The sequence below is a fragment of the Streptomyces sp. NPDC088730 genome, from assembly GCF_044751215.1.
In the GTDB taxonomy this organism is placed as follows: domain Bacteria; phylum Actinomycetota; class Actinomycetes; order Streptomycetales; family Streptomycetaceae; genus Streptomyces.
Genome location: NZ_JBIVLK010000001.1, coordinates 1,427,142 through 1,482,483, shown reverse-complemented (window position 1 = coordinate 1,482,483; position 55,342 = coordinate 1,427,142). Strand labels below are relative to the sequence as shown.

General features: G+C 71.9%; 56 protein-coding genes, 3 pseudogenes and 1 riboswitch (1 of these 60 running past the window's edge). Of the genes and pseudogenes, 34 read left to right on the top strand and 25 right to left on the bottom strand.

Annotated features, from left to right (window positions below):
- Positions 1 to 186, bottom strand: the 5' end (the start) of a protein-coding gene (locus ACIP89_RS06690; RefSeq protein ID WP_401923550.1) for an acetoacetate decarboxylase family protein. The gene continues 615 nt to the left of window position 1, outside the view; only the first 186 of its 801 coding nucleotides appear in the window; it begins with the start codon at positions 184 to 186; its stop codon lies beyond the left edge, outside the window.
- A gap of 124 nt (positions 187 to 310) precedes the next feature.
- Between ACIP89_RS06690 and ACIP89_RS06685 the strand changes: the two genes are divergently transcribed.
- From ACIP89_RS06685 to ACIP89_RS06660, 6 genes are all read left to right on the top strand, one after another.
- Entirely contained in the window at positions 311 to 955 is a 645-nt protein-coding gene (locus ACIP89_RS06685) for a TetR/AcrR family transcriptional regulator (RefSeq protein WP_402113381.1), read from the top strand.
- 40 nt (positions 956 to 995) lie between these two features.
- Positions 996 to 2,003, top strand: a complete 1,008-nt coding sequence (locus ACIP89_RS06680) for a DEDDh family exonuclease (protein ID WP_401923545.1) — start codon at positions 996 to 998, stop codon at positions 2,001 to 2,003.
- A 64-nt stretch (positions 2,004 to 2,067) separates the two neighbouring features.
- Entirely contained in the window at positions 2,068 to 2,301 is a 234-nt protein-coding gene (locus ACIP89_RS06675) for a hypothetical protein (RefSeq protein WP_363068689.1), read from the top strand.
- Positions 2,302 to 2,360: 59 nt separating this feature from the next.
- Positions 2,361 to 3,176 (top strand): SURF1 family protein, encoded by an 816-nt coding sequence (locus tag ACIP89_RS06670; protein WP_401923543.1) that lies wholly within the window; start codon positions 2,361 to 2,363, stop codon positions 3,174 to 3,176.
- A gap of 115 nt (positions 3,177 to 3,291) precedes the next feature.
- Complete coding sequence (locus tag ACIP89_RS06665) at positions 3,292 to 5,103, top strand: glycoside hydrolase family 15 protein (protein ID WP_401923541.1); 1,812 nt, start codon at positions 3,292 to 3,294, stop codon at positions 5,101 to 5,103.
- 4 nt (positions 5,104 to 5,107) lie between these two features.
- Positions 5,108 to 5,863, top strand: a complete 756-nt coding sequence (locus ACIP89_RS06660) for an SDR family oxidoreductase (protein WP_401923539.1) — start codon at positions 5,108 to 5,110, stop codon at positions 5,861 to 5,863.
- A 108-nt stretch (positions 5,864 to 5,971) separates the two neighbouring features.
- On the opposite strand, the gene amaP is transcribed toward ACIP89_RS06660, so the two are convergent.
- From amaP to ACIP89_RS06635, 5 genes are read right to left on the bottom strand one after another with little or no spacing between them, the layout of a single operon-like run.
- A complete protein-coding gene (amaP, locus tag ACIP89_RS06655; RefSeq protein WP_401923537.1) occupies positions 5,972 to 6,559 on the bottom strand; it encodes an alkaline shock response membrane anchor protein AmaP in 588 nt (195 codons plus the stop codon).
- A complete protein-coding gene (locus ACIP89_RS06650; protein ID WP_401923534.1) occupies positions 6,556 to 7,242 on the bottom strand; it encodes a DUF6286 domain-containing protein in 687 nt (228 codons plus the stop codon). Before ACIP89_RS06650 ends, amaP begins: the two co-directional genes overlap by 4 nt.
- Complete coding sequence (locus ACIP89_RS06645; RefSeq protein ID WP_401923532.1) at positions 7,239 to 7,601, bottom strand: hypothetical protein; 363 nt, start codon at positions 7,599 to 7,601, stop codon at positions 7,239 to 7,241. The genes ACIP89_RS06650 and ACIP89_RS06645 overlap by 4 nt, the downstream gene beginning before the upstream one ends.
- Complete coding sequence (locus ACIP89_RS06640; protein ID WP_073735273.1) at positions 7,598 to 7,789, bottom strand: hypothetical protein; 192 nt, start codon at positions 7,787 to 7,789, stop codon at positions 7,598 to 7,600. The genes ACIP89_RS06645 and ACIP89_RS06640 overlap by 4 nt, the downstream gene beginning before the upstream one ends.
- 32 nt (positions 7,790 to 7,821) lie before the next feature.
- Positions 7,822 to 8,298 carry an Asp23/Gls24 family envelope stress response protein gene (locus ACIP89_RS06635; RefSeq protein ID WP_401923530.1) on the bottom strand — a complete coding sequence of 159 codons (477 nt, stop codon included), beginning with the start codon at positions 8,296 to 8,298 and terminating at the stop codon, positions 7,822 to 7,824.
- A 93-nt stretch (positions 8,299 to 8,391) separates the two neighbouring features.
- On the opposite strand from ACIP89_RS06635, the gene ACIP89_RS06630 reads away from it, so the two are divergent.
- Entirely contained in the window at positions 8,392 to 9,132 is a 741-nt protein-coding gene (locus ACIP89_RS06630; RefSeq protein WP_402113378.1) for a hypothetical protein, read from the top strand.
- Between the two features lie 70 nt (positions 9,133 to 9,202).
- Here ACIP89_RS06630 and ACIP89_RS06625 read toward each other — a convergent pair whose 3' ends face one another.
- The 3 genes from ACIP89_RS06625 to ACIP89_RS06615 form a co-directional block, all read right to left on the bottom strand.
- Positions 9,203 to 9,994: an enoyl-CoA hydratase/isomerase family protein gene (locus tag ACIP89_RS06625; RefSeq protein WP_401923524.1), complete on the bottom strand. Its 792-nt coding sequence runs from the start codon at positions 9,992 to 9,994 to the stop codon at positions 9,203 to 9,205.
- Positions 9,995 to 10,152: 158 nt separating this feature from the next.
- Positions 10,153 to 10,374, bottom strand: coding sequence for a helix-turn-helix domain-containing protein (locus ACIP89_RS06620; RefSeq protein WP_199883310.1), 222 nt, complete (start codon positions 10,372 to 10,374; stop codon positions 10,153 to 10,155).
- Positions 10,375 to 10,715: 341 nt separating this feature from the next.
- Positions 10,716 to 12,314 (bottom strand): ABC-F family ATP-binding cassette domain-containing protein, encoded by a 1,599-nt coding sequence (locus ACIP89_RS06615; protein WP_401923521.1) that lies wholly within the window; start codon positions 12,312 to 12,314, stop codon positions 10,716 to 10,718.
- Between the two features lie 255 nt (positions 12,315 to 12,569).
- Here ACIP89_RS06615 and ACIP89_RS06610 point away from each other — a divergent pair, with 255 nt between their 5' ends.
- Both ACIP89_RS06610 and ACIP89_RS06605 read left to right on the top strand, forming a co-directional pair.
- Complete coding sequence (locus tag ACIP89_RS06610; RefSeq protein ID WP_402113375.1) at positions 12,570 to 13,460, top strand: neutral zinc metallopeptidase; 891 nt, start codon at positions 12,570 to 12,572, stop codon at positions 13,458 to 13,460.
- A 124-nt stretch (positions 13,461 to 13,584) separates the two neighbouring features.
- Positions 13,585 to 13,998, top strand: coding sequence for a VOC family protein (locus ACIP89_RS06605; RefSeq protein ID WP_402113373.1), 414 nt, complete (start codon positions 13,585 to 13,587; stop codon positions 13,996 to 13,998).
- Positions 13,999 to 14,092: 94 nt separating this feature from the next.
- Here the strand turns inward: ACIP89_RS06605 and ACIP89_RS06600 are convergent, their stop codons facing one another.
- From ACIP89_RS06600 to ACIP89_RS06590, 3 genes are all read right to left on the bottom strand, one after another.
- Positions 14,093 to 15,403: a hypothetical protein gene (locus tag ACIP89_RS06600; RefSeq protein ID WP_401923749.1), complete on the bottom strand. Its 1,311-nt coding sequence runs from the start codon at positions 15,401 to 15,403 to the stop codon at positions 14,093 to 14,095.
- Between the two features lie 184 nt (positions 15,404 to 15,587).
- Positions 15,588 to 16,715 (bottom strand): alpha/beta hydrolase, encoded by a 1,128-nt coding sequence (locus ACIP89_RS06595; protein ID WP_401925872.1) that lies wholly within the window; start codon positions 16,713 to 16,715, stop codon positions 15,588 to 15,590.
- 78 nt (positions 16,716 to 16,793) lie between these two features.
- Entirely contained in the window at positions 16,794 to 17,507 is a 714-nt protein-coding gene (locus ACIP89_RS06590) for a class II aldolase/adducin family protein (protein WP_402113371.1), read from the bottom strand.
- A gap of 235 nt (positions 17,508 to 17,742) precedes the next feature.
- Here ACIP89_RS06590 and ACIP89_RS06585 point away from each other — a divergent pair, with 235 nt between their 5' ends.
- From ACIP89_RS06585 to ACIP89_RS06555, 7 genes are all read left to right on the top strand, one after another.
- Positions 17,743 to 19,020, top strand: coding sequence for an anion permease (locus ACIP89_RS06585; RefSeq protein ID WP_402113369.1), 1,278 nt, complete (start codon positions 17,743 to 17,745; stop codon positions 19,018 to 19,020).
- 12 nt (positions 19,021 to 19,032) lie between these two features.
- On the top strand, positions 19,033 to 19,266 hold the full coding sequence (locus ACIP89_RS06580) for a hypothetical protein (RefSeq protein WP_401923505.1): 234 nt from the start codon (positions 19,033 to 19,035) through the stop codon (positions 19,264 to 19,266).
- A 157-nt stretch (positions 19,267 to 19,423) separates the two neighbouring features.
- Positions 19,424 to 19,557, top strand: a riboswitch (cobalamin riboswitch).
- 144 nt (positions 19,558 to 19,701) lie between these two features.
- Positions 19,702 to 20,712 (top strand): cobalamin biosynthesis protein, encoded by a 1,011-nt coding sequence (locus ACIP89_RS06575; protein ID WP_402113367.1) that lies wholly within the window; start codon positions 19,702 to 19,704, stop codon positions 20,710 to 20,712.
- Entirely contained in the window at positions 20,709 to 22,364 is a 1,656-nt protein-coding gene (locus ACIP89_RS06570) for a cobyric acid synthase (RefSeq protein ID WP_401923500.1), read from the top strand. The genes ACIP89_RS06575 and ACIP89_RS06570 overlap by 4 nt, the downstream gene beginning before the upstream one ends.
- Positions 22,361 to 24,400, top strand: a complete 2,040-nt coding sequence (locus tag ACIP89_RS06565) for a putative cobaltochelatase (protein ID WP_402113364.1) — start codon at positions 22,361 to 22,363, stop codon at positions 24,398 to 24,400. The genes ACIP89_RS06570 and ACIP89_RS06565 overlap by 4 nt, the downstream gene beginning before the upstream one ends.
- Complete coding sequence (cobO, locus tag ACIP89_RS06560; RefSeq protein WP_393337380.1) at positions 24,400 to 24,999, top strand: cob(I)yrinic acid a,c-diamide adenosyltransferase; 600 nt, start codon at positions 24,400 to 24,402, stop codon at positions 24,997 to 24,999. The genes ACIP89_RS06565 and cobO overlap by 1 nt, the downstream gene beginning before the upstream one ends.
- Positions 24,993 to 26,360, top strand: a complete 1,368-nt coding sequence (locus ACIP89_RS06555; RefSeq protein WP_402113362.1) for a cobyrinate a,c-diamide synthase — start codon at positions 24,993 to 24,995, stop codon at positions 26,358 to 26,360. The genes cobO and ACIP89_RS06555 overlap by 7 nt, the downstream gene beginning before the upstream one ends.
- A gap of 38 nt (positions 26,361 to 26,398) precedes the next feature.
- On the opposite strand, the gene ACIP89_RS06550 is transcribed toward ACIP89_RS06555, so the two are convergent.
- Positions 26,399 to 27,121 (bottom strand): ZIP family metal transporter, encoded by a 723-nt coding sequence (locus ACIP89_RS06550; protein WP_401923492.1) that lies wholly within the window; start codon positions 27,119 to 27,121, stop codon positions 26,399 to 26,401.
- 85 nt (positions 27,122 to 27,206) lie between these two features.
- On the opposite strand from ACIP89_RS06550, the pseudogene ACIP89_RS06545 reads away from it, so the two are divergent.
- Positions 27,207 to 27,701 (top strand): annotated as a pseudogene (locus ACIP89_RS06545) (cobalamin biosynthesis protein); the annotation flags it as partial.
- 124 nt (positions 27,702 to 27,825) lie between these two features.
- Complete coding sequence (gene cobC, locus ACIP89_RS06540; protein ID WP_401923490.1) at positions 27,826 to 28,920, top strand: Rv2231c family pyridoxal phosphate-dependent protein CobC; 1,095 nt, start codon at positions 27,826 to 27,828, stop codon at positions 28,918 to 28,920.
- Between the two features lie 172 nt (positions 28,921 to 29,092).
- Here cobC and ACIP89_RS06535 read toward each other — a convergent pair whose 3' ends face one another.
- Complete coding sequence (locus ACIP89_RS06535; RefSeq protein WP_402113359.1) at positions 29,093 to 30,208, bottom strand: SCO1860 family LAETG-anchored protein; 1,116 nt, start codon at positions 30,206 to 30,208, stop codon at positions 29,093 to 29,095.
- Between the two features lie 391 nt (positions 30,209 to 30,599).
- The gene (locus tag ACIP89_RS06530) at positions 30,600 to 31,676 is read right to left on the bottom strand and encodes an amidohydrolase family protein (RefSeq protein ID WP_402113507.1); all 1,077 of its coding nucleotides are present in this window, start codon (positions 31,674 to 31,676) and stop codon (positions 30,600 to 30,602) included.
- A 137-nt stretch (positions 31,677 to 31,813) separates the two neighbouring features.
- Between ACIP89_RS06530 and ACIP89_RS06525 the strand changes: the two genes are divergently transcribed.
- The 5 genes from ACIP89_RS06525 to thpD all read left to right on the top strand — a co-directional run bounded on the left by ACIP89_RS06525 (position 31,814) and on the right by thpD (position 36,567).
- Positions 31,814 to 32,920 carry a pyridoxal-phosphate-dependent aminotransferase family protein gene (locus ACIP89_RS06525; protein WP_401923486.1) on the top strand — a complete coding sequence of 369 codons (1,107 nt, stop codon included), beginning with the start codon at positions 31,814 to 31,816 and terminating at the stop codon, positions 32,918 to 32,920.
- A gap of 318 nt (positions 32,921 to 33,238) precedes the next feature.
- Positions 33,239 to 33,769 (top strand): diaminobutyrate acetyltransferase, encoded by a 531-nt coding sequence (ectA, locus tag ACIP89_RS06520; RefSeq protein ID WP_401923484.1) that lies wholly within the window; start codon positions 33,239 to 33,241, stop codon positions 33,767 to 33,769.
- Positions 33,770 to 33,919: 150 nt separating this feature from the next.
- Positions 33,920 to 35,176, top strand: a complete 1,257-nt coding sequence (gene ectB / locus ACIP89_RS06515; protein ID WP_401923743.1) for a diaminobutyrate--2-oxoglutarate transaminase — start codon at positions 33,920 to 33,922, stop codon at positions 35,174 to 35,176.
- A gap of 92 nt (positions 35,177 to 35,268) precedes the next feature.
- Positions 35,269 to 35,667, top strand: coding sequence for an ectoine synthase (locus ACIP89_RS06510; RefSeq protein ID WP_024494051.1), 399 nt, complete (start codon positions 35,269 to 35,271; stop codon positions 35,665 to 35,667).
- A 6-nt stretch (positions 35,668 to 35,673) separates the two neighbouring features.
- Positions 35,674 to 36,567, top strand: coding sequence for an ectoine hydroxylase (gene thpD / locus ACIP89_RS06505; RefSeq protein WP_401923481.1), 894 nt, complete (start codon positions 35,674 to 35,676; stop codon positions 36,565 to 36,567).
- A 66-nt stretch (positions 36,568 to 36,633) separates the two neighbouring features.
- Here thpD and ACIP89_RS06500 read toward each other — a convergent pair.
- Positions 36,634 to 36,774, bottom strand: a pseudogene (locus ACIP89_RS06500) (carbohydrate ABC transporter permease); the annotation flags it as partial.
- Between the two features lie 11 nt (positions 36,775 to 36,785).
- Here ACIP89_RS06500 and ACIP89_RS06495 point away from each other — a divergent pair.
- Together ACIP89_RS06495 and ACIP89_RS06490 are read left to right on the top strand one after the other, a co-directional pair.
- Positions 36,786 to 37,241, top strand: a complete 456-nt coding sequence (locus ACIP89_RS06495) for an aldo/keto reductase (RefSeq protein WP_402113504.1) — start codon at positions 36,786 to 36,788, stop codon at positions 37,239 to 37,241.
- Positions 37,242 to 37,333: 92 nt separating this feature from the next.
- Entirely contained in the window at positions 37,334 to 38,359 is a 1,026-nt protein-coding gene (locus tag ACIP89_RS06490; RefSeq protein ID WP_401925833.1) for a VOC family protein, read from the top strand.
- Positions 38,360 to 38,362: 3 nt separating this feature from the next.
- On the opposite strand, the gene ACIP89_RS06485 is transcribed toward ACIP89_RS06490, so the two are convergent.
- From ACIP89_RS06485 to ACIP89_RS06470, 4 genes and pseudogenes are all read right to left on the bottom strand, one after another.
- Positions 38,363 to 39,424 carry an aminotransferase class V-fold PLP-dependent enzyme gene (locus ACIP89_RS06485; protein ID WP_401923450.1) on the bottom strand — a complete coding sequence of 354 codons (1,062 nt, stop codon included), beginning with the start codon at positions 39,422 to 39,424 and terminating at the stop codon, positions 38,363 to 38,365.
- A gap of 162 nt (positions 39,425 to 39,586) precedes the next feature.
- Positions 39,587 to 40,309, bottom strand: a complete 723-nt coding sequence (locus ACIP89_RS06480) for a DsbA family oxidoreductase (protein ID WP_401925829.1) — start codon at positions 40,307 to 40,309, stop codon at positions 39,587 to 39,589.
- Between the two features lie 152 nt (positions 40,310 to 40,461).
- Positions 40,462 to 40,947, bottom strand: a complete 486-nt coding sequence (locus ACIP89_RS06475) for a GNAT family N-acetyltransferase (RefSeq protein ID WP_401925827.1) — start codon at positions 40,945 to 40,947, stop codon at positions 40,462 to 40,464.
- A gap of 151 nt (positions 40,948 to 41,098) precedes the next feature.
- Positions 41,099 to 41,218 (bottom strand): annotated as a pseudogene (locus tag ACIP89_RS06470) (IS5/IS1182 family transposase); the annotation flags it as partial.
- A gap of 271 nt (positions 41,219 to 41,489) precedes the next feature.
- Between ACIP89_RS06470 and ACIP89_RS06465 the strand changes: the two are divergent.
- The 7 genes from ACIP89_RS06465 to ACIP89_RS06435 all read left to right on the top strand — a co-directional run bounded on the left by ACIP89_RS06465 (position 41,490) and on the right by ACIP89_RS06435 (position 49,187).
- The gene (locus tag ACIP89_RS06465) at positions 41,490 to 42,332 is read left to right on the top strand and encodes an SAM-dependent methyltransferase (protein ID WP_402113357.1); all 843 of its coding nucleotides are present in this window, start codon (positions 41,490 to 41,492) and stop codon (positions 42,330 to 42,332) included.
- 683 nt (positions 42,333 to 43,015) lie between these two features.
- On the top strand, positions 43,016 to 43,489 hold the full coding sequence (locus ACIP89_RS06460) for an NUDIX hydrolase (protein WP_402113354.1): 474 nt from the start codon (positions 43,016 to 43,018) through the stop codon (positions 43,487 to 43,489).
- A 90-nt stretch (positions 43,490 to 43,579) separates the two neighbouring features.
- Positions 43,580 to 44,596 (top strand): Gfo/Idh/MocA family protein, encoded by a 1,017-nt coding sequence (locus ACIP89_RS06455; RefSeq protein WP_402113351.1) that lies wholly within the window; start codon positions 43,580 to 43,582, stop codon positions 44,594 to 44,596.
- Between the two features lie 67 nt (positions 44,597 to 44,663).
- The gene (locus tag ACIP89_RS06450) at positions 44,664 to 45,953 is read left to right on the top strand and encodes a DegT/DnrJ/EryC1/StrS family aminotransferase (RefSeq protein ID WP_401923441.1); all 1,290 of its coding nucleotides are present in this window, start codon (positions 44,664 to 44,666) and stop codon (positions 45,951 to 45,953) included.
- A 29-nt stretch (positions 45,954 to 45,982) separates the two neighbouring features.
- Positions 45,983 to 46,672: a methyltransferase gene (locus ACIP89_RS06445; protein WP_401925818.1), complete on the top strand. Its 690-nt coding sequence runs from the start codon at positions 45,983 to 45,985 to the stop codon at positions 46,670 to 46,672.
- An 82-nt stretch (positions 46,673 to 46,754) separates the two neighbouring features.
- The gene (hisN, locus tag ACIP89_RS06440) at positions 46,755 to 47,561 is read left to right on the top strand and encodes a histidinol-phosphatase (protein ID WP_402113349.1); all 807 of its coding nucleotides are present in this window, start codon (positions 46,755 to 46,757) and stop codon (positions 47,559 to 47,561) included.
- Positions 47,562 to 47,621: 60 nt separating this feature from the next.
- Positions 47,622 to 49,187, top strand: a complete 1,566-nt coding sequence (locus ACIP89_RS06435) for a carbamoyltransferase C-terminal domain-containing protein (protein WP_402113347.1) — start codon at positions 47,622 to 47,624, stop codon at positions 49,185 to 49,187.
- 83 nt (positions 49,188 to 49,270) lie between these two features.
- Here ACIP89_RS06435 and ACIP89_RS06430 read toward each other — a convergent pair whose 3' ends face one another.
- The 5 genes from ACIP89_RS06430 to ACIP89_RS06410 all read right to left on the bottom strand — a co-directional run bounded on the left by ACIP89_RS06430 (position 49,271) and on the right by ACIP89_RS06410 (position 53,915).
- Positions 49,271 to 49,606, bottom strand: a complete 336-nt coding sequence (locus tag ACIP89_RS06430) for a transposase (protein ID WP_402113345.1) — start codon at positions 49,604 to 49,606, stop codon at positions 49,271 to 49,273.
- A 41-nt stretch (positions 49,607 to 49,647) separates the two neighbouring features.
- On the bottom strand, positions 49,648 to 50,619 hold the full coding sequence (locus ACIP89_RS06425) for a polysaccharide lyase family 1 protein (RefSeq protein WP_402113342.1): 972 nt from the start codon (positions 50,617 to 50,619) through the stop codon (positions 49,648 to 49,650).
- 178 nt (positions 50,620 to 50,797) lie between these two features.
- The gene (locus tag ACIP89_RS06420; RefSeq protein WP_402113340.1) at positions 50,798 to 51,631 is read right to left on the bottom strand and encodes an NAD(P)H-binding protein; all 834 of its coding nucleotides are present in this window, start codon (positions 51,629 to 51,631) and stop codon (positions 50,798 to 50,800) included.
- Positions 51,632 to 51,786: 155 nt separating this feature from the next.
- Positions 51,787 to 52,398, bottom strand: coding sequence for a DUF1349 domain-containing protein (locus ACIP89_RS06415; protein WP_401923423.1), 612 nt, complete (start codon positions 52,396 to 52,398; stop codon positions 51,787 to 51,789).
- Entirely contained in the window at positions 52,395 to 53,915 is a 1,521-nt protein-coding gene (locus tag ACIP89_RS06410) for an aldehyde dehydrogenase (NADP(+)) (protein ID WP_401923421.1), read from the bottom strand. Before ACIP89_RS06410 ends, ACIP89_RS06415 begins: the two co-directional genes overlap by 4 nt.
- 154 nt (positions 53,916 to 54,069) lie before the next feature.
- On the opposite strand from ACIP89_RS06410, the gene ACIP89_RS06405 reads away from it, so the two are divergent.
- Positions 54,070 to 54,840: an IclR family transcriptional regulator gene (locus tag ACIP89_RS06405; RefSeq protein ID WP_024492240.1), complete on the top strand. Its 771-nt coding sequence runs from the start codon at positions 54,070 to 54,072 to the stop codon at positions 54,838 to 54,840.
- Positions 54,841 to 54,843: 3 nt separating this feature from the next.
- Positions 54,844 to 55,317 carry a GNAT family N-acetyltransferase gene (locus ACIP89_RS06400; protein ID WP_402113337.1) on the top strand — a complete coding sequence of 158 codons (474 nt, stop codon included), beginning with the start codon at positions 54,844 to 54,846 and terminating at the stop codon, positions 55,315 to 55,317.
- The last annotated feature ends 25 nt before the right edge of the window (positions 55,318 to 55,342 follow it).

Sequence of the window (55,342 nt, the reverse complement as noted above, 5' to 3'; positions counted from 1 at the left end):
ACTGGCCCTCACCAGCGGGCGCCCGGCGGGTTTCAGGGGCGGCGGGAGGACGGCCGCCACCGCCTCCGCGTCGCTCTCCCAGACAGCGGTGACGCCGGTCGACCAGATGTCGGGGAGCCTGGAGCGGGCCTCGCGGGATGCCGCGATCTCGGCCTCGGTGCGCGCGCCGTACCGTACCCGTGCCATGCGGTGCCACCCTTCCGCGTCGTCCGTGTCCCGGCTCTCCGCCGGGCTCTGTAACACAGTTACACCGGAGACGATGAAGGGTAAATAGCCGTGCGTGTAACGGAGTTCTGGACCTGGAGGAGCTGTGGCGCGATCGGCGCTGACCCGCGAGGAGGTCCTCGTGGCCGCCGCTGGACTGGTGCGGCAGCACGGTCCGCAGATCCTCACCATGCGCAAGCTGGCCGCCGAGCTGGGGACCGCCGTCACCTCGATCTACTGGCACATCGGCAACCGCGAGTCGCTGCTGGACGCCCTCGTGGAGCGCACCGTCCAGGAGATGGGCACCCTGCGCCCGGCCGGCCGGGACCCGGCCGCGAGGATCGTCTCGGTGGCCCGCGGCCTGCGCCGCGAACTGCGCGCCCGGCCGCATCTGATCGCGATGGTCCACGAACGGGGACTGACGGAACGGATGTTCCTGCCGGCGCAGCGGGCGCTCGTCCACGAGGTGCACGCCGCCGGGTTGCGCGGCGCACGCGCGGCGCACGCGGTCCGGGCGGTGCAGTTCCACACCGTCGGCTTCCTGCTGGTGGAGCGGAACCGGGAGCGGTCCCCCGTCCAGTCACCGGGCGAGGGCGATCTGTGGGGCGAGTCGACGGCCGGCGGCGATCCGGCGCTGGCCCGCGCGCTGGCCCGGCCGGCCGACCCCGACCAGCTGTTCGCCGTCTCGCTGCGGGCACTGGTGGACGGGCTGCTGGCGAACTCGGGACCGCCGGAAGGCGACCGGAAGTGACGGCCGGATAGGGGACTGTCGGTCGCGGCCCGTATTCTCTGTGACCATGCTCGACGACCGCCAGACCGCAGAACCGTGGCCGACCGCCTACCCGCAGGGGTACGCGGTCGTCGACGTGGAGACCACCGGCCTCGCACGGGACGACCGGATAATCTCCGCCGCCGTCTACCGCCTGGACGCGCAGGGCAACGTCGAGGACCACTGGTACACCCTGGTCAACCCGGAGCGGGATCCCGGCCCCGTCTGGATCCACGGGCTGACCAGTGATGTGCTCGAAGGCGCCCCGCTCTTCCCGGAGATCGCCGCCCAGCTCTCCGAACGGCTCACCGGCCGGGTCCTGGTCGCGCACAACGCCGCCTTCGACTGGTCGATGCTCGCCCGGGAGTACGCGCGCGCCTCGGTGATCGCCCCGGTCCAGCAGCGGCTGTGCACCATCGCGCTCTCCAAGGAGCTGCGGCTGCCGCTGCCCAACCACAAGCTGGAGTCGCTGGCCGCGCACTTCGGGGTCGTGCAGCAGCGCGCGCACCACGCGCTGGACGACGCCCGGGTGCTGGCCGAGGCGTTCCGCCCGAGTCTGCACGCGGCGGCGGGCGGCGGGCTCAGGCTGCCGCTGCTGGAGTGCCGGCCGCTGACCGAGTGGTCGGACTCCCCCGTCACCCCTCGGATCGGCCGCCAGGCCCCGTACGGCGGCGGCCAGGCGAGCTGGCGCCCCGCACGCAAGCGTCCGGCCTGCCCGTATCCCAACCCGGGACGGTACGAGAAGGACAAACCTCTCATGCAGGGCATGCGGGTGGCGTTCTCCGGGGACACCTCGATCGATCGTGAGCTGCTGGAGGACCGGGCGGTGGAGGCCGGGCTGCATGTGGCGACCAGCGTCTCCCGGCTGACCAGTCTGCTCGTCACCAATGATCCGGACGCGGCGACGTCGAAGACGCTGAAGGCCAAGTCGTTCGGCACCCCGATCCTGGAGGAGAGCGCGTTCACCCATCTCCTGCGGGACGTGGCCGAGTCGTCGAAGGGCTCGCCGGCCACGCCGTCATCGGAGTGAACCGGGGGCGACTCGCCCGCCCGCCGCTCGCCTGTCGGCGCACTCCCGTCCCACCCTGTGGCGCATGGCACGTTGTGAGGTATGCGGAAACGACTACGGGATGTCCTTCGAGGTGCACGCGCAGGGCGCGGTGCACGTCTTCGACTGCTTCTCCTGCGCCATCCACCGGATGGCACCGATCTGTGAGCACTGCCGGGTCCAGGTCATCGGCCAGGGTGTCGAGGTCGACGGGCACTGGTTCTGCGGCGGTCACTGCGCCCGCGCGGAGGGGAAGGCGGGCATCATCGACAAAGTGTGAGCACCGGACAGCCGACCCCCTCCGCGACGCACCCCATGACGCGGTTGTACCGTCATGGGGTGTACCGCTTCCTGTTGACCCGGCAGTGGCTGATCCTCGCCCTCCTCGCCCTCGTCATGATCCCCACGATGATCGAGCTGGGCTTCTGGCAGCTGCACCGGCATGAGCACAAGGTCGCGCAGAACTCGCTGATCTCGCACAACCTCAAGGCGAAGCCGGTTCCGGTCGCCGCGCTCACCTCGCCCGGCCACGTCGTTCCGCGTTCCGACTACTGGCGTGCGGTGAAGGCCACCGGGACGTACGACGAGAAGCACGAGGTCGTGGTGCGGCGCAGGACGTCCACCGACGGCAGCATCGGCTTCCACGTGCTCGTCCCGTTCGACCTCAAGGGCGGCGGCACGGTCATGATCAACCGGGGCTGGATCGCCACCGCCGACGACCAGCGCGCCTTCCCCGACGTACCGGCCGCGCCGAAGGGCGAGGTGACGGTCACCGGCCGGCTCAAGGCCGACGAGACGACGGGCAGCAGCGGCATCAAGGACCTCTCGGACCTGCCGGACCGCCAGGTGATGCTGATCAACAGCGCCCAGCAGGCCAAGCTGCTCTCCCGGCCGGTGCTCGGCGGCTACCTGGAACAGACCGGGCCGGTGCCGTCCGGCGGCAGGCCCGAGCTGATCGAGGCCCCGGACGACAGCTCCATCGGCCCGCACATGGCGTACGCCGTGCAGTGGTGGCTGTTCGCCGCCGGGGTGCCGGTCGGCTACGTGGTGCTGGCCCGCCGGGAGAAGCGCGACCGGGTGGCGGCCGCGGCCGAGGCCGCCGAGGCGCGGGACACCGCCGCGGAGCCCGGGAAGCCGGAGCCGGCGAAGGCCTGACGGCGTGTCGGGCCCGCGCGGGTCCGAGCCCGCGGCGTCCCCCGGCGGGGTGACTCCCGCCTCGCGACGGAGAACGGCTGCTTAGCCGGGGCGATGTTCGGGAACACGCCAGAACGTGACACCACTCATCGAGGACTACGCCCTCATCGGCGATCTCCAGACAGCCGCCCTGGTCGGGAAAAACGGTTCTGTCGACTGGCTCTGCCTGCCCCGCTTCGATTCGGGCGCCTGCTTCGCCGCCCTGCTCGGTGACGAGGACAACGGCCACTGGCGCATCGCACCGCAGGGCGCGGACACCTGTACCCGGCGCGCCTACGCAGGTGAGTCCCTCGTCCTGGAGACCTTCTGGGAGACCCGCACCGGCACGGTCAAGGTCATCGACTTCATGCCGCAGCGCGACCAGGAACCCGACGTGATGCGGATCATCGAGGGCGTCAGCGGCACCGTCGACATGACCTCCGTGCTCCGGCTGCGCTTCGACTTCGGCTCCGTCGTGCCGTGGGTGCGCCGCTCGGAGGGCCACCGGGTGGCGGTCGCGGGGCCGGATTCCGCCTGGCTGCGCAGCGAGCCGCCGGTCAAGACCTGGGGCCAGCAGTTCTCCACCTGCTCCTCTTTCACCGTCTCCGCCGGCGAACAGGTGGCCTTCGTCCTGACCTGGCACCCCTCGCACTCGCCCCGGCCCGATCTGATCGACCCGTTCGAGGCGCTGGACAACACCCTGGCCGACTGGGCCACGTGGTCCGCGCGCTGCAAGTACCAGGGGCCCTACCGGGAGGCGGTGATCCGCTCGCTGATCACCCTGAAGGCGCTCACCTTCGGACCGACCGGCGGCATCGTGGCGGCCCCCACCACCTCGCTGCCCGAGGAGATCGGCGGCGTACGGAACTGGGACTACCGCTTCTGCTGGCTGCGGGACTCCACGCTCACCCTCGGCGCCCTGATCTCGGCCGGCTATCTGGAGGAGGCCGGCGCCTGGCGGGACTGGCTGCTGCGCGCCGTCGCCGGGGACCCGGCCGACCTGCAGATCATGTACGGGCTCGCGGGTGAGCGCAGACTGCCCGAGTCGGAACTGCCGTGGCTGAGCGGCTACGAGAACTCCGCCCCGGTCCGGATCGGCAACGCCGCGGTCCGCCAGCGTCAGCTCGATGTGTACGGGGAGGTCATCGACTCGCTCCGGCTGGCCCGCGACGCGGGTCTGGGCGACAAACCGCACGCCTGGAACCTCCAGCTCAGCCTGCTCGGCTTCCTGGAGTCCACCTGGCGCGAGCCGGACGAGGGACTGTGGGAGATCCGCGGCCAGCGCCGCCACTTCGTGCACTCCAAGGTGATGGCCTGGGTGGCGGCCGACCGGGCCGTGCGCAGCCTGGAGGAGGACCCGTCACTGACCGGCGACGCCGACCGCTGGCGGGCGATGCGGGACGCCGTGCACCGGGAGGTCTGCGAGAAGGGGTACGACCCGGTGCGCAACACCTTCACCCAGTCGTACGGATCACGGGAGCTGGACGCCGCGACCCTGCTGATCGCCAGGACCGGCTTCCTGCCGCCCGACGACCCGCGGCTCGTCGGGACGGTGGACGCGGTCCGCGCCGAACTCGGCAGTGACGGGCTGGTGCGCCGCTACAGCACCGACGGCCCCTCGATCGACGGCCTGCCGGGCGGCGAGGGCGCCTTCCTGGCCTGCTCGTTCTGGCTGGCGGACGCGCTGCGGATGACGGGGCGCACCGAGGAGGCCACCGAGCTGTTCGAGCGGCTGCTGGCCCTCCGTAACGACGTGGGGCTGCTGGCCGAGGAGTACGACACCGCCGGGCAGCGTCAGCTGGGCAACTTCCCGCAGGCCTTCAGCCACGTCGGGCTGGTCGGAACGGCGGTGGCCCTGGCGGAGGCGCGGGCCCCCGGGGACACCGCACCGGACGAGGCGGCAGGATAGGGCCATGGATCTTGGACTGAAGGACCGTGTGTACATCGTCACCGGGGCGACCCGGGGACTGGGCAACGCCACGGCGCAGGCGCTGGTGGACGACGGCGCGAAGGTGATCATCACCGGCCGGGACGGGAAGAGCGTCCGGGACGCCGCAGAGGAGCTGGGCCCGGACGCCGTCGGCCTCGCCGCCGACAACGCGGACCCGGCCGTGGCGCAGCGGCTGGTGGACACCGCGCTGGAGGAGTGCGGCCGGCTCGACGGCATCCTCATCAGCGTCGGCGGACCGGCGCCCGGTTCCGCCGCGGACAACACCGACGAGCAGTGGCAGTCGGCCTTCGAGTCGGTCTTCCTGGGCGCGGTACGGCTCGCCCGGGCGGCCGCCGCGGCGCTCGGCGACGGCGGGGTCATCGGCTTCGTGCTCTCCGGCTCCGTCCACGAGCCGATCGACGGACTGACCATCTCCAACGGCCTGCGCCCCGGCCTGGCCGGGTTCGCCAAGTCGCTGGCCAATGAGCTGGGCCCGCGCGGCATCCGGGTGGTGGGCGTGCTGCCGGCCCGGATCGACACGGACCGGGTCCGGGAACTGGACGCGCTCTCGGGCGACGCGGAGGCCGCGCGCACGGCCAACGAGGCGCGCATCCCGCTGCGCCGCTACGGCACCCCGCAGGAGTTCGGCCGTACGGCGGCCTTCCTGCTCTCGCCCGCCGCCTCGTACCTGACCGGCATCATGGTCCCGGTCGACGGCGGCTCCCGGCACGGCTTCTGACCCGTCCGGCCCTACGGCGGTACGGACACGGCGGGCGGGCCGGATGATGGTTCTCCGGCCCGCCCGCCGTGTCCCGTAAGACTGCCCGTACTGCCCCCGTACCGTCCGTCAGGTCACCCGCTCCGCGCGGTGCTTGACGGCCCTGAGGCGTACTTCGGCGGGGAGCCGGTCCAGCCCCGCGGAATCCCTGGCATGGGCCAGCGCCTCGTCGGTCAGCCGGCCCAGCGCCTCGTCCGGCGCCGCGTGCGGCTCCATGAGCAGCCGGATCCTGGCCCGCGGTGCACTGCGCTTCCCGGTCAGCAGGACCTGGGCGCGGGCCACCCCGTCCAGGCCGTCCGCCTCCGCGGCGAGGGCGCCCTCCAGGGCCCGGCCGCGCAGCAGGGCGCCCTCGCCGTCCCCGCTGTCCACCAGCACTTCGGAGAGCCGGGCCCGGCGCAGCTGGGCCAGCAGCCACCACAGGGCGAGCACGAGAAGGACGGCGAGGACCGCGATCACCGTCGGCCACCACCAGCCGTCCGAGCGCCAGCGGGTGCGGTCGGCCTCGCTGAGCAGTACGTCGTTCTTGCCGGACCACGGCCACCAGGACGGGACGGAGAGGCCGGTGGCGGCGGCCAGAACCCCGCCGCCGACACAGACCAGCACCAGCCCGGCGAGGCCCAGCAGTACCCGGTTGACGGTCCTGCGCACGCCGCTCACCCCTTCTTCGCCGGACGGCGGACATGGACGGACAGACCGGGCGGCCTGGACAGGCCGAGTTCCGTGATGCCGGTGGAGAGCGCGGCGTCCAGGTCGGCCCGTACGTCGTCGAGTTCACGGAAGTGCGAGACGGCCCGCACCTTCGCCTTGCTCCGCCTCATCCGGACCCGGACGGACTGCACGCCGGAGACCTCGGCGGCCCGGTCGCGCAGGACCGTCGCGGCCGCGGTCCGGTCGAGGGCGGCCCGGACGTCCGGGCGGTCGCGGCGCATCGGCAGCAGGTCGCGGAGTCCGGGCGTGAGCGCGAGGAGGATCAGCCACAGGCCGATCGCCGCCGCGACCGCCGCGCCGGTCAGTACCCAGACGTCGTTGACGGGCCGCCGCGCCAGCTCGTCGGCCAGGGTGCGGCGCCACTGCATCGCCGGATGGCCGGCCCTGACCGCGGCCACGTCGTACAGCAGAAGTCCGGCCCCGCCGAGGACGACCAGCGCGAGGATGCCGGCCGGCACCCGGCGGGCGGACCAGAAGCGGCCGCCGCCACCCCCGCCCCCGTCCTTGGCGGGCGCCGGCTCGTAGGACGCGCCCGAGGCGGACTGGTCCAGTTCGAGCACGTCCCCGCGCTCCACCGGCTGGACGGTGGGCAGACGCTGCGTGCTGTGTTCCGGGTTCTGGGGCTCGGTCATCGGATCCTCCCCTGCACCGCGAGGCTCGCTCCTGAGGGGTGCAGGCGCTCGACCTGTACGGCCACTTCGGGCACCTCCATCCCCGCCAACGCCTTTACCCGCATCGCGACCCGCTGACGCACCGCGCCGCACTGACGGCCGATGTCGCCGGGGTATCCGAGTTCGAGGCTCACCCGTACCCGGGCGGTGTCACGGTGCACCGTGACCGTGGCGCGCGGCGACGCGCCTTCCTCGGCCGGCTCTTCGACGGCCTCCTTCGCCGCCTGGGCGGCGATCTTCGCCACCACCCGGTCGGCGATCCGGGTCTCCCCCCGCTCTGCGGCGGCGACCCGGCCGCCCGCCCCCGACACGGCCGTCACCGCCGTCGGTCGCCGCGATCGCGACTCCGGAAGAAGTCGCCGGGCTCCAGATCACCGTCGAGGAAGCGGCCGGCGATGAAGCCGACCGCCCCCAACGCGGCCACCAGCAGGAAGGCCCCGAACCCGCCGAAATATCCGGCGAATCCGAGGGCCATGCCCGCCACCATGCCGACCACAGCCATGCTCATCGTGCGCTCCTCAACTACCTAGGACCGGAGGACTACTGGAGACGTGGCTCGGGCTGATCGTCGTCGTCGTCCTCGTCGGGCAGCTTCACATCGCTCACCGCGATGTTGACCTCGACGACTTCGAGACCCGTCATCCGCTCGACGGCCGCGATGACGTTCTCCCGTACGTCACGGGCGACATCCGCGATCGACACGCCGTAGTCGACGACGATCTCCAGATCGAGGGCCGTCTGCGACTCACCGACCTCGGCCTTCACGCCCCGGGTGACGGACTTGCCGCCGCCGGGCACCCGGTCGCGCACCGCGCCGAAGGTGCGGGAGAGGCCGCTGCCCATCGCGTGCACGCCGACCACGTCGCGTGCCGCCATTCCGGCGATCTTCTCGACCACCCCGTCCGCGATCGTCGTACGGCCGCGGGTGCCGGGGTCTCCCCCGCCACGCTTGGTCAGTGACGAACTCGCGTCCTTGTCGGGGTTCTCTGGCCGGTTCCGCTGTGGAGTCTCGGTCATCGCCGTTCTTCCCTTCGGGGCAGGAATGGACTTCATTGCCCACATTAAGTGTGCTTGCCCCGTCTCGCGCCGTGGATGCGGCAGGCTGAGGGAATGACGACGGCTGACAGCCCGAAGAGGGCCGACGGATGGACCGATGCGGTTCGGCAACGACTCGGCCTGGGCAGGCTGCTGCCGCTGGGCGGCCCGGCGGACGGGGCCTGGATCTCGGAACGGGCCGCGGTCGCGGTGCTCCGCCGGGCGGTACGCGGCCGGGGACCGGGGCCGGTGCTCGGTGAGCTGAGGATCGCGGTGGCCGATCCGGACACGGCCCCCGGCGCCCAGGTGCCGGCTCCCCCCAGCGCGCTGCCGCCGGGCCCGCTGCGGATCGAGGCGACCATGGCGGCGACGGCCGACCAGCCGTTGCCGGCCGCCGCGGCGGCGCTGCGCTCATCGCTGCTGGCGGCGGCCTCGCTCCGGCTCGGTCTGGAGGTCTGCGAGGTGGATCTCCAGGTGACGGAACTGCTGGACACCGAGCCGGAGCGGACGGAACCGGAGCCGGACGGGGTACGCGCGGCGGAACCCGAGAACACGGCCGGCCGGGCGGCCGCCGGGGTGGCCGGTGTCTCGGCGCTGACCCGGGTGCTGGGCCCGGCGGTGCAGACGGGCGCGGATCACGTGCGGGTGGAACTGGCCACGGACGACGGCCACCGCGCGCTCGACGTGGCACGCGCGGTGCGCGCGGCGGTGACGGAAGCGGTGGACGGGCATCCGCAGGTCGCGGTGCTGGTCACGGCGGTGACGGCGCCCACGGCCGGGCCGGAGGCTGGGCCGGAGGCTGGGCCGGCGGGCTGAGCCGGGCGCGCCGGGGCCGGGCCGGCGCGCCGAAAAAGCCGGAGGCGGGTGCCCCCGGCCGGGTGACGGGTCAGTCGGACGCGCCCGCCAGGTCACGCAGCCGACGGCCCTGCGCGGCCCGTTCAGCGGTGCGCTGCTCCTCGTACGTACGCGAGACGGCGCCGCTCAGCAGGGCCTTGGTCTCGACGAGGGCGTCGCGCGGGGCGGCCAGCAGGGCGTCGGCCAGGTCGCGGGCGGCTCCGTCGAGCTCCGCCGCGGGCACCACGAGGTTGGCCAGTCCGGTGCGCTCGGCCTCCTCGGCGTGCACGAAGCGGCCGGTGGCGCAGATTTCGAGCGCGCGTGCGTACCCCACCAGGTGCACCAGGGGGTGCGTGCCGGTGAGGTCGGGCACCAGACCGAGGCTGGTCTCGCGCATGGCGAACTGCACGTCCTCGGCGACGATCCGCAGATCGCAGGCGAGGGCGAGCTGGAAGCCCGCACCGATGGCGTGCCCCTGGACGGCCGCGATCGACACGAGGTCGTTGCGGCGCCACCAGGTGAACGCAGACTGGTACTCGGCGATGACCGCGTCGAGCTCGGCCTCCGGGCCACGCCCCATGTCGAGGAAGGACGGCTCGCCGTCGAAGCCCTCGGGGGTGAACGCCTGGCGGTCGAGGCCGGCGGAGAAGGACACGCCCTCGCCGCGCAGCACGACGACCCGCACACTGCCGGGCAGGGCCCGTCCGGCCTCCGTCAACGCCCGCCACAGAGCGGGGGACTGAGCGTTGCGCTTGGCCGGATTGGTGAGGGTCACCGTGGCAACCGCGTCGTCGACGGTGAGTCGTACGCCGTCCTTGTCGAGCACAGTGTCGAGCGAGGTCATGAAGCGCCTCCGGATCGGGTGCAGTCAGTGCAGTCAGCACAGAGCTAAGTGACTGAACAGTAACCACCCGGTCGATCATATGACCGACCGGGTGGCCACCACCGAACCGGTGGGCCACGGAGCGGATCGAACGATCCGCTCCGGTTCGCCGACGACTGTCAGGCCGCCGTGGCCTTCTTGCCTCGTGTCGCGCCGCCGCGTCCTCGCAGCGTCACTCCGGACTCACTGAGCATCCGGTGGACGAATCCGTAGGAACGGCCGGTTTCCTCGGCCAGCGCCCGGATGCTCGCACCGGAGTCGTACTTCTTCTTCAGGTCTGCCGCGAGCTTGTCGCGCGCGGCGCCGGTTACCCGGCTGCCCTTCTTCAGAGTCTCGGCCACCCGTGCCTCCTCGTGGGAAGTGCGCTCTGGACTCTCATGATCACCCCTCGGGCGCTTCCTGGCCACCCATTCGGCAAGGTCCGTGCAACCGGATTCACGCCCCGGGAGTGCGCCGGACTGATCGGAATCCCGCATTCCGCAGGGCTGTGGAGGGCCCCTGGGGAGCCCTCTGGGAAAAACGTCCAGGTCAGGGCCGCGCGGGTTCTGCGCCCTGAAATGGGTGCGCCCGGCAGGTATCTGCCGGGCGCCGCGCCGAGGTACGAGACGTACTCACGCAGATGATGGATCACGCGTAGGCCGAATGATCCAGTGCGAGTGGATCAATGGACGGCACCGCCGGGTCAGGCCAGCGAGACCAGGTCCCGGTAGTCCGCGCCCCACAGGTCCTCGACCCCGTCGGGCAGCAGGATGATGCGCTCGGGCTGGAGCGCCTCGACCGCGCCCTCGTCGTGCGTGACGAGGACGACCGCGCCCTTGTACGTGCGCAGCGCGCCGAGGATCTCCTCACGGCTGGCCGGGTCGAGGTTGTTGGTGGGCTCGTCGAGCAGGAGCACGTTGGCGGAGGAGACCACCAGCGTCGCCAGGGCGAGCCGGGTCTTCTCGCCGCCGGAGAGCACGCCCGCCGGCTTGTCGACGTCGTCACCGGAGAAGAGGAACGAGCCGAGCGTCTTGCGGACCGCGACGAGGTCGAGGTCGGGCGCGGCGGAGCGCATGTTCTCCAGGACGGTGCGGTCCGGGTCGAGGGTCTCGTGCTCCTGGGCGTAGTAGCCGAGCTTGAGTCCGTGGCCCTCGATGACCTCGCCGGTGTCGGGCTTCTCCGCGCCGCCGAGGAGCCGCAGCAGCGTGGTCTTGCCCGCGCCGTTGAGGCCGAGGATGACGACCCGGGAGCCCTTGTCGATGGCGAGGCCGACGTCCGTGAAGATCTCCAGCGATCCGTAGGACTTGGAGAGGCCCTCCGCCATCAGCGGGGTCTTGCCGCACGGCGAGGGGTCGGGGAAGCGCAGCTTGGCGACCTTGTCGGAGACCCGCACGGCCTCCAGGCCGGAGAGCAGCCGGTCGGCGCGCTTGGCCATGTTCTGGGCGGCCACGGTCTTGGTGGCCTTGGCGCGCATCTTGTCGGCCTGGGCGTTGAGGGTGGCGGCCTTCTTCTCGGCGTTCTGGCGCTCGCGCTTGCGGCGCTTCTCGTCGGCCTCGCGCTGCTGCTGGTAGAGCTTCCAGCCCATGTTGTAGACGTCGATCTGGGAGCGGTTGGCGTCGAGGTAGAAGACCTTGTTGACGACGGTCTGGACCAGGTCCTCGTCGTGGGAGATCACGACGAAGCCGCCCCGGTAGCTCCTGAGGTAGTCACGCAGCCAGACGATGGAGTCGGCGTCGAGGTGGTTGGTGGGCTCGTCGAGGAGCAGGGTGTCGGCGTCCGAGAAGAGGATCCTGGCCAGCTCGACACGGCGGCGCTGACCGCCGGAGAGGGTGTGGAGCGGCTGGGCGAGCACCCGGTCGGGCAGGCTGAGGGCCGCGGCGATGGTGGCGGCCTCGGCCTCTGCGGCGTATCCGCCCTTGGTGAGGAACTCCGTCTCCAGGCGCTCGTACTTCTTCATCGCCTTCTCGCGGGTGGCGCCCTTGCCGTTCGCCATCCGCTCCTCGTTCTCGCGCATCTTGCGGAGGGTCTCGTCGAGGCCGCGGGCGGAGAGGACGCGGTCGCGGGCGAGGACGTCGAGGTCGCCGGTGCGCGGGTCCTGCGGGAGGTAACCGACCTCGCCGGAGCGGGTGATGGTGCCGGCGGCGGGGGTTCCCTCGCCCGCGAGGCACTTGGTGAGGGTGGTCTTGCCCGCTCCGTTGCGGCCGACGAGGCCGATGCGGTCGCCCTTGGCGATGCGGAAGGAGGCGGATTCGATAAGCATGCGGGCGCCGGCGCGCAGCTCGATGCCGGAAGCGGTGATCACGGGAAAAACTCCAGGGCGGAATGGACGGCGGAGGAACGGCTAGCGATTCACGACTCGAACGCCGCTACTCACGCATACGCACAAGGAGAGTTGCCATGAGGACCAGTCTACTGGCGGTGTCCAATCGCTTTTCCGCATGCTTCCGCTCCCCGCCGTCCGGCCCCACCCGGAAACCGATAAGGGGCAACCCGGTGTGAACTATCCGATACTCGGCGCAGGCGCGGTGCGCGGCCGCGCGGAGCAGAGGGTGGTCCCATGCGGTTCGACGACGACGCCGATCTGGACACGTCCGAGGTCCGGGATGTGCGCGGCAGCCGCGTCCCGGGCGGCAGGGCCACCGTGGGCGGCGGCATCGCGGCGGTCATCGCGCTGATCCTGGGGCTGCTCTTCGGTGTCGGCCCCGAAGAGCTCGGCCTCTCCTCCGGCGGCTCGGGCACGACCGCGACCGCGTCGTCGGCCGCCCAGGTCGAGCGGTCCTGCCGGACCGGCCGGGACGCGAACACCAAGGACGACTGCCGGACGGTCGCGGTGGTCAACAGCGTCCAGGACTACTGGAAAGGGGAGTTCGCCCGGCGCGGAGCCACGTACGGGGACGCCCGCACGGTCCTGTTCACCGACCGGGTCGGCACCGCCTGCGGCTCCGCGACCTCGGCCGTGGGGCCGTTCTACTGCCCCGGGGACCGGCAGGTCTATCTGGACCTGGGGTTCTTCGACGAGCTGCGGACCACGTTCGGGTCGAGCGGCGGACCGTTCGCCCAGGCGTACGTCGTGGCGCACGAGTACGGGCACCACGTGCAGAACCAGCTGGGGACGCTGGGCCGCGCGCAGGACGGGCGGACCGGCGAGAACAGCGACGCGGTGAAGGTGGAGCTCCAGGCGGACTGCTACGCCGGGGTCTGGGCGCACCACGCGACGACGACACCCGACGGGTCGACGGGCCGGCCGCTGGTCACCGAGCTGAACGGGGCGGACATCCGGGACGGGCTCGACGCGGCCGCGGCGGTGGGGGACGACCGGATCCAGGAGAGGTTCCAGGGCCGGGTCACCCCGGAGTCCTGGACGCACGGCTCGGCGGCGCAGCGGCAGCAGTGGTTCACCACGGGTTTCCGCGGCGGTGACATGGTCGGCTGCGACACTCTCCGCTGACCCGCGGAAACCGCTTCCGCTCCGGCGTCCGGCAGGGCGTTGTCAGTGCCCGGTGGGAGACTGAGACGCAGATCACATACGAGTCGGGCGCGGGGTCCTGGCGACGCGAGAAGGGGTGAGCGCGATGGCGGGCTCGACGACAGGTGCGGCGTCGGTCTTTCCGGCGATTCTCTACGCCGACGCGAAGGCCGCGATCAAGCTGCTGACAGAGGCCTTCGGCTTCACCGCGGAAGCGGTCTACGAGGGCGACGACGGCACCGTGACGCACGCGGAGCTGTCCTGCGGGAACGGCAGGGTGATGCTGGGCTCCAAGGGCCGCGAGGGGATCTTCGCGAAGGCCATGCGGGGATCCGGGCCGGCCGGCGTCTACGTGGTGGTGGACGACACCGACGCGCACCACGCGCGGGCGGTGGAGCACGGGGTGGAGATCCTGATGCCGCCCACCGACCAGGACTACGGCTCGCGCGACTACATGGCGCGGGACGCGGAGGGCAACGTGTGGAGCTTCGGGACGTACGCCCCGGGGGCGACGGACTGACGGCTCCCGGACGGGCGGACCGACGACGGGCCGGCGACCGGCTGACGGCGGTCCGGCCGGCGGAGGTCTCCCCCGGGCCGGCCGGACCGGCCGCTCAGGCTCCGCCGGTGTGCACCTGGAACGCCGCTTTGCGGACCGCTTTGGCGAGTGCCGGGTCGGGGTGCGCGGCGGCCAGCGCCACCAGGACCTGGACGGTGCGCGGATGGCCCACCGCCCTCACCTCGTCGAGGAGGGCCGGGACGCTGCCCTGCACGGCCGAGTCGAGGTGGCGGACCAGCAGCGCCGTCTCGCCGTGGTCGGCCACCGCCGCCGCGGTGTCGACCCAGAGCCAGGTGGCCTCCTCCCGGCTGAGGGCCTCCTGGGCGTCCTCGGGGTCGGCCCCGTCGTACTCCGCGAGCCAGAGCAGCGCGTAGGGCCGCAGCGACGGATCGGTCACGACGGAGCGCACCTCGGGCTCCGCGGGTGCGCCGACCACCCGGAGCGCCTCGAAGGCGAGCCCGCGCAGCAGCGCGTCCTCGCCCCGCGCCACCCCGAGCAGTTCGGCGACGGCGCTGCCCACGGGGCGGGCGGCCAGCCAGGCGCGGTACTCGGCACGGGCCGGTCCGGGGGTGAGCCGGGCGCAGCCGAGCAGCATGTCGGCGGCGGACTGCTCGATGTTGCCGGCCGGGCTCTGGGCGGCGACGCAGATCTGCTCCAGCTTGACCCAGACCGCCCAGTTGCCGAGCGGGGTGAGGGTGGCGTGCCCGGAGCCGAGGGTGAGCGCGCCGACGGCGGCGAGCCCCTCCAGGGCCCAGTCCAGCAGGAGGGCGACCAGCGCCTCCGGGTGGGCGGTGGGGGCCGCCTCCTCGGGGACGGGCAGCGACTGCGGCCCGTACGGCACCTCGCAGCGCTCCTCGTGGAGTTCCGCGACGCGCTGGCCCAGCAGGTCGAGCAGGGCGGGCACGGTGACCGGGCCCGCCGAGAGCTGGAGGAGGGAGAGCACCTGGGGCACGGCCTCGACGGCCTCCGCGACCGCGGTGGACTCGATGTCCTCGGGCGCGGGGTGGACGAGGGACCAGGCGTCGAAGAGCGCCACCCAGCCGCGGAGCACGGCCGAGTCGTCGCGGTCCCAGGCGCGCAGCCGCCAGCCGGGCCGTGCGGTGTCGCCGTGCAGTTCGACGAGGCCGGCCAGCCGGGCCCGGTCCCAGCCGGAACGCACCTGGCCCGGGGACAACTCAAGCTCAGAAGAGGCGCGTTCGAGTGCGGTGGCGGCCAGCGGCGGGGTGCCTGGGCGGGAACCGCCGGCGGCCCAGCGGGCGATCCGCACGGCGTCGGCGAGAGCGGCCCTGGCCTGCCGGGCCAGTTCCGCCCGGGGCGGGGTGCCCTCGGGCGGGCGGGGTGCCGGCCTGGTGCGCCGGGTGATCACGGCCTTGTGAGCGGTGGCGAGGGGTCGCGGGCGGACAAGTCGCAGCCTGGAGTCGCGCGGGGTACGGGACGTCACGGGAGCAGTCTTGCCTCTGACAGCCCGAAAGCCCAAACGGAACCCGGATCACCGGTGTCCCGGGGCGTCCGCACCGTCCTGGACCAACCGGCAGAAGCGGCACATCAGCTCACATCAGGGGCGTGAGGAAGCGGCGCAGCGTCTCCTCGTAGTACACCGGGTCGGCGTTCCACATCGCCGCATGCGGAGCCTGCGCCACGGGGTGCAGGGCGACCAGGTCGGGGCGGCGGGCGGCGAGCGCGCGGGACGGCCGCCAGGGCGCCAGGGTGTCGCCGGGCCCGTGGAAGATCAGGGTGGGGACGTGCAGGGCCCGGGGCAGCGAGGTGTCCAGGAGCGGCGCGCCGCGCAGTCCGGTCTGTCCCTGGGCGGCCCGCACCGCGAGGGGCAGCAGGGCGGACGGCACTCCGCGGGCGGCGGCCAGGGCGCGCAGAGTGGTGGCCCAGTCCAGCACCGGGGAGTCGAGGACGAGTCCGCAGATCCGGTCCCGGAGCGCGGAGTTGGCGGACGCGTGGAGCGCCATGGAGGCGCCGGTCGACCAGCCGTGCAGCACGACCTTCTCGGCGCCGTAGCGCACGGCGAAGCGGATGGCCGCGTCCAGGTCGCGCCATTCGGACTCACCGAGGTGGCTGAGGCCGTCCGGGGAGCGCGGTGCTCCGGGGTCGCCCCGGTAGGCGATGTCGAGCACCGGCAGCTGCTGTCCGTTCAGGAACCCGAGCAGATTCAGGGGGTGTTCCCTGCTGGTGCCGATGCCGTGCGCGGTGATGACCCAGGTGTCCCGGTGGCCGGGCACGAACCAGCCGGGCAGGGCGCCGAGCTCGCCGGTGATCTCGACCTCGCGGTGTGCGAGGCCGAGGGCCGTGCTGGGGTCGCCGCAGTGCAGCTCGGGCGTGATGCGGACCTTGGCACCGGGGCGCAGGGTGCCGCGGTTGACGCGCTCCAGCCGGCGCACGACGGTGTCGGCGGCCTGGTGGGCCTGGTCGATCACCGGGCCGACGACGGCGTGGACGTCGTCACCGACCAGCCCGTAGGTGCCGGGCCGCAGCGCGGCGAAGGAACGGGTCAGGGTGACCTGCCCGGCCGCCGTCGCGTGCACGGTGACTCTGCGGTCGGCGGGGAACGGACGTCCGGACGGCGCCTTGAGGGCGACGTCGCTCGCGTACCGGCCGGCCGCGACCGCTGCCGCACCGGCGCCGAGGATGGAGGTGACGACTGCTGCCGTCGCTGTTGCCGGGCGCACGGCTTCAGTCTCCTGGGCGGCCGCGCACTCGGCCAGCGGGCGGGGGCCGTCCGGTGGCGGCCGCCCGCCCCGGCGGTCTCAGCCCGGCTGTCCGTACCCCTTCAGCGCCTCCCCGACGTCGCTCAGCTGGCCCGGGGTGAGCAGGGCCGGGGAGCGGCCGGGGACGGCGCTCGCGGCGAGCCAGAGGCGGCACAGCCATTCGAGCTGGGCGGTGCGGTCGTACGCCTCGTCGAGGGTGGCTCCGTAGGTGACGGTTCCGTGGTTGCCGAGCAGGCAGCCGGTGCGGTCCCGCAGAGCGGTCAGCATGTTCGCGGCCAGCTCGTCGGTGCCGTACCGGGCGTAGGCGGCGACCCGGACGGGGCCGCCCAGCAGCGCGGCCGCGTAGTGGATCGGCGGGACCTCGGCGACGAGCGTGGAGACGGCCGTGGCGTGCACCGCGTGGGTGTGCACGACGGCGGCCGCCGCGGTGTTCCGGTAGACCGCGAGATGGAGCGGAAGTTCGCTGGTCGGGGCCAGCGCACCGAGGACCTGGTTGCCCTCCAGATCGACGCCGACCAGGTCCTCGGGGCGGAGCCGGTCGTACGGCACACCGCTCGGGGTGACCAGTACGGTGCCGCCCACCCGCGCCGAGACGTTGCCCGAGGTGCCGACGACCAGGCCGTCGGCCGCCGTCCTGCGGGCGGTGGCGACGACCGTGCCCCAGGCCCGTTCGATGTCCCCGTCGCGATCGGCGGCACCGGCGTGTCCGATACCTCCGGTGTGTTCGACCGGGTCCTGCCACTGGTCGCTCATACGAAGATCCTTTCCACTGATGAGCGGTCCATGATTCCGCCTCTCGCCGGAGACCGGCCGGCCCCGGATTCGGGGCCCACACCGCCCCCTGCCCGTCCCGGCCTGTCGGAACACGGCCAAACAGGGCGACGCCACTCCGATCGGGGTCACCGCAACGCCCTGTTCAGTTCATCTTCCGTTCACCCAGGTTGCCTACGTTCCTCCTGCCACTGACGTCGAACGATTGCCTGGGTAAATGGAACACATCACGCTGCTGCTCGCGATTGTGATCGTGACAGCTCTAGTGTTCGATTTCACGAACGGTTTCCACGACACCGCCAACGCGATGGCGACCACCATCTCGACCGGCGCACTCAAACCCAAGACAGCGGTGGCTATGTCCGCCGTTCTCAACCTCGTCGGCGCGTTCCTGTCGGTGGAGGTCGCCAAGACGATCTCCGGCGGGATCATCAATGAGAACGGCCTCAGAACCGAGGTCATCTTCGCGGCGCTCGTCGGCGCCATCCTGTGGAATCTGCTGACCTGGCTGGTCGGGCTGCCGTCCAGCTCCTCGCACGCCCTCTTCGGCGGCCTGATCGGCGCCGCGGTGATGTCCGCGGGCTGGTCGTCGGTCGACGGCGGCACCGTCGTCACCAAGGTGCTGCTCCCCGCGGTCGCCGCCCCGATCGTCGCCGGACTGGCCGCGCTGCTGGCCACCAAGCTGACCTACCGGATCGGCGGCAAGGTCCAGGGCGGCGCCCAGGAGAAGGCGACCGCCAAGGGCTACCGCGCCGGACAGATCGCCTCCGCCGGGCTGGTCTCCCTCGCCCACGGCACCAACGACGCACAGAAGACCATGGGCATCATCACCCTGGCCCTGGTCACCGGCGGAGTCCTCTCCCCCGGTGCGAACCCGCCGGTCTGGGTCATCGTCAGCGCCGGAATGGCCATCGCGCTCGGCACCTACCTCGGCGGCTGGCGCATCATCCGCACCATGGGCAGCGGCCTCACCGAGCTCAGGCCGCCGCAGGGCTTCGCCGCCCAGACCAGTGCGGCCACGGTCATCCTGGCCTCCTCGCACCTCGGCTTCTCCCTCTCCACCACCCAGTCCTGCTCCGGCGCCGTGATGGGCGCCGGCCTCGGCCGCCGGGGCGGTGTGGTCCGCTGGTCCACCGCCACCCGGATGTTCGTGGCCTGGGGACTGACGCTGCCGGCCGCCGGTCTGGTCGGCGCGGGGGCCGAGTTCCTCACCCAGCAGGGCACCTGGGGTGTCGTGCTCGTCGCCGTACTGCTGATCGCGGGCTCCGGAGCGATCTGGGTCCTGTCCCGCCGCAAGCCGGTCGGTCAGGACGACGTCGCACCCGGCCTCCGGGACGGCACTCCGGTCACCGGGGACGCCGAACCCGCGGGCGTCGTCACCACCGCCATCGCGGCCGTCAGTCCGCCGCCCACCGCGGCCGCCGCTGCCCACGAGCTCACCGCCACCATCCCGGCCCCGGCCGTAGCCGACCCGGCACGACCCGCCACGGTGTAAGGAAGATCCTCCATGAACATCGACTGGGCAGCCCTCGGCACCGTCTTCGGCGTCTCTCTCGTCGCCACCGTCGCCCTGGTGGGCCTCTTCACCCTGGGCATCGCCGGCCTCGCCCGGCAGCCGGAACCGGCCGAGCGGGGCGGGCAGGCCGGCGGGTCCATGATCCTCGCCCGCGCGGGCGCGTACGTCTGCTTCGGACTGTGCGCGGCGGCGGTGGCCTACGGCATCTACCTGATCGTCGCCTGATCCACCGCCCCTGATCCGTCCGCCGCGTCGGGCCGGCCGCACCTCGGGTGCGGCCGGCCCGATGTGCGTCTCAGCACACTGCACCTTCGCAGGTCAACGGTAGGTTGACTGGCGTTCGCGGAGCGTGGTGGACTGCCGGAGCCATTACGGCGACAGCAGAGGAAGCCGGTGCGAATCCGGCGCGGTCCCGCCACTGTCACCGGGGAGCAGTCCCCCACCACCGGAAGTCACGGTCCACGCCGAGTGGGCTGGAAGACCGGGGGAACTGCGGATCCGGGAGCCAGGAGACTCTCGTCGCCGGTCACGTCGAACCAGGGCGCGGACCCTGAGTGAGGACATATCGCCATGCCCGGCCGCAGTGCGCCCGTCTCCGTGTCTCCCCTTCGACCAGCTGCTCGCACCAGGGCCCTCCGAGGCGCGACGGCCGGCTGAACCGTGCGTGCCGACCGCATCTTCGCGTACGGCGCCACGGCCGGACTGATCGGTGATCTGCTGCTCGGTGATCCCTGCCGGGGACATCCGGTCGCCGCCTTCGGGCGCGCCGCGGCAGGCGTCGAACGCCGTCTGTGGCGCGACCACCGCGGGTGGGGCGCCCTGCACACCCTGGTCTGCGCCGGAGGCGCCGCCGGGGGTGCCGCACTGGCCTCCCGCGCCCTGCGCCGCCGTCCCGCCGCCTCCGTCGCCCTGACCGCCGCCGCCACCTGGTCCGTCGTCGGCGGTACGTCGCTGGGGCGCGAGGCCCGGTCCATCGGCGGCGCGCTGGCCGCCGGGGACCTCGGGCTGGCGCGGGAGCGGCTGCCCCGTCTGTGCGGCCGCGACCCGCAGTCCCTGGACGGACCTCGGATCGCCCGCGCGGTGGTGGAGTCCGTCGCGGAGAACACCTCCGACGCCGTGGTCGGCGCCCTGGTGTGGGGTGCGCTGGGCGGGGTCCCCGGCCTCGTCGGCTTCCGGGCCGCCAACACCCTGGACGCGATGGTCGGCCACCGGTCGCCCCGCCACCTGCGCTACGGCTGGGCCTCGGCCCGCCTCGACGACCTCGTGGGCTGGCCTGGCGCCCGGCTCACGGCCCTGCTCGCCGTCGCCGCCGGCGGACGGCCCCGGAGTGCGCTGCGGGCCTGGCGGGCGGATGCCGCCAAGCACCCGAGCCCCAACGCGGGCCCGGTGGAGGCCTCGTTCGCGGGGGCGCTCGGCGTACGGCTCGGCGGCACCCTCGCCTACGGCGGCCGGGTCGAGCACCGCCCCGTGCTCAACGGCGAGGCGGGCCGGGCGGTGGAGACCGAGGACATCGAACGCGCCGTACGGCTGTCGCGCCGGATCGGGGTGCTGGCCCTCGGCGTGAGCGTGGCGGCCCGGCTGGGCGTGGGCGCCGCCGCACGACGGATCACCTCGACGCGCGGACCGGGGGCACCTGCCCCGGCGCGCACCTCAGGACGGAGACCGACATGAGCGGCGGACTGCTGGTCGCCGGGACCACCTCGGACGCGGGCAAGAGCGTCGTGACGGCGGGCATCTGCCGCTGGCTGGTGCGCCGGGGGGTGAAGGTCGCGCCGTTCAAGGCGCAGAACATGTCCCTCAACTCCTTCGTCACCCGTGAGGGCGCCGAGATCGGCCGGGCCCAGGCCATGCAGGCCCAGGCCGCCCGGGTGGAGCCGACCGCGCTGATGAACCCGGTGCTGCTCAAGCCCGGCGGCGACCGCTCCAGCCAGGTCGTCCTGATGGGGCGCGCGGTCGGCGAGATGAGCGCCCGCGGCTACCACGGCGGCCGGCAGGAGCAGTTGCTGTCCACCGTCGTGGACTGCCTGGAGCAGCTCAGGTCCACGTATGACGCGGTGATCTGCGAGGGGGCGGGCAGTCCGGCCGAGATCAACCTCCGGCGCACGGACATCGTGAACATGGGCATCGCACGGGCGGCGCGCTTCCCGGTGGTGGTCGTCGGCGACATCGACCGCGGCGGGGTCTTCGCTTCGTTCTTCGGTACGACGGCGCTGCTGGCCGCGGCGGACCAGGAGCTGGTGGCCGGCTACCTGGTCAACAAGTTCCGCGGTGACGTGTCGCTGCTGGAGCCGGGGCTGGACATGCTGCTCGGTCTCACCGGGCGGCCCACGTACGGGGTGCTGCCGTTCGCGCACGGCCTCGGCATCGACGAGGAGGACGGGCTGCGGGTCTCGTTGCGCGGCACCGTACGCGAGTCGGTCGTCGCGCCGCCGCACGGCGAGGACATCCTGCGGGTCGCCGTGTGCGCCGTGCCGCTGATGTCGAACTTCACCGACGTCGACGCGCTGGCCGCGGAACCGGGCGTCGTCGTGCGGTTCGTGGACCGCCCGGAGGAGCTGTCCGACGCCGACCTCGTCATCGTGCCCGGCACCCGGGGCACCGTGAAGGCGCTGGCCTGGCTGCGCGAGCGCGGGCTCGCCGACGCGCTTCGGCGGCGCGCCGCGGAGGGCCGCCCGGTCCTCGGCATCTGCGGCGGCTACCAGATCCTCGGCGAGCACATCGAGGACGAGGTGGAGTCGCGCGCCGGGCAGGTCGAGGCGCTCGGGCTGCTGCCCGTCCGCGTCCGGTTCGACCGCGAGAAGACCCTCGCCCGGCCGGCCGGTGAGGCGCTCGGCACCCCCGTGGAGGGGTACGAGATCCACCACGGCGTCGCGGACGTACGCGGCGGCGAGCCGTTCCTGACCGACGGGCGGGGACAGCGGCTCGACGGCTGCCGGTCCGGCGCGGTGTGGGGCACCCACTGGCACGGCTCGCTGGAGAGCGACGCGTTCCGCCGCCGCTTCCTGACCGAGATCGCGCGGGCCGCGGGGCGCCGTTTCGTCCCCGCCCCCGGCACCTGCTTCGCCGCACTGCGCGAGGAACAGCTCGACCTCCTCGGTGACCTCATCGAGGAACACGCGGACACCGACGCGCTGTGGCGGCTCATCGAGTCGGGCGCGCCTGCGGGACTCCCCTTCATCCCGCCCGGAGCGCCAGGAACCCCCGCGGCACGCCGGGCCCCGCGCCCGACCGCCCCACCGGATCGGCTGGGACCACCGGAACCGCTGGAACAGCCCGCACAGCCGCAGTCGCTGGAATCCGCCGCCACCAAGGAGGCCCTGTGAGTACGCCGTACCCCTTCACCGCCATCGTCGGGCAGGACGATCTCCGGCTCGGCCTGCTGCTCAACGCCGTCTCGCCGGCCGTCGGCGGGGTGCTGGTGCGCGGCGAGAAGGGCACCGCCAAGTCCACCGCCGTGCGCGCGCTGGCCGCGCTGATGCCGGAGGTGTCCGTCGTCCCGGGGTGCCGGTTCTCCTGCGACCCCGCCTCGCCCGACCCGGCGTGTCCCGACGGCCCGCACGAGCCGGCGTCCGGCGTGTCGCGGGCGGCACGGACGGTCGAGCTGCCCATCGGCGCGTCCGAAGACCGGCTCGTCGGGGCGCTCGACATCGAACGGGTGCTTTCGGAGGGCGTGCGAGCCTTCGAGCCGGGGCTCCTGGCCGCCGCGAATCGCGGCATTCTGTACGTGGACGAAGTCAACCTGCTGCAGGACCATCTGGTCGACGTCCTGCTCGACGCGGCGGCCATGGGCGCCTCCCATGTCGAACGCGAGGGCGTCTCCGTACGGCACGCGGCGCGGTTCCTGCTCGTCGGGACCATGAATCCCGAAGAGGGCGAGCTGCGCCCCCAACTGCTCGACCGGTTCGGGCTGACCGTCGAGGTCGCCGCCTCCCGGGACACGGACCAGCGGGTGGAGGTTGTGCGGCGGCGGCTCGCCTACGAAGACGACCCGGCCGCCTTCGCCGCCCGATGGGGCAAGGAGGAGGCCGCGCTGCGGGACCGGATCGCGGCCGCGCGGGCACTGCTGCCCGAAGTAGGCCTCGGTGACGGGCCACTGCGGCAGATCGCGGCGACCTGTGCGGCCTTCGAGGTCGACGGGATGCGGGCCGACATCGTCATGGCCAGGACCGCCACGGCGCTGGCCGCGTGGGCGGGGCGCACCGACGTGCTGGCCGAGGACGTGCGGCAGGCCGCGCTGCTCGCGCTCCCCCACAGGCGCCGGCGCAATCCGTTCGACGCGCCGGGGCTCGACGAGGACAAGCTCGACGACACGCTGGAGCAGAACAGCGGCGAGGACGACGACCCGGACCCGGACGGCCCCGGTGGCGGCGGCCCGCCGCCGCAGGGCGACGGGCCCGGCACACCGCCCCGGCCCGAGGGAGGCACCGACGACGCGCCCGAGGGTTCGGCGCCCGAGCAGTCCGTGCCCGAGCAGGGCGGGGAACGGGAACCGGGACAGGGCCGGCCGGCCGGAGGCGGCGAGCAGCAGCCCGTGCGGGCCGGCGAGCCGTTCCGGACGAAGATGCTGAGCGTGCCGGGCCTGGGCGAGGGGGCGGCGGGGCGGCGCTCCCGGGCGCGTACCGAGCACGGTCGGACCACCGGCGCGCGGCGCCCGCAGGGCGCGCTGACCAAGCTGCACCTGGCCGCCACCGTGCAGGCCGCCGCTCCGCACCAGCGGGCGCGGGGCCGGTCCGGGCGGGGTCTGGTGGTGCGGCGGGACGATCTGCGGCAGGCCACGCGGGAGGGGCGCGAGGGGAATCTCGTGCTGTTCGTCGTGGACGCGTCGGGGTCGATGGCGGCCCGGCAGCGGATGACCGCCGTGAAGGGCGCGGTCCTCTCGCTGCTGATGGATGCCTACCAGCGGCGGGACAAGGTCGGGCTGATCACGTTCCGGGGCAAGGAGGCGGCCGTGGTGCTGCCGCCGACCTCCTCGGTGGACGCGGCCGCCGCGCGGCTGGAGACGCTGCCCACCGGGGGCCGTACCCCGGTGGCCGCCGGACTGCTGAAGGCCCATGACGTGCTGCGGGTGGAGCGGCTGCGCGATCCGTCGCGGCGGCCGCTGCTGGTCGTGGTGACCGACGGGCGGGCGACCGGCGGACCGGAGCCGGTGGCGCTGGCCGCGCGGGCGGCCCGGCTGCACGAGGCCGACGGCACCGCGTCCGTGGTCGTGGACTGCGAGTCGGGTCCGGTACGGCTCGGCCTCGCGGCGAGTCTCGCGGCCGAGCTGGGCGGCACCGCCGTCACGCTCGACGAGCTGCGGGCCGACTCGATCGCCGGGCTGGTCAAGAACGTTCAGGGTGACAACAGGAGGGCCGCTTGATGCCGCAGGGACAGCCGGTCAGTGTGCCGGACGACGGACTCACCACCCGGCAGCGCCGCAACCGGCCGCTGCTGATGGTGCACACCGGTATCGGCAAGGGGAAGTCGACGGCGGCCTTCGGGCTGGCGCTGCGCGCCTGGAATCAGGGGTGGCCGGTCGGGGTCTTCCAGTTCGTGAAGTCCGCGAAGTGGAAGGTCGGCGAGGAGAACGCGCTGAAGGTACTGGGCGCGAGCGGCGAGGGCGGGCCCGTCGTCTGGCACAAGATGGGCGAGGGCTGGTCCTGGGTCCAGCGCGACCAGCAGCTGGACAACGAGGCGGCGGCCCGCGAGGGCTGGGAGCAGGTCAAGCGTGATCTCGCCGCGCAGACGCACCGGCTCTACGTGCTCGACGAGTTCGCCTACCCGATGCACTGGGGCTGGGTCGACACCGAGGAGGTGGTCCAGGTGCTGCGCGACCGGCCCGGTTCGCAGCACGTGGTGATCACCGGGCGCAACGCACCCGCCGCGCTGCTGGACGCGGCGGACCTGGTGACCGACATGTCGAAGGTCAAGCACCCGATGGACGCCGGGCAGAAGGGCCAGAGGGGCATCGAGTGGTGACGATCCCGCGCCTGGTCATCGCCGCGCCGTCGTCCGGCAGCGGCAAGACCACCGTCGCGACGGGCCTGATGGCCGCCTTCACCGGACGCGGACTCGCCGTGTCGGGGCACAAGGTGGGGCCCGACTACATCGATCCGGGCTACCACACCCTCGCCACGGGGCGCCCCGGACGCAATCTCGACGCGTACATGTGCGGGCCCGAGCTGATCGCCCCGCTGTTCGCGCACGGGGCACGCGGCTGCGACCTGGCGGTCGTCGAGGGCGTGATGGGGCTGTACGACGGGGCCTCCGGGCTCGGTGAGCTGGCGTCCACCGCGCATGTCGCGAAGCTGCTGCGGGCGCCGGTGGTCCTGGTCGTGGACGCGTCGTCGCAGTCGCGCTCCGTGGCGGCGCTGGTGCACGGTTTCGCCTCGTGGGACCCGCAGGTGCGGATCGGCGGGGTGATCCTGAACAAGGTCGGCTCCGACCGGCACGAGGCGCTGTTGCGCGAGGCGCTGGAGGAGTCCGGAGTGCCGGTGCTGGGGGTGCTGCGGCGGGCCGGGCAGCTGGCGGTGCCGTCGCGGCACCTGGGCCTGGTGCCGGTGGCGGAGCGCCGGGGCGACGCGGTGGACGCTGTCGCGGCGATGGCGGGGCAGGTGCTGGCCGGGTGCGACCTGGAGGGGCTGATGGCGCTGGCGCGGTCCGCGCCGCCGGTGACGGGTGAGGTGTGGGAGGCGGCGGGCGCAGTCGGCGCGCCGACGGGGCCGGACGGGGCACCGGCGGGGGTGCGTATCGCTGTCGCCTCCGGGGCCGCGTTCACCTTCTCCTACGCCGAGCACAGTGAGCTGCTCAGCGCGGCGGGGGCCGAGGTCGTGCCGTTCGATCCGTTGCGGGACGAGTCGTTGCCGGAAGGGACTCGGGGACTGGTCATCGGGGGCGGGTTTCCCGAGGTGTACGGGCCCGAGCTGTCCGCCAACGAGCCGTTGCGCAGGGCCGTCGCGGAGCTGGCGGAGTCGGGGGCCCCGGTGGCCGCCGAGTGTGCGGGGCTGCTCTATCTGGCGCGGTCGCTCGACGGGCTGCCGATGTGCGGGGTGCTGGCTGCCGAGGGGCAGATGTCCCAGCGGCTGACGCTCGGTTACCGGGACGCCGTGGCGCTCTCCGACAGCGTTCTCGCGGCGGCCGGCACCCGGATGCGCGGGCACGAGTTCCACCGCACCGTGCTGGAGCCGGGCGCCGGGGACGAGCCGGCCTGGGGCATGCACCGGCCGGAGCGGCGCGTGGAGGGGTTCGTGCGGCGGGGCGTCCACGCGAGCTACCTGCACACCCACTGGGCCGCCGCGCCCGGCACCGCCCGCCGGTTCGTCGAGAAGTGCGCGGGATGAACCACGGACACGGCGGCGGGCGGCGCGCGGGGAGCCGGTCAGTCCGCGATGCCCACGACCAGCCAGATGAAGCCCACTCCGGCGACCGTCCAGAGCAGCGTGGAGCGGGCCGGATGGTCGTGGTGCGCCTCGGGGAGGATCTCGGCGGCGGCGAGGTAGAGCAGCGCTCCGCCGAAGAAGCCGAGATAGCAGCCGAGGAGTTCCGCCGGAAGGGTGAACAGAAGCGTCGTCGCCGCACCGACGACGGGCGCCGCCGCGTCCGCGTAGAGCATCGTGAGGGCCTTGCGGCGGGCGTTCCCGTAGAGGCTGGTGATCGTGTACGTGTTGAAGCCGTCCGCGAAGTCGTGGGTGATCACGGCGAGGGCGACGGCCGCGCCCATGCCGCCGCCGACCTGGAAGGCCGCGCCGAGCGCCACGCCGTCCATCAGGCTGTGGCCGACCATCGCCGCCGCGGCCGTCAGTCCGACCTGGGGCACCCGTTCCTCGCCCGCCCCGTGCGCGGCCTGGCGCACCGCGAGCAGCCGCTCCACCAGGTGCGCGACCAGGAAGCCGCCGACGAACAGCAGCAGGGCCGCCGGTACGCCGAAGACCAGGCCGCCGGCGGCCTCGATCGCCTCCGGCAGCAGGTCCAGGCCGACCACGCCGAGCATCAGTCCACCGGCGAAGCCGAGTACGAGGTGGCGGCGGTCGGTGACGCGCTGGGCGACCCAGCCACCGGCCAGGGTCATCAGGAACGCGCCGAGCGCGACGAACACCGCCATGGCCTCTTGCTAGCCGATTGACCCCGGTGCGCGCATCCCAGGGCGCCCGCCCCCAGTGCTGTCATCCGTCCGGAAGGAGTGCTCCATGACCGAAAACGCCGACGGTCGCCTGCCCGGTCCCCGGGCCGCCGGTCCCAGGACCGCCTCGCTCACCGTCGGGGTCGGCGCGTCCAGGGGCGCGCCGCGGGACGAGGTGCTCGGGCTGATCCGGGACACCCTGGCAGGCGCCGGGCTCTCGCCGCTGAGCGTCTCGGAGTTGGCGACCGTCGACGCCAGGGCCGGGGAGCCGGGGATCGTGGCCGCCGCCGTGCGGCTCGGGGTGCCGCTGCTGACGTACCCGGCCGAGGTGCTGGCCCGGGTCGAGGTGCCGCATCCGTCCGGCGCGCCGCTCACCGCCGTCGGCACGCCCTCGGTGGCGGAGGCCGCGGCGCTCGCCGGGGGCGGCGAACTCCTCGTACCGAAGCGGAAGTCGCGCCCGCAGGGGCGCGCGGCGATGGTCACCTGCGCGGTCGTGCGCCGGGTCCCGCGCCACCGGCTCGCCGTCGCGGAGGCCGCTCCGGCGCTCGTGGCGCCGTCCGCTCCCGTCGCGCCGTCAGGTCCGGACCGTTGCGTGAAGCCCGTCGCGGGGCGCATAGTCGTTCTGCCGCACTTCCACCCTCACGACGACGGCCATTCCCCCCACTCCCACCCCCACCATGGCGGTCATGCACACTCCCACTGAGAGCCCCGACGCCACCGGCGCGGGAGCCCACGATCTGCGGCATCACGGTGACGCGGAGGTACGGGGACGGGGCCGGGATCTGACCGATCTCGCCGTCAACGTACGGGCCGGTACCCCACCGGCCTGGCTGAAGGAGCGGATAGCCGCGTCGCTGGGCGCGCTCTCCGCCTATCCGGACGGGCGTCCGGCGCTCGCGGCGGTCGCCGCACGGCACGGGCTGCCGCCCGAGCGGGTCCTGCTGACCTCGGGTGCGGCGGAGGCGTTCGTGCTGATCGCCCGCGCGCTGCCGGCCCGGCGGCCGGTCGTGGTCCATCCCCAGTTCACCGAGCCGGAGGCCGCCCTGCGCGCGGCCGGGCACGAGGTGGGACGGGTGCTGCTGCGGGCCGAGGACGGCTTCCGGCTGGATCCTGCCGCCGTTCCGGCGGACGCGGATCTGGTGGTGGTCGGCAATCCGACCAACCCGACGTCCGTGCTGCACCCCTCGGCCGTCCTGGAGCGGCTGGCCCGTCCCGGGCGGACGCTCGTGGTCGACGAGGCGTTCATGGACGCGGTGCCCGGTGAGCGCGAGGCGCTGTGCGGCCGTACGGATGTCCCCGGGCTCGTGGTCCTGCGCAGCCTCACCAAGACCTGGGGGCTCGCCGGGCTGCGGATCGGCTACGTCACGGCGGCACCGGAGACCGTGCGCCTGCTGGCGGAGGCGCAGCCGTTGTGGCCGGTGTCCTCGCCCGCGCTGGCGGCGGCCGAGGCGTGCATGGAGCCGAGGGCGCTGGCCGAGGCGGAGGCCGCCGCGGAACGCATCACGGTGGACCGGTGCCATCTGGTCGCGGGGCTGCGTGAGTTCACCGAGATCCAGGTAGTGGAGCCGGCGGAGGGGTCGTTCGTCCTGATCCGGCTGGACCGGGCCGCGGAGATACGGGAGCGGCTGCGGACGCTGGGCTTCGCGGCCCGGCGCGGCGACACGTTTCCGGGACTCGGCACCGACTGGCTGCGGCTGGCCGTGCGCGACCGTACGACGACCAACCGATTTCTTCAGGTGCTCGACCAGGCGCTCCAGGCGCTGACCGCCGTCAGCCGATGAATCAATGAGCCGGTGAGCCCGTGACAGTCTCGCCCGGCTGGCGTCGCACCGAGGGGCGGAGAGCGGTGTTCCACCCACGGAACACCGCTCTCCGCCCCCTTTTTTACCGCGGTTCTTTCTTTCCTACGGCCCCCCGGCCGCCCCCTCGGGCCCTGACTCGCTCATCCGCGGGTCAGCTCCGCGCACGCCGCCTGGCCACCACCATCGCGCCCGCGCCTGCCGCCAGCAGCAGTGCCGCGCCGCCCGCGATGTACGGCGTGCTGGAGCTGGAGCCGGTCTCCGCGAGGTCGCCGTCGGTGGCCGCGGGGGCGCTGCCGGTACCGGTCTGCGTCTTCACATCACCGCTGGAGCCGCCGGAGGCGGAGTCACCGGAGCTGGAGCCCCCGCCGGTCGAACCGCTGTTGCCGGAGCCGCCGTCGGTCGAACCGTTGTTGCCGGAGCCGCCGTCGGACGAACCTCCCCCGGTCGGACCGCCGTTGCCGGAACCACCGTCGCCGGAACCACCGTCGGACGAACCGCCGTCCGAAGAGCCGCCATTCGAAGAGCCGCCGGTGGAGCCGCCCGGCCTGGGCGCCTTCGGGGTCTCGCAGGTGGCCTCCGCGAGCGTCACCTCGCCCCGCACGTCGGCCACGTTCAGCTTGAGCGGGTTCACCGAGACCTTCAGCTGGAGCGCAGTGGCGGCCGCGGTGCGCGAGGTGGTGTGCGTCTTCGCCAGGTCGAGGGTCACCTCACCGACGCCCGGCACATTGACCCGGGTGGTGCCTCCGGTGGTCAGGGTGACGCGCTGGCCGAGGACCTTCACATGCCCCAGCACGTTCGCCTCCGCCACCGGCCGGTGGCCCACCTCACAGACCGCCTTGGTGGTGATCTGCTCCACCTCGATCAGCGAGAGCAGCGGCAGACCGGGCAGGTTGAGCCGGGCCCTGACGATGTTGGTGTAGCCCTCGGCACGGTGCTTGTCGACGGTCGCGTTCGCCGTGGCGACATCGGCGCGCAGCACCTTGACGGGCTGCCCCCGGTCCACGCCGTCGAGCCGCACGCTGAGCGCGGTCTCCTTCGCGGTGGCCGGCGCGTGCACCTCATTGAGCGTGGTCCTGAGCGGCACATCGATCGACTTGTTCAGGAGCGAGACATCGAGTGCGGTACGGAGCACTACCGCGCCGGCCTTCCCGTCGCCGGTGGTCGTGGCGGTGGTCGCCGTGGTGGCCTGCGCCGGGACGGCGACCAGCAGCGCGACGGGAGCGGCGGCGATCGCCAGGGCGGCGAGGCGGAAGGTGTTGCTGTTCAAGATGGTGGAACCCCCACAAGAGACATTGGAGCCACCGGCGCCGTCCAATGGGGGACATCGCGGGCACCGGTGGCCTCGACTCCGTGAATCTTTACGCACGGAGGGTGAACTGGCGGATACCTGAGGTGAGTTCACCCCAAAGGGGGGTTTCCGTGTCTGTATTCGATTATTCCGGCACGTGCGTTCCCTCGGCATCACTGTTTTCACCCGCTCCACCCGTTTCCCTGAGCGCGAGCGGCTCACGGGAGGCCACGCCGGGCGCACGGGGAGGTGGTTCAACGAGCGGTCCGCGCTCCGGTAACTGCCGGTCAACACGGCGCATCCCGGGGCGATCCCCCGGCACCGGGCCGCCCCCGGAGGCCCGGTGCCGGCCGCCCCGGAGGCCCGCCCCTCAGCCGATCACCCGCCCGTTCAGCACGACCCTGCGGGGCCCGGCCAGCACGCGCACGTCCGCCCTCGGGTCCTCGTCGTACACCACCAGGTCGGCCGGAGCCCCCTCGTCGAGCCCCGGCCTGCCGAGCCACGCGCGGGCGCCCCAGGCCGCCGCCGACAGCGCCTCCAGGGCCGGGATGCCCGCCTTCACCAGTTCCGCGACCTCCCCGGCCACCAGCCCGTGGGCCAGCACGCCGCCCGCGTCGGTGCCGACGAAGACGGGCACACCGGCGTCGTACGCGGCGCCCACCGTCTCGTAACGCCGCTCGTGCAGCCGGCGCATATGGGCCGACCAGCGGGGGTACTTGGCGTCGCCGCCGCGTGCCAGCGAGGGGAAGGTGGCGATGTTGACCAGTGTCGGGACGATCGCGACCCCGCGCTCCGCGAAGAGCGGGATCGTCTCCTCGGTCAGCCCGGTCGCGTGCTCGACGCAGTCGATGCCGGCCTCGACGAGATCGCGCAGCGAGTCCTCCGCGAAGCAGTGCGCGGTGACCCGGGCGCCGAGCCGGTGCGCCTCGGCGATGGCCGCCCCGACCGCCTCGCGCGGCCAGCAGGCGGTCAGGTCGCCCACCTCCCGGTCGATCCAGTCCCCGACGAGCTTCACCCAGCCGTCGCCGCGCCGCGCCTCCTGCGCCACGTACGCCACCAGCTCGTCCGGCTCGATCTCGTACGCGTAGTTCCTGGTGTAGCGGCGGGTCCTGGCGATGTGCCGGCCGGCCCGGATGATCTTCGGCAGGTCCTCGCGGTCGTCGATCCACCGGGTGTCGGCGGGCGAACCCGCGTCGCGCAGGAGCAGCGCACCGGCCTCCCGGTCCTCCACGGCCTGCTTCTCCGTGGTCGCCGTGTCGACGGCCCCGTGGTGGTCGAGCCCGACGTGGCAGTGGGCGTCCACCAGCCCCGGCAGCACCCATCCGGTGAGGACCGTCGCCCCGTCCGCGCCGGGGGGCCGCTCGTACGTGACGCGCCCGTCGACCGCCCAGAGTTCGTCCCTGACCTCCTCGGGTCCGACGAGCACCCGCCCCTTCACGTGCAGCACCCGCTGCGCCTTGTGATCGCTCATGGACAGCACTGTACGAGGGACCGTTCCGCCGGGCCGCGAGGTGCTGGGTACGCTCGGTGGGGGCCCGGTCCGCAGGCCCGCACACCGCCACGAACCCGAAGAGAGCACCAGCCGTGACGCACCCCTTCCTCGACCTCACCCCGCTCACCGCGGAGCACTTCGCGGCGATCGAGCGGCGGGTGGCCCGCCTCCTCGCCACCGAGCAGGACGTCGTCATCACGCAGGGCGAGGCCCTGCTCCCGCTCGAAGGCTGTATCCGGGGCGGCGCCCGGCCCGGTTCGACCGCGCTGAACGTGGTGACGGGTCCGTACGGGCAGACCTTCGGCAACTGGCTGCGGGACTGCGGCGCCGAGGTCGTCGACCTGGCGGTGCCCTTCCACACGGCCGTCACGGCGGAGCAGGTCGCGCAGGCGCTGGCCGCGCACCCGGAGATCGACTTCGTCTCGCTGGTCCACGCGGAGGCGGCGACCGGCAACACCAACCCGGTCGCGGAGATCGGCGAGGTCGTGCGCGCCCACGGTGCGCTGTTCATGCTGGACGCCGTCGCCTCCGTGGGCGCGGAGCCGCTGCTGCCGGACACCTGGGGCGTCGACCTGTGCGTGATCGGCGCGCAGAAGGCGATGGGCGGTCCGGCCGGGGTGTCCGCGGTGTCGGTGAGCGCCCGCGCCTGGGAGCGGCTCGCCGCCAACCCGCAGGCCCCGCGCCGCTCCTACCTCTCCCTGCTGGACTGGAAGGAGCGCTGGATCGACGGTGGGCGCAGGGCCCTGCCGCACGCTCCGGCCCAGCTGGAGATGCTGGCCCTGGAGGCCTGTACGGAGCGGATCGAGGCGGAGGGGCTGGACGCCCTCATGGCCCGGCACGCCGCGGCGGCCGCCGCGACCCGGGCCGGTGCGCTCGCGCTGGGCGGCGGCCTGGCCCCGTACGTGCACGAGGCGAAGGACGCGGCGCCGGTGGCGACCACGCTGCGCGCCCCGGAGGGTGTGGACGCGGCGGGCCTGGTGGCGCGGGCACTCGCCGCGGACCCGTCGCTGCCGCTGATCGCGGGCGGCGGGGCGCTGGCCGGGGAGATGATCCGGGTCAATCACTACGGGGTGGACGCGACGCGGGGCGCGGTGCTCTCCTCGCTCGCGGCTCTGGGGTCGGCGCTGGCCGACGCGGGCCGGCAGGTCAATTTCGAAGCTGCCCGGAAGACGGTTTCGGAAACCTGGCCCAGCGAATAAATTGCGACGCAATCCAACAATGCGGGGAGCCGGCTCATCGAGAGCAGCTCCCCGCATTCTTATTCCCGCTCCCCCGAAGGCTAAACACCCAGGTTTCCGCGAGGCCTTGTCACCCATTTCGGTTGCGTCTCCATAGAGTTATCACGTTGTGACCGACTCCACACCGAGGACGTTTTGCCCGATAAATACGGGTCAATTCGGAAGGAATCGTGGTTGATTCGCGCTGGAGCGCGCACCCGCGTGATAGCACAGAAGAGTCCTTCACCCAACCCTTTTCCTCGATGCAATTTCGAAATTTGCTGGGTAAATTCAAATCCCATGACCGCCGCACCAGCAGATTTTGCACGTGCCCGAAGCGAATTCATCACTATCGACACCCCGCGAGTGGAGGACGGAGCCGCGATCTGGCGCATAGCCCGCGACTCCAAGGTCCTGGACCTCAACTCCTCGTACAGCTACCTGCTGTGGTGCCGTGACTTCGCGGCGACCTCCGTGGTCGCCCGCGACGAGACCGGCAGCCCGGTCGCCTTCGTGACGGGGTACATCAGGCCAGACCGCCCCGAGACGCTCGTCGTCTGGCAGGTGGCCGTCGACCACGGCCACCGCGGCACCGGCCTGGCGGCGAAGCTGCTGGACGACCTGACCTCGCGGGTCGCCGCGAACCAGGGCCTGGCCTCGGTCGAGACGACCATCACACCGGACAACACCGCGTCGGACCGCCTGTTCACGTCCTACGCCCAGCGCCACGACGTGGAGCTGGAGCGCGAGGTGCTCTTCGACGGCGGCCTGTTCCCGGAGGGCACTCATCTGCCGGAAGTGCTCTACCGCATAGGCCCGTTCCACGCCTGAGCGCGCACTTCCGCCGGCGGGCGCAGGTGCCCGCCGCGATCCCCTTCACCGCCGCACGTCACACCCCCCTCACGCAGGAGACCCGCTGTGACCATCACCCCGCCCGCCCACTCGTCTCCCTCCGCCACCCTCAACCGACAGGCCTACGGCATGACCCCTCCCGATCTCAGTGTCTTCGAGACCCTGGAGTCCGAGGTGCGAAGCTACTGCCGCGGCTGGCCCGCCGTGTTCGACCGTGCGCAGGGCGCCCGGCTGACGGACGAGGACGGCCACTCGTACCTCGACTTCTTCGCCGGAGCCGGTTCCCTCAACTACGGCCACAACAACCCGGTGCTGAAACGCGCGCTGATCGACTACATCGAGCGCGACGGCATCACCCACGGCCTGGACATGGCGACCACCGCCAAGCGGGCCTTCCTGGAGACCTTCCAGAACGTCATCCTGCGGCCGCGCGACCTGCCGTACAAGGTGATGTTCCCCGGCCCGACGGGCACCAACGCCGTCGAGTCGGCACTGAAGCTGGCCCGCAAGGTCAAGGGCCGCGAGTCCGTGGTGTCGTTCACCAACGCCTTCCACGGCATGTCGCTCGGCTCGCTGGCCGTCACCGGCAACGCCTTCAAGCGGGCCGGCGCCGGCATCCCGCTGGTGCACGGCACCCCGATGCCGTTCGACAACTACTTCGACGGCACCGTCCCGGACTTCCTCTGGTTCGAGCGGCTGCTGGAGGACCAGGGCTCCGGGCTGAACAAGCCCGCCGCCGTGATCGTGGAGACGGTCCAGGGCGAGGGCGGCATCAACGTCGCCCGCGTCGAGTGGCTCCGTGCGCTCCAGGAGCTGTGCCACCGCCAGGACATGCTGCTGATCGTCGACGACATCCAGATGGGCTGCGGCCGCACCGGCGGCTTCTTCTCCTTCGAGGAGTCCGGCATCACGCCGGACATCGTGACGCTGTCCAAGTCCATCAGCGGCTACGGACTGCCCATGTCGCTCTGCCTGTTCAAGCCCGAGCTGGACATCTGGGAGCCGGGCGAGCACAACGGCACCTTCCGGGGCAACAACCCGGCGTTCGTCACCGCCGCCGCCGTGCTCGACGCCTACTGGGCGGACGGCCAGATGGAGAAGCAGACGCTGGCCCGCGGCGAGCAGGTGGAGCAGGCGCTGCTGGCGATCTGCGCCGAGCACGACAGCGCGCAGTTCCGCGGCCGCGGACTGGTGTGGGGCATGGAGTTCAACGACCCGGCGCGTGCGTCGGCCGTCTGCGCCCGCGCCTTCGAGCTGGGGCTGCTGCTGGAGACGTCCGGTCCGCAGAGCGAGGTCGTCAAGCTGCTGCCGCCGCTGACCATCACCCCGGAGGAGCTGGACGAGGGCCTGCGCACGCTGGCCCGCTGCGTCCGCGAGACCGCCTGAGGGACGGTCGGCTCACCCGACCGCCCCTGACCCGGGGCCGCCCCGGGCGGGCCCGATGAGAAACACCGTAGAGAGAAAGGCACTGACCCACCGTGATCGTCCGATCGTTCAGTGACATCGAGAACACCGACCGGCATGTGAAGGCCGCCTCCGGCACCTGGGAGAGCAAGCGCATCCTGCTCGCCCAGGAGAAGGTGGGCTTCTCCCTCCACGAGACCACGATGTACGCGGGTACCGAGACGTCGATGTGGTACGCCAACCACATCGAGGCGGTCCTGTGCGTCGAGGGCGAGGCCGAGCTCACCAACGACGAGACCGGCGAGAAGCACTGGATCACTCCCGGCACGATGTACCTGCTCAATGGCCATGAGCACCACACCATGCGTCCGAAGACGGACTTCCGCTGCGTCTGTGTCTTCAACCCGCCCGTCACCGGACGGGAGGAGCATGACGAGAACGGTGTCTACCCGCTGCTGACCGAGGAGGTCTGAACCACCATGACCACTGATGCACGCGCCGACCTGTACCCATCGCGCGGCGCCGCCGAGATGACCACTCCCCGCCAGGACCCGGTCATCTGGTCCGCGCCCGGCGCACCGGGACCGGTCTCCGCGAAGGACCTCCAGGGGTTCGAGCGGGACGGCTTCCTCACCGTCGGCCAGCTGATCGAGCCGGACGAGGTGGCCGGTTACCACGCCGAGCTGGAGCGGCTGATCGCGGATCCGGCGGTACGGGCCGACGAGCGCTCGATCATCGAGCCGAAGTCGAGGGAAGTCCGGTCGGTCTTCGAGGTCCACCGGCTCAGCGAGGTGTTCGCCCGGCTGGTCAGCGACGAGCGCGTGGTGGGCCGGGCCCGGCAGATCCTCGGTTCCGACGTGTACGTCCACCAGTCCCGGATCAACGTGAAGCCCGGCTTCGGCGCCTCCGGGTTCTACTGGCACTCGGACTTCGAGACCTGGCACGCCGAGGACGGACTGCCGAACATGCGGGCGGTCTCCGTCTCGATCGCGCTGACCGAGAACTACGACACCAACGGCGGGCTGATGATCATGCCCGGCTCGCACAAGTCGTTCCTCGGGTGTGCCGGCGAGACGCCGAAGGACAACTACAAGAAGTCGCTCCAGATGCAGGACGCGGGCACCCCGTCCGACGAGGCGCTGACGAAGATGGCCGACCGGCACGGCATCAGGCTCTTCACCGGGCAGGCCGGTTCGGCCACCTGGTTCGACTGCAACGCCATGCACGGCTCCGGGGACAACATCACCCCGTACCCGCGCAGCAACGTCTTCATCGTGTTCAACAGCGTGGAGAACGAGGCGCAGGAGCCCTTCGCGGCTCCGGTCCGCCGCCCGGAGTTCATCGGGGCGCGGGACTTCACGCCGGTGAAGTAGGACCGGCCGGCACGGCGGAGGGGGTGGGACGGTATACCGTCCCACCCCCTCCGCCGTCGCGCGTGTTCACTCCTTCGTCGCTCCCGCGAGCATGCCCGAGACCAGGGTGCGCTGCGAGAAGAGGAAGAGGACGAGAACCGGCAGGATCGCCACGACGATCGCGAGCGCCAGCTCGGGGATCGTGATGTTGAGGCCCGCGCCCGCGAGTCGTCGGCGCGATCGGGATCGGCATGAACAGCGTGGACCCGCTGCGCCGCTTCGTCGCGGAGGGCGACCCGGACGTGGTGATGGTCGCCGGGCGCTGGACCCTCCTCGACCGCACCGCCGCCCCGCTCCTCGCGGAGTGCGCCGCGCGCCGGGTCTCGGTCATCGCGGCGGCCCCCTTCAACTCCGGTCTGCTGAGCACCGATCACCCCGAGGCGAGCGGGCGCTACGACTACGGCACGGTGCCCGCGGCCGTCCTGGACTGCGCCCGCGCGCTGGCCTCCCGCTGCTCGGCGCACGGTGTCCCGCTCCCCCGCGCGGCCCTCTGCTTCCCGCTGCGCGAACCGGTCGTGTCGAGCGTCCTGGCCGGCTTCCGCACCCCGGCGGAGGTCACCTCGGCCGCCGCCCACCTCGCCCATGGGGTCCCGGAGCGGCTCTGGGCCGAACTGGACGCGCCGAACAGGCTCTGAGAAGTGCCCGGTCAGCCGTCGCGCGGCGGGCGTCCGCGGGTCCCGGCATATCTCGCTGGACCCGGCGGCGCCCACGGGCGACAGTGTGGCCCATGACTTCACACGTACACCACGTCACCGTCGACTGCGCCGACGCCTATGAACTCGCCACGTTCTGGGCCCAGGTGCTGGGTTCCGCCGTCTCCGACGACGATGCCCCCGGTGACCCCGAGGCTCTCGTCGAGACCCCTGGCACCGCGCTGCTGTTCATCAGCGTGCCCGAACCGAAGAGCACCAAGAACCGCGTCCACTTCGACATCCAGCCGGACGACCGCACCCGGGACGAGGAGGTCGAGCGGCTGCTCGCCCTCGGTGCCACCCTCGTGGCGGACCACCGCAGGCCGAACGGACGGGGCTGGGCGACCCTGGCCGATCCTGAGGGCAACGAGTTCTGCGTGGAGTGCGGTGCGCGGGAGCGGGCGCTGCTGACCGGGACCCGGCTGCCGGTCACCGCGGACGACGTGGTCTCGGCGGTACGGCTCGCGGTCGCCGCGCTCAGGGAGTCCCCGGCGAAGGACTGGCACATCCCGGCGGGGACGCTCACCTGGGACTGCTGGGAGACCGTGGAGCACCTGAGCGACGACCTGTTCGCGTACGCCGCCCAACTGGGCCCGCAGTCGCCTCCGTTGGACGGCGAGGTGCCGTTCCACTGGACCAGGCGGCACGAGGGCGGGCCGGCCAACGCGATCTTCGCCGACCCGGCGGCCGGTACGGCGGGGCTGCTCCAGACCCTGGAGGCCGGCGGGGCGATGCTGGCGGCGATGGTCAGGACGACCTCGCCGGATGTCCGCTCGTACCACAGCCACGGGATCTCCGACGCGGAGGGATTCGCCGCGATGGGCGTCGTGGAGACCCTGGTGCACACCCACGACCTGGCCGAAGGCCTGGGCATCGGCTGGACTCCGCCCGCGGACCTCTGCGACCGGGTGCTGGCCCGGCTCTTCCCCGACGCCCCGGACGACAGCGACCGGTGGACCGTACTGCTGTGGTCCACCGGCCGCGCCGAACTGCCGGGCCGCGCACGGGTGTCGTCCTGGAAGTGGCACGGCGCCCCGCTGCCGGACGCTCCCCGGCCGTAGGGCTCAGCCGGTGAGCACGTCCAGCGCGCGGTCCACATCGGCCTCCGTGTTGTACAGGTGGAAGGCGGCCCGCAGGTTGCCGGCCCGGTTGGAGACCATCACCCCGGCCCGCACCAGTTCAGCCGCCCGCTCCCCGAGTCCGGGCACCGCGACCACGGCCGACTCCCCCGGCACCGCCTCGTGCCCGGCCCCGGCCAGCCCGTCCCGGAAGCGGGCCGCCAGGCCGGTGGCGTGGCCGTGAAGGGCGTCGAGGCCGATCTCGTTCAGCAGGGCGAGGGAGTGCTCCGCGCCGTGGTACGAGAGGAACGCGGGCGGTTCGTCGTAGCGGCGGGCGTCGGGCGCGAGCTCGGCGACCGGCCCGTAGGTGCTGCCCCACCGGTCGGCGGCGCTGACCCACCCGGCGAAGACCGGCGGCAGTGACGCCTGCGCCTCCTCCGTGACGGTGAGGAACGACGCGCCCCGCGGGCAGAGCAGGAACTTGTACCCGCCCGCGACCGTGTAGTCGTACGCCCCGGCGTCGATCGGCAGCCAGCCCGCGGACTGGGTGGTGTCCAGGAGCGTACGGGCCCCGTGCGCGGCGGCCGCGGCCCGGACCGCGTCCAGATCCGCGGTCCGGCCGTCGGCGGACTGCACGGAGGAGAAGGCGACGAGCGCGGTCTCGGGACGCACCGCGTCGGCCAGCCCCTCCAGCGGGACGTACCGCGTCCGGAGATCGCCGCGGGCCGCGAACGGAGTGACGACGGAGCTGAACTCCCCCTCCGGTGACAGCACTTCGGACCCGGCGGGCAGCGAGCAGGCGATCAGCCCGACATGGACGGAGACCGAGCTGCCGACCGCGACCCGGTCGGCGCCGACCCCGGCGAGCCGGGCGAAGCCCTCCCGCGCGCTGTCGGCGGCCTCGAAGTCACCGGCACCGTCCCGGCGGCCGGTGGCGTTCTCCTCCGCGAGGGCTCTCACCGCGTCCACGGTACGGCGGGGCAGCAGCCCGCAGCTGGAGGTGTTGAGGTAGGCGGTCTCCGGCGCGAACTCGGCGTCGACCGCACGGCTGAGCGAAGAGATCATCATGCGTCCAGCCTGGAGGCCCCTTACCCCATGGTCAATCACCAATAGTTGAGGGGTATCCCCAAGCAGCGCTTATGCGTGCGGGTGGCTGGAGCCCGTGGCGGACTTACGCGCACCCAGTGGCCAGGGCCCAGCCGCACGCTCGCGGGCGCAGGCGGCCACAGGTCAGCCGTTGCCGCCGCCCGACGCCGGGACCTCGCACGCGCCGTCGGCGTCGCAGGCCGCGGCGTCCCCGCCGATGGCGGTCAGCGGCCGGTCCTGCCACGCCTGCTCCAGGGCCTGGGCGAAGACCTCGGCGGGCTGGCCGCCGGAGATGCCGTACCGCCGGTCCAGCACGAAGAACGGCACCCCGTTGGCTCCCAGCTCGGACGCCTCCCGCTCATCGGCCCGCACCTCGGCCGCGTACGCCTCGGGGTCGGCGAGCACCGCACGCGCCTCGTCGGCGTCCAGCCCGGCCTCGACAGCGAGCTCGACCAGCACCTCGGCGTCGAAGACGGACCGCTCCTCGGCGAAGTTCGCCCGGTAGGCGATGTCCAGCAGCGCGTCCTGACGGCCGCGGGCCTTGGCCAGGTGCAGCAGCCGGTGGATGTCGAAGGTGCTGCCGTGGTCACGCCCCTCGCTGCGGTAGCCGAGCCCCTCGGCACGCGCGTTGGCGGCGACGCCCGCCTCCATGGACCGCGCCTCCTCGGGGCTGCGCCCGTACTTCCGCGCCAGCATGTCGAGGACCTGCACGGTGTCGCCCTTGGCCCGCCCCGGGTCGAGCTCGAAGGAGCGGTGCACCACCTCGACCTCGTCGCGGTGGGCGAACCCGGCCAGACCCTTCTCGAAACGGGCCTTGCCGATGTAGCACCACGGGCAGGCGATGTCGCTCCAGATCTCGACGCGCATGACTCTTCTACTCTCCGGGCTCTCGGGGGGGGCTGCTCCACGCAGCACGGACGATTTGAGGAACCCTCCGCCCCCTGGGAACACGTGTCCGGGCCCGTGTCATTCCCGGCCACCGGTCCCGACCGTTACTCCGGCCGCCAGTCCCGCCTTCCTCAGGCGCGCACCTCGGCCGGCACCGCCAGGCGCAGCACCAGATGGTCGCTCGTGCGGGGATGATCCAGATCGGGGGCCCAGCCCCGGGCCACGTAGAAGGACTGGGCGCGGGTGTTGTGGACGAACACCTCCAGCCGGGCTTCGGTCACCCTGTCCCGCTGCCAGGCCGCCACACACGCCTCGTGCAGCTCGGTGCCGATGCCCTCGCGCCAGCGGTCCGGTGCCACGTGGAGCTGGGTCAGGTGCATGACGCCGTCGCGCACGGCGTGGGCCGCGATTCCGGCGAGGGCGCCGTCCCGCTCCGCGCAGAGCACGGTGGCATCGGCGCGGTCGATGGCGCGGGCCCAGCCGTCCCGGCTGCGTCCGACCTCTTCCGCGCCCAGGTACTCCTCCTCCGGGAGGTGGCCGCGGTAGTAGGTGGCACGCGCTTCGGTGTGCAGGCGGGCTATCCCGTCGAGATCGGCGGGCGTGGCTATTCGGATCATGATGAGGGGGACGCTCCCGGACGACCGGAGGTTGCGGCCGTCCGGGAGCGTCCGGCGCCCTGGACCCGCGGCCCAGGGTCTGCCGTCACATGCCACGCCCACATCAGGAGTCATGCGAGGGCGACGGCTGCTTCGCAGGACTGGGCGATGTGTCGTAGCGGGTAGCGATGCCACGCCACTGCTCCAGCCGGTTGAAGCACCGTTCCACGAGGTTGCGGCGCTTGTAGACCCCACGGGCGCTCCGTTGATGACTGTCAGGCCGTCTTCCGGCCCGCCGGCGCGACAAGTACATTCTGCAGAATGGCGGCGAATCCGACATCGGGCGCCCCGCTCCCAGGAGCCTTCCGTCCTGGCTCGGGCGTGACAGCGCGAGCGCGAGGGCCACCACCAGGCAGGCGAGGACCAAGTGGCCGTCGCCCCGTGTCGCGATGCCGCGCACCGAGGCATCGTGAAGAACCGTGCGCCGAGTCCTCGGCTTCGGCGGTCACGCGGCGGGTCGGCCTCCTCACCAGCTGACACACCCTCACGATCGGGAGACATCGATGACCAACGACCCGTCCCCCCACCACACCGTCCCGTCGTCACAGGACGCCGGACGACTCCATGACGAGCAGACCGAGGCCGCGAACGGCGCCGCCGTCGACGGGAACATCCACGTCGGCTACTGGGACGACGCCGCGGACGACCGCTCCCTCGACGAAGCCACTGACCGGCTCACCGACCGCGTGGCGGCTCGGCTGGCCGGCGCACCCGGCCGGCGCCTGCTGGACGTCGGCTGCGGAACCGGACGGCCCGCCCTGCGCATCGCCCGGGCCACCGGCGCAGGAGTGGCGGGAATCTCGGTCAGCGACGAGGACATCGACCTCGCCCGGACCCGCGCGCACGCTGCCGCCCTCGCCGACCGGGTGGACTTCCGGTACGCGGACGCCTGCGCACTGCCCTTCGACGCCGCCTCCTTCGACGGCGCCTGGGCGATCGAGTCCATGATGCACATCCTCGACCGGACCGCCGCCCTCACCGAGATCGCCAGGACCTTGCGACCCGGAAGCCCGCTGGTCATCACCGATGTGCTGCTCCGCTCGCCGGTGACCGGGGACGACGCGGAGACAGTCCGCCGGACGTGCCGGGCGTTCGGGTCCCCCGGCTTCCCCCAACCGGCGGAGCTCCGTACGGCCCTCGACCGCGCCGGTCTGGAGGTGGTGGAGTTCAGCGACATCGGAGAGCACGTCCAGCGCACCTACCAGGCGTTCGCCGACGCCTTCGCCGATGTCGCACCCTCCGCCGACGACCCCCATTACGAGTTCTTCAACTCCACGCGCACACTTCCCCAGTTCGGTGCGCTCCCGCAGGTCGGCTACGTCTTCCTGGTCGCCCGCCGTCTGTGAAGCACACGCCGGTCGGGGGCCCGTGGCGGCACCGCGAGCCCCCGACCGGCGTGCGGCCGGCGTTCATGTCCGACGGGAAGCGTCACCGGGACCAAGAATGTGGAAAATCCGGCCGACATGTTCGACCGTGCAACGGTCGGCGGTGGCAAGAAAAAGTGTCCGCTCAAAGCGAAGTGCGCCTATGAACCGTTTCACGCACCGAGCGGGCAGACCGGGACGACAGCGGCCGCGGTTCGGTGCAGACTCCGGAAAACCTACGCCCGGCAGGATATGCGGCACCCCCGCAATGTCACACCCTCAGCATATGAATTGATGCCGCGTCAAGGAAAAAACGAGGCGTCCGAAGACGCATCCGAACGCGTGTGCAGCGCAGGATTCCAGGTAATATTCAGGGCGGAGAATCAGGCCCGGCATAGAGCATGATCCGCCGGCAGGCCGGGCAAATCGATTTTCTCTTCGAACTGTTCGAATCCTTTTCTATTCTACTCGAAGCTTGGCGCACGAAACCTCTTACGTGCAGGTGAAACGAGGGAAGAAAATGGCTGGCATGTTCCCCGGGAAATGGGAGTGGCCGCAGGTGCGGCTGGGGCCCCGACCCTCACTCGGTTCCTCCAGTAGTCCTCGCCGGCCGCTGCCGCGGATTCACCGACCGTGCGGTCTCCCGAGCCCGGTGGACGGCTGACGTGACCGGGGCGGCCGAACCCCGGCGCGTGGTGGGCGCGCTGATCCGCGACCCGCACGACCGGATCTTCGTCCAGCGCCGCTCGGCCGAGCGGCGCCTCTTCCCCGGGTGCTGGGACGTCGTCGGCGGAGCCGTCGAGGAAGGCGAGTCCCTCCTTGACGCGCTGGGCAGGGAGATCGCGGAGGAGACCGGCTGGCGGCTGCGCCGCGTTGTGGCCCTGGTGGTCCATGAGGAGTGGGTCGCGGACGGACTGCGGCACGTCGAGTCGGACTACGTCGTCGAGGTGGACGGGGACCTCTCCTCGCCCGCACTCGAACGGGACAAGCACACCGAGTTCGCCTGGATCGCGGCCGATGAAGTATCGCTGCTCGACGAGAACGCGCGAGGCGGCGGAAGCAACTTCATCAAGGGCGTGGTGACCGCAGGACACACCTGGCTCTCCAATCCTTCCGGAAAAAGCGGAAGAATCCTCTGAACCCGCTGCCACAAGAGTCCCATCGGTGTCTCCACGATCCTTTCTGGATGCCCACGTCATCCTCAGATCTTCTGCGAGGAGATATTCCGCATGCCCGGTGACAGGTTGAATAACGTGCGCCCGCGACCGCGAGTACTGGTGGTCGGATTTGCTGGACATCAGGGAAAGGAGTATCTGCCGGTCGTTCAGGAGCATGCAGAATTGGTCGGCGGCGTGGACCCGGCCCCGGCGGCCTCGTCGCTCGCCGCGAAATGGGGCTTCCCGCATTACGACGCCCTCGGCGAGGCGCTCGAGAAGGTAGAATTCGATGTCGCCGTGGTTACCGTGCCGCACAGTGACCACTTCCCGGTCTGTGTGAAACTCCTGGCGCACGGCAGGCACGTCATCAAGGAGAAGCCGTTCGCCGTCACAGAACAAGAGGCCCGGCAACTGGTATCCCTGGCACAACGGGCTGACCGCAGCGTCTTCACGCTGCTGCAACGGAATTTCCACCCCGCGTTCCAGTTCGCCCAGGAGAACCTCGCGCGGATCGGGCAGCCCTACTGGTTCTCCTACGACTACCACTTGAACCTGGCCCATCCGACCACGGGTTGGCGCGCCTTGCGGGAGCAGGCGATGGGCGGGGTGCTCCTCGACATGGGCTACCACCTCATCGATGTGCTCTGCGGAATGTTCCCTGAACCTCCTCGGGTGCACGCCGCGTTCGTGCACCAGTACCAGGAGATGCGGGATCGTCGGCTGGAGGATCTCGTCAGCCTCATGTGCGGTTATGCCTCGACGGGGTTGACGGGCTCGCTGCGCATCTCCCGCCACAGCCACGAGAAGACCGAGCACCTCTGCGTGCTCGGTACGGAGGGCGCCTTGAACGTCGATGCCGGGGTCGCCACCCTGCACGCCGTCGGGGGGCTGTTGCTGGAGCGCCACACCTGGGAAGGCGCCAAGATCGACGCCGTGCGTTCCATGATCGCCCACCATCTGGAGCACCTGGACGACCGCTACTACCGCCAAAGCCACCTCCAGCGTCAGCTCGCCGCCGTGCGCACGATCGACGGGATCTACCAGGAGCGGTTGCGCGAGCGGAACGAACTCGCCGACCGGTGTGCCTGACCCCGTACCCGCACCGCCCAGGTCCGACGCGCCGTTCCCCAGCCTCACGCAAAGACAGGAAGGACACATGACCACCACCGATCAGCTCGCCCTTCTCGGCGGCAGGCCCGTGATCGAGCAGCCGCTCCCGCACGAAGTCTGGCCGCCTCCCGCCGAGGAGGCGGAGCTGTCCGAACTGGCCGAGCAGCGGAACACCGACATCTCCATCAAGGGCAACAGCGGCCCCATCGGCCGGCTGGAGTCCGACTTCCTCGCCTTCCTGGACGGCGGAGCCCGCTTCGCCGTCACCTTCAACTCCGGTACCAGCGCCCTGTTCGCCGCCTACTTCGCCCTCGGGGTGCGCGAAGGCGTGGACGTCGTGGGACCGGCACTCACCTACCACGCGGCGCTGAGCCCCGTCTTCGCCCTCCGCGGCGACGTGGTCCTGGCCGACATCGACCCCGACACCCGCGGCCTCGACCCGAAGGCGCTCCAGGCCACGATCACCGAGCACACCAAGGTGATCACTGTCGTCCACCAGTGGGGCCACCCCTGCGACATGGACGCGATCCTCCAGATCGCCGAGCGGTACGGGCTGCGCGTTCTGGAGGACTGCTCCCACGCCCACGGCAGCCGTTACAAGGGCAGGCCCGTCGGCACCTTCGGCGACGCAGCGGTCTTCTCCCTCCAGGCCAACAAGGCCGTCTACGCGGGCGAGGGGGGCATCCTCGTCACGAGCGACCCCCAGGTGCACGATCGCGCCACCCTCCTCGGGCACTACCGGGACCGGTCCCGGGACGCCGTCCTCGACGAGGAGCTGCGGACGCACTGGGTCACCGGCTTCGGGCTGAAACTGCGCATGTCGCCGTTCAACGCCATCGTCGCCCGGCACGCGCTCGCGGCGTTCCCGGCACGCATGAAGGCCCGGCACCGTTGTCTGCGCCACATGGGCGGGCAGCTCGGCGACGTGGCCTATCTGGAGCCGGTGCACGTGGCCGACCACGTCGACATGGGCGCCTGGTACGGGTACAAACCGCTCTACCGGCCCGGGGCGCTGGGCGGCGTCCCCCGCGCTGTCCTCATCGAGGCGCTGCGCGCCGAGGGCATGGAAGTGGGCGCTCCCTCCGGACCCCGGCTCTCGACCTTGCCGCTCTACGCCCGCCGGGAGAACCCGCTCTTCCCCGGCTCGGCGAAGAAGGGCGTCGCACCGGAGAGCGGCTCTCGCGCGGAGCACGTCGAGCAGCACGCACTGTCCCTGCCCACGTTCACCAACTGGCCGGAGGACAAGTCGCTCATCGACCAGTACGCCGAGGCTTTCCGCAAGATCGGCCGCCACCGCGAAGCGCTCGTGCGGTATACCGCCGGGCCGAACCGATGACCCGTACCACCGCCCGAAAGGCACTGTCGATGACTGTCGAGGAGACCCCCGAGACCGTTGCCCAAGCCCTCCAGCACGCCCTCGCCGGTGAAGCCCTGCCGGACTCCTTCACCCTGCTGGGCCGGGAATGGAGCCTGCACCGAGGCGTCTTCCCGAGCACCCTGAGCGCCGCCACCGAGGTGCTGGCCTCGATCGTGCCGTATCCGTCCGGCGGTTCGTTCCTGGAGGTCGGCTGCGGCACGGGCGTCATCTCCGTGACCGCCGCCCTGACCGGCTGCACCTCCGTCACCGCGCTGGACATCAATGACAAGGCAGTGGCCAATACGGCCGCTAACGCGGAGCGGCACGGTGTCAGTGACCGGATGCGCGTCCTCCACAGTGACATGTACGCGGGACTCGACCCCTCGGACCGCTTCGACGTCATCTTCTGGAACGTGCCGTGGACGTATGTGGAGGACGACTTCCCGCTCTCCACAGACCTGCACTCCGCTGTCTTCGATCCGGGCTACCGGGGCCAGGCCCGGTATCTCGCCGGCGCCCCCGAGCACCTGTCCGACGGCGGAAGGCTGCTGCTGGGTACAGCTGACCTCGGCGACCGCGAACGGCTCGACGCTGTCGCCGCGCAATCCGGTATGCGGGTCGAACTGCTGCGCCGGGTGCGCCGGATCGAGGAGGTCCGGGTCATGGAGTACCACCTGCTCGAACTGCACGCGAAGTAGTCCAGTACCACCTGGTCGCTCCGCCCGGATCCGCCGTGGGCCGAGCCCCCCGAAACCCGCGAGGAGTTCAGTGAGGCGCCCGATGGCACGACAGGACGATCTCGAACTGGCCCTGGGACTGGGCGACATCGCCGACCGCATCACCGGCCGTCGCTTCCAGGCGCTCGACCTGATGGTCCGGGAGAAGCTGGACCGTACACCCGTGACCGACGCGGACACCGCCGTCGAGACAGCGGTACGCGAGGCACTGGCATCCGCCCGCCCCGACGATGCCTTCGCCGGGGAGGAGACCGGTGGCTCCGTGACAGCCGGACGCACCTGGCTGATCGACCCGATCGACGGAACCAAGAACTTCCTGCGCGGGGTACCGGTCTGGGCCACACTGATCGCTCTGCTGGACGACGGCCGGCCCACCGTCGCCGTGATCAGCGCCCCCGCCCTCCACAGCCGCTGGTGGGCAGCCTCCGGCAGGGGCGCCTGGCTGCGACGCGGACCGGCAGGCAGCGCCCCCCTGCCCCTGCGGGTCTCCGGCAGAACCCGTCTCGCCGACGCCTACCTCTCCACCACCAGCACACGCACCTGGGACGTCTTCCACTCCCGTGCGGCCTATCTACGCCTGGCCGAGGAGTGCTGGGAGGACCGCGCCTTCGGGGACTTCCTCCAGCACTGCATGGTCGCCGAAGGAACCCTCGACATCGCGGCCGAACCGGTCGTGAACCCCTGGGACATCGCCGCCGTACAGATCCTCGTGGCAGAAGCCGGTGGTGTCTGCACCGATCTCCTGGGCGCCTCGCCCCACCACGGCACCGGCGTCCTGTGCGCCAACCCGCAGTTGCATCGGCTCGCCCTGCAGATCCTCTCGCCGGCGGCCGGTCCCGGTGCCGTCTGATCCCGGCATCCCACGGTCAGGGCGGAAGTCCGCAGCGCATTCATAGAGAAACGGACCATCATGCTGATTCTTTCCCTCAAGGAAGGCCATGACGGGGCAATCGCTGCCGTCGAGGACGGGAAGCTGCTCTTCTCCCTTGAAGCGGAGAAGGACTCCTTCCTCCGCTACAGCACCCTGACGGCCGAGGTGTTCGCCGTGGCGGCCGACCGGCTGGACAAACAGCCCGACGTCATCGCCATGAGCGGCTGGATCAAGGGGACCCAGGCCACCGACCAACCCTCACGTGCCGGATACTTCGGTGTCGGTGGATCCGCGATCTCGGACGACGCCGGCCGTTTCTTCGGAAAGAACGTGCGCGTCTTCTCCTCCACTCACGAGCGCTCTCACATCATGACGTCCTACGGTATGTCGTCGTTCCGTAGGGATCAGCCCTTCTACAGCTTGGTATGGGAGGGGAACATCGGCTCGTTCTACCGCATCGACGAGCGCGGGACGGTGACCCATCTCCAGGAGGTGCTCACCTACCCGGGCAACAAGTACTCCTACGGCTTCGCGCTCGCCGACCCCAAGTACAGCTCGCACGAGGAATTCGTCCGCTTCCAGGATGCGGGCAAGCAGATGGCACTGGCCGGATTCGCCGAGGACCGGCCGCCCACCCCGATGGAGCGGGACGTCATCGACTTCGTCCTCGGTCAGAGGGAGGTCATCACCGGCAGCCTGAAGGACCGGATGACCGATTCCCCCTTCTACAACATCGGCGTGGAGACGGACGCGTACAAGAATCTCGCCGCCCGTCTGTCGGACGCCATCTTCGACCGGTTCCACGCCTACGCCCGGGAGCATATGACGGAGGGCCTCCCGCTCCTCATCTCCGGCGGCTGCGGGCTCAACTGCGAGTGGAATCGCCGTTGGCGCGAGTGTGGGCTCTTTCCCGCGGTCTTCGTCCCGCCGTGCCCCAACGACAGTGGTTCCGCGATCGGAACCGCCATCGACGCGCAGCACTTCTACACCGGGGAGGCCGGACTGGACTGGGACGTCTACGCGGGCGGCGAATTCGTCGAGGACGTGGCCTTCGACTCCCAGCGCTACGAGATCCGGCCGCTCGACTACAGCGAGGTGGCCCGCTACCTCCACGACGGGAACATCGTCGGCTGGGCACGCGGCCGCTGGGAGATCGGCCCCCGCGCCCTCGGGAACCGGTCGATCCTCGCCGCTCCCTTCACCGAGCAGACGACGGAAAGGCTCAACAAGATCAAGCAGCGCGAGAGCTACCGCCCCATCGCCCCGATCTGTCTGGAGCAGGACGCGGGCCGCTGGTTCAGCGGAGGAGTGCCCGATCCCTACATGCTGTACTTCAGCCAGGTCGAGTCCGGCGAACTGCGGGCGGTGACGCACGTCGACGGAACAGCCCGCACCCAGACCGTCGATCCGAAGGCCAACCCGGAGATGGCGGAACTCCTCATCGCCTTCCGTGAGTTGACTGGAGTCAGTGTCCTCTGCAACACCTCGCTCAACTACTCGGGACGCGGGTTCATCAACCACAGCAGCGACCTGATCGCGTACGGCGAACTCCACGGGCTGGACGGATATGTCGTGAACGACACATTCATCACCCCTCGGCGGTGACGTCTCCCCCTCGGCGGGCCCGTCCCCGTGCCTGATGAAGAACTGCTCGTGTCCGCCCGGGGTACACCTGGGTTCGGTCAGGGCTAGGTCCCCCGCCGCATGCTGGTGGGCCCGGACGATCGTGGAATCGACGGACACCAGCCACTCGATGCCGCCCGCCGCATCCAGCTTCGCCTGTACGGCCCGCAGCATCCGGTCGAACGTCCCGTCGCCGCCCCCCTGCGAAAACGCGTATGCAGCGTGGCTGACGGACCGTGACGGTCGGGCACATCCCGCCAGGCCGCCCCGGTCCGGAACTTCCAAACGATCCCGTTCAGGACCCTGGGGTCGTCCAGCCGTTTCCGTCCCCGCACCGACTTGGGCAGCAACGGCCGGACGAACTCCCATTCACCATCGGACAGTTCATGGCGACGTATCACGACACCATGATCCCCCAGTGATGATCATTCGAAGACACTGCCTAGAGGTGGCCGGCGCCCGCCCCGCCGGTCACGGAGGAGACGACGGACGAGGCCGGCTCCGCGGTGTACGAGTACGGCGCCTGGGTCAACGTGCCGACCTGGGAGATCTCGGTGGCCGCGCCGCCGAGGTCGTTGCCGCGTTCCACGACGTAGCCGTCCTCGTCGCTGTCGCGGATGGTGGTGATGGCGACACCGGTGCTGCGGAAGACGTTGTTCTCCACCAGCATCTGGGCGCCCATCCGGGAGTGCACCGCCGTCGAGGCGCCGACGACGTAGTTGTCGTAGAAGTGTCCGGTGCCGAACCGGAGGCTGGGGATGCGGGAGTTGACGTTGTTGAAGTAGTTGTGGTGGTAGGTCACGTGGAGGTGGCCGGTGTCCTCGCTCGCGTTGCTGTCGCTGTGGCCGACCAGGCTGCCCTTGTAGTGGTCCTTGAAGGTGTTCCAGGAGACGGTGACCTGGTCGGAGGCGTGCGTGATGTCGAGCAGGCCGTCGTAGTAGTCCTTGTCGTGGTCGCGGTCGGCGGAGAACGTGTTGTGGTCGATCCACACCTTGGTGGACTTCTGGACGGTGATCCCGTCGGCGGGGGCGACCGGCTTGCTGATGTTGAGGTTGCGGATCACGATGTTCGTCGAGTTCTTCAGCCGCAGCCCGCCGCCGGTGAACCCGGAGGACGAACCGACGCCGAGCACGGTGGTGTTGGACCCGACGTCGACCTGTCCGCTCAGCGAGATGATCCCGCTGACCTTGACGGTCTTGGCGGCGGTCCCGGTGACGGCCGTCTTGAACGCGGAGAGGCTGGTGACGGTCACGGCGGCGGAGCTGCCGCCGCCGGTCGTGCCGGCCCCGTATCCCACGGGTGAGGTTTCGGCGGCCCCGGCGGACCCCGGAAGCAGGGCGACGGCGACGACGGCGACTGTCCCGGCGGCGAGGGCCGTGAGGCCGCGGCTACGGGTGCGGAGGTGGGTGCGCATGATGTCCCTTCGGTACGACGAGGTGCGGGGAGGGTGCTGTGCTCGGCGGCTTGCGGGCGGTGCGGTTTCTCCGCTCGCGAGGCGCTGTCTCCCTGTTGTCGTCGCCGGGGGGCCGGGGGTTGCCGGGTCGGGGACGTAATTTCGCGGACGAGCCCGGCGGAGGAGATCGGCGGACGGATCAGCGGAAGGCGTCGGCGTTCTCCGAGGCCCACTGCCGGAACGGGCGGGCCGGTGTTCCGGTGACCTGTGCGACCGTGTCGCGCACCCTGAGCAGCTCCTCGTTCACGTCTCCGCCGGTGACGTCCAGTACCGCGTCCGCGGCTTCGGCCCCGAACACGGCGGCCATCTGCGCGTGGGCCTCCGCGCGGCTGATCTCGGCGAAGGGCACCTCCCGGCCCAGTACGGCCGCGATGGCCTCGGCCTGCCCGCGGGCGCTCACCGGCTCCGGACCGGTCAGGGCGTACGCGCGGCCGCGGTGGCCGGGCTCGGTCAGTGCCACCCGCGCCACCGACGCGATGTCCGCGGGGTGGATGGCCGGCAGTGCGGTCTCCGCGTACGGCGCGCGCACGGTCTCGTGGCCTCGGACGGAGGCCGCCCACATGAGGGCGTTGGAGGCGAACTGCGTCGGCCGCAGGATCGTCCAGGCCATGCCGCTCGCTCCGAGCAGTTCCTCCACCGCCAGGTTCTCACCGGCGGCGCCGAGGTGGGGGTGGGTCAGGACGGTGATCGACGACACCAGCACGACGTGCTCCACACCCGCCTGCCGGGCGGCTTCGAGGATGTCGGCGTCCGGGCCGAGGCGTGACACGAGGAACATCGAGCGCACCCCTTCCAGCGCGGCCCTGAGGGACGCCGGCTCCGCGAAGTCGCCCTCCACAGCCTGGACCCCGTCGGGGAAGGCCACCCGTGAGGCGTCACGGGTGAGCCCCCTGAGCGGACCGGCGCCGTGTGCGTGCAGTTCCTTCAACAGCGCGGTGCCGATGTTTCCGGTGGCTCCGGTCACGAGGATCATGAGCGTGTGTCCCGTCGTCAGGCGATGAACCGGACCACACGCTAGAACCCCAAGCGGACTTGGGGTCAAGGCGTCGTTCGCCCCTGTCCCGTCAGGCGCACGTGTACGCGCCGTGACGGGTGGCGTCACGGCGCGTACCGGCGGCGGGGCCTCGGTCAGCTCCCGTCGCGGAGGTCCACGAGGCCCGTCGGGCGGAACGTGATCCGGTCGAAGGCGGCCTCGCAGCCGTCACCCGTGGGTGACTGGACCAGGAAACCGATGGACGCGGCGGCGGCCTGCTCCGGGGTGCCCAGGGCGAAGACGCGGACGAAGGTCCACTTCTCGCCGTCGGCGGAGGCGTGGCAGGCGAAGGCGCTGCCGGTACGGCTCAGCCGCAGCCAGTGGGTGTCGCCTTCCACGACGGCGGAGTTGACGTCGTCGGAGTGGCCCCGGGTGACGACCGTGCAGACGGTGGGGTGGTCCGGGGACAGCTCCAGACAGAGCTTGGCCCACTCGCGGTCACCGACGTGGAGGTAGAGGACGCCCGCGTCGAAGGCGGCGGCGAAGCCGACCCGTACCCGGGCGATCAGCTGGAAGTCGCCCTCCGGGGCGGTGCCCAGCAGCCGGGGCGCGTCGCTCGCCGGTTCGAGGGCGGCGCCGCCCGGCGGGACGAAGCGGTCCTGCCGGGCGCCCGCGCGGCCGGTCAGTACGCCGCCCTCGTAGGCCCATTCCGTCGCCGGGCCGAACGGTTCGAGGCCGAAGGGGAGTTCGGGAAGTCGCAGAGTCATGCGCGGCGTCCGTCCACCCGGCGGGGCAGCCCCTGCGGGTTGTCCTCGCGCAGCTCCGGCGGGAGCAGGGCCTCGGGGGTGGTCTGGTAGCTGACCGGGCGCAGCCAGCGCTCGATCGCGGTGGCGCCGACCGAGGTGGAGGTGGAGGTGGTGGCCGGGTAGGGGCCGCCGTGGTGCTGGGCGGGGGCCACGGCGACGCCGGTCGGCCAGCCGTTGACCAGGACGCGGCCGGCCAGCGGGGTGAGCGCCGCGAGGAGTGCGGCGGCGCTGTCGTCGGCCTGCTCCGTGGCGATCTGGAGGGTGGCGGTGAGGTTGCCGGGCAGCCGGGAGAGGACCGCGGTGACCTCTTCCTGGGAGGTGTAGCGGGCCACGACGGTGACCGGGCCGAAGCACTCCTCCAGGAGGGCGTCGTGCGGGCCCTCGGTGGTGAGGAGGTGCGCCGGTACGGTCAGGAAGCCTGCCGCGACGGTGTGGTCGCCGCCCGCGCCCGGGGTGACCGGGGCGTCCACGTCCGGGAGGGCGGCGCGCTCGCCGACTCCGGCGAGGAAGGCGTCACGCATCCGGTGGTCGAGCAGTACGCCGGCCTCGGTGTCGCTGACCGCCTCTGTGAGGGACTTCAGGAGGCGGTCACCCGTCTCGCCCGCCGGGACGAGGACGAATCCGGGCTTGGTGCAGAACTGGCCCGCGCCCATGGTCATCGACCCCGCGAGCCCGGCACCGATCTGCTCGCCGCGCTCGGCGGCGGCCGCCTCTGTGACGACGACGGGGTTGAGGGAGCCCAGCTCGCCGTGGAACGGGATGGGCGCGGGCCTGGCCGCCGCCGCGTCGAAGAGGGCGCGGCCGCCGCGCACCGAGCCGGTGAAGCCGGCGGCGCTGACGAGCGGGTGCCTGACCAGCTCGACACCGGCCTCGAAGCCGTGCACGACGGTGATGACGTCCTCGGGGAGACCGGCCTGGACGGCGGCCCTGCGCAGCACGGAGGCGCAGAGTTCGGAGGTCGCCGGGTGGTCGGGGTGGGCCTTGACGACGACCGGGCAGCCGGCCGCTAGGGCGCTGGCGGTGTCGCCGCCGGGGACGGAGAACGCGAGCGGGAAGTTGCTGGCCGCGTAGACGGCGACGACCCCGAGCGGGATCTTGTAGCGGCGCAGGTCGGGCCACGGCGGGGTGCGGGTGGCGTCCTCGTGGTCGATGTGGATGTCGAGGAAGGCGCCCTCGTCCACGACCTCCGCGAAGGCCCGCAACTGTGCCGCGGTGCGGGCGAGTTCTCCGGTGAGCCGGGCCGGGCCGAGTGCCGTCTCCGCGTCGGCGGCCTCGATGACGTGCTCACCGGCCTCGGCGAGCAGATCGGCCGCGGTGCGCAGGAAGGCGGCGCGCGCGGTGCGGTCCGCGAGCGAGGCACGTGCGGCGTGGGCGGCCCGGACCGCCCGGTCGACCTCCTCCGCTGTAGCCTCCACCGCAACCTGCTCACGCGGGTTCCCGGTGCGGGGGTCGACGCTCCAGACTGGTGCTGCTGCCACCGTATTTCCTTCCGCTCCGCTGCCACACATCAGAAGTTGTTCGGTATTCTGAACAAAGTTCCTGATCGTGAATATGAGGCGACTCTATTTCCGGGCGTTCGGTGTTGGCAAGAAGTCGCAGGTTTCGTAAGTGGGCTGGAAGGGGCGTAGGGCGATGTCGGTTGCCGAGTCTGGTGGGGCACAGGTCAAGTCCGCGGTACGGACGGTGGAGCTGCTGGAGTACTTCGCCGGGCGGCCCGGCATGCACTCGCTCGCCGCGGTGCAGGAGGCCGTCGGCTACCCCAAGTCCAGCCTCTACATGCTGCTGCGCACCCTGGTCGAGCTCGGCTGGGTGGAGACGGACGCGACCGGCACGCGGTACGGGATCGGTGTGCGGGCGCTGCTGGTCGGCACCTCGTACATCGACGGCGACGAGGTCGTCGCCGCCTCCCGCCCCACCCTGGACCGGCTCTCCGACGACACCACGGAGACGATCCACCTGGCCCGTCTCGACGGGACGAACGTGGTGTACCTCGCCACCCGCCAGTCCCAGCACTATCTGCGCCCCTTCACCCGGGTCGGCCGCAGGCTGCCCGCGCACTCCACCTCGCTCGGCAAGGCGCTGCTGGCCACCCACAGCGACGAGCAGGTCCGCAAGATGCTGCCCGAGACGCTGCCCGCGCTGACCGAGCACACCCTGACCGACCGGGAGAAGCTCATCGAGGAGCTGCGCCTGATCCGCGAGCAGGGGTACGCGGTGGACCGCGAGGAGAACACCCTGGGGCTGCGCTGCTTCGGTGTCGCGATCCCGTACCGCACCCCGGCGCGCGACGCGATCAGCTGCTCGGTGCCGGTCGCCCGGCTCACGCCCGCGCACGAACAGACGGTCAAGGACGCGCTGTTCGACGCACGCGACCGGCTGACCCTCGCGACCCGGAGGCTCTGACCCGTGGAGATCTCGCTGCGCCCGGTCCAGGACGGCGATCTGCCGCTGTTCTTCGACTGGATGTCCGACCCGGTGGCGGTCCAGGCCGCCGCCTTCACCAGCGAGGACCCCACGGACCGGCACGCGTTCGACGCGCACTGGGCGCGCGTCCTGGCCGACCCTTCGGTCGTGATGCGCAGCGTCCTCGCCGACGGGGTGGTGGCCGGCAACGCCGGGGTCTACGGGCCGTCGGACGACCGCGAGGTCACCTACTGGATCGACCGGGCGCGCTGGGGCCGCGGTGTGGCGACCGCCGCGCTGGCCGCCCTGCTCGCCGCCGTACCGGAACGGCCGCTGTACGCGCGTGCCGCGGCCGACAACGCGGGGTCCCGGCGGGTGCTGGAGAAGTGCGGGTTCACCGTGACGGGCCAGGACCGCGGCTATGCGAACGCCCGCGGCGAGGAGACGGCCGAGCTCCTGTTCACCCTGCCGGGATGAGGAGGCGGCCGGGATCGCGTTGACC

What these genes read in the sequence shown, in the direction of transcription:
- ACIP89_RS06675 (WP_363068689.1), top strand. Translation starts at nt 2,068, where the DNA reads ATGGCACGTTGTGAGGTATGCGGAAACGACTACGGGATGTCCTTCGAG.
- ACIP89_RS06660 (WP_401923539.1), top strand. Translation starts at nt 5,108, where the DNA reads ATGGATCTTGGACTGAAGGACCGTGTGTACATCGTCACCGGGGCGACC.
- ACIP89_RS06650 (WP_401923534.1), bottom strand. Translation starts at nt 7,242, where the DNA reads ATGACCGAGCCCCAGAACCCGGAACACAGCACGCAGCGTCTGCCCACC.
- ACIP89_RS06640 (WP_073735273.1), bottom strand. Translation starts at nt 7,789, where the DNA reads ATGAGCATGGCTGTGGTCGGCATGGTGGCGGGCATGGCCCTCGGATTC.
- ACIP89_RS06635 (WP_401923530.1), bottom strand. Translation starts at nt 8,298, where the DNA reads ATGACCGAGACTCCACAGCGGAACCGGCCAGAGAACCCCGACAAGGAC.
- ACIP89_RS06630 (WP_402113378.1), top strand. Translation starts at nt 8,392, where the DNA reads ATGACGACGGCTGACAGCCCGAAGAGGGCCGACGGATGGACCGATGCG.
- ACIP89_RS06625 (WP_401923524.1), bottom strand. Translation starts at nt 9,994, where the DNA reads ATGACCTCGCTCGACACTGTGCTCGACAAGGACGGCGTACGACTCACC.
- ACIP89_RS06610 (WP_402113375.1), top strand. Translation starts at nt 12,570, where the DNA reads ATGCGGTTCGACGACGACGCCGATCTGGACACGTCCGAGGTCCGGGAT.
- ACIP89_RS06605 (WP_402113373.1), top strand. Translation starts at nt 13,585, where the DNA reads ATGGCGGGCTCGACGACAGGTGCGGCGTCGGTCTTTCCGGCGATTCTC.
- ACIP89_RS06590 (WP_402113371.1), bottom strand. Translation starts at nt 17,507, where the DNA reads ATGAGCGACCAGTGGCAGGACCCGGTCGAACACACCGGAGGTATCGGA.
- ACIP89_RS06585 (WP_402113369.1), top strand. Translation starts at nt 17,743, where the DNA reads ATGGAACACATCACGCTGCTGCTCGCGATTGTGATCGTGACAGCTCTA.
- ACIP89_RS06580 (WP_401923505.1), top strand. Translation starts at nt 19,033, where the DNA reads ATGAACATCGACTGGGCAGCCCTCGGCACCGTCTTCGGCGTCTCTCTC.
- ACIP89_RS06570 (WP_401923500.1), top strand. Translation starts at nt 20,709, where the DNA reads ATGAGCGGCGGACTGCTGGTCGCCGGGACCACCTCGGACGCGGGCAAG.
- cobO (WP_393337380.1), top strand. Translation starts at nt 24,400, where the DNA reads ATGCCGCAGGGACAGCCGGTCAGTGTGCCGGACGACGGACTCACCACC.
- ACIP89_RS06550 (WP_401923492.1), bottom strand. Translation starts at nt 27,121, where the DNA reads ATGGCGGTGTTCGTCGCGCTCGGCGCGTTCCTGATGACCCTGGCCGGT.
- cobC (WP_401923490.1), top strand. Translation starts at nt 27,826, where the DNA reads ATGCACACTCCCACTGAGAGCCCCGACGCCACCGGCGCGGGAGCCCAC.
- ectA (WP_401923484.1), top strand. Translation starts at nt 33,239, where the DNA reads ATGACCGCCGCACCAGCAGATTTTGCACGTGCCCGAAGCGAATTCATC.
- ectB (WP_401923743.1), top strand. Translation starts at nt 33,920, where the DNA reads ATGACCCCTCCCGATCTCAGTGTCTTCGAGACCCTGGAGTCCGAGGTG.
- thpD (WP_401923481.1), top strand. Translation starts at nt 35,674, where the DNA reads ATGACCACTGATGCACGCGCCGACCTGTACCCATCGCGCGGCGCCGCC.
- ACIP89_RS06490 (WP_401925833.1), top strand. Translation starts at nt 37,334, where the DNA reads ATGACTTCACACGTACACCACGTCACCGTCGACTGCGCCGACGCCTAT.
- ACIP89_RS06485 (WP_401923450.1), bottom strand. Translation starts at nt 39,424, where the DNA reads ATGATGATCTCTTCGCTCAGCCGTGCGGTCGACGCCGAGTTCGCGCCG.
- ACIP89_RS06480 (WP_401925829.1), bottom strand. Translation starts at nt 40,309, where the DNA reads ATGCGCGTCGAGATCTGGAGCGACATCGCCTGCCCGTGGTGCTACATC.
- ACIP89_RS06475 (WP_401925827.1), bottom strand. Translation starts at nt 40,947, where the DNA reads ATGATCCGAATAGCCACGCCCGCCGATCTCGACGGGATAGCCCGCCTG.
- ACIP89_RS06465 (WP_402113357.1), top strand. Translation starts at nt 41,490, where the DNA reads ATGACCAACGACCCGTCCCCCCACCACACCGTCCCGTCGTCACAGGAC.
- ACIP89_RS06455 (WP_402113351.1), top strand. Translation starts at nt 43,580, where the DNA reads ATGCCCGGTGACAGGTTGAATAACGTGCGCCCGCGACCGCGAGTACTG.
- ACIP89_RS06450 (WP_401923441.1), top strand. Translation starts at nt 44,664, where the DNA reads ATGACCACCACCGATCAGCTCGCCCTTCTCGGCGGCAGGCCCGTGATC.
- ACIP89_RS06445 (WP_401925818.1), top strand. Translation starts at nt 45,983, where the DNA reads ATGACTGTCGAGGAGACCCCCGAGACCGTTGCCCAAGCCCTCCAGCAC.
- hisN (WP_402113349.1), top strand. Translation starts at nt 46,755, where the DNA reads ATGGCACGACAGGACGATCTCGAACTGGCCCTGGGACTGGGCGACATC.
- ACIP89_RS06435 (WP_402113347.1), top strand. Translation starts at nt 47,622, where the DNA reads ATGCTGATTCTTTCCCTCAAGGAAGGCCATGACGGGGCAATCGCTGCC.
- ACIP89_RS06425 (WP_402113342.1), bottom strand. Translation starts at nt 50,619, where the DNA reads ATGCGCACCCACCTCCGCACCCGTAGCCGCGGCCTCACGGCCCTCGCC.
- ACIP89_RS06420 (WP_402113340.1), bottom strand. Translation starts at nt 51,631, where the DNA reads ATGATCCTCGTGACCGGAGCCACCGGAAACATCGGCACCGCGCTGTTG.
- ACIP89_RS06415 (WP_401923423.1), bottom strand. Translation starts at nt 52,398, where the DNA reads ATGACTCTGCGACTTCCCGAACTCCCCTTCGGCCTCGAACCGTTCGGC.
- ACIP89_RS06405 (WP_024492240.1), top strand. Translation starts at nt 54,070, where the DNA reads ATGTCGGTTGCCGAGTCTGGTGGGGCACAGGTCAAGTCCGCGGTACGG.